The sequence below is a fragment of the Stenotrophomonas sp. genome, assembly GCF_032103445.1.
Lineage (GTDB): Bacteria > Pseudomonadota > Gammaproteobacteria > Xanthomonadales > Xanthomonadaceae > Stenotrophomonas.
This window is the reverse complement of sequence record NZ_DAMDFR010000005.1, coordinates 1-57671: the sequence shown is the minus strand read 5'-3', so window position 1 is coordinate 57671 and position 57671 is coordinate 1. Positions and strand designations below refer to the sequence as shown.

50 protein-coding genes are annotated in these 57671 nt (G+C 65.6%); 36 read left to right on the top strand and 14 right to left on the bottom strand.

Annotation, left to right across the window (positions count from 1 at the left end):
* Positions 1–705: 705 nt before the first annotated feature.
* The 3 genes from RT551_RS03415 to RT551_RS03405 all read left to right on the top strand — a co-directional run bounded on the left by RT551_RS03415 (position 706) and on the right by RT551_RS03405 (position 2287).
* On the top strand, positions 706–1092 hold the full coding sequence (locus RT551_RS03415; protein ID WP_313455690.1) for a hypothetical protein: 387 nt from the start codon (positions 706–708) through the stop codon (positions 1090–1092).
* 476 nt (positions 1093–1568) lie between these two features.
* Positions 1569–1718 carry a hypothetical protein gene (locus RT551_RS03410; RefSeq protein ID WP_313455689.1) on the top strand — a complete coding sequence of 50 codons (150 nt, stop codon included), beginning with the start codon at positions 1569–1571 and terminating at the stop codon, positions 1716–1718.
* Between the two features lie 137 nt (positions 1719–1855).
* Positions 1856–2287, top strand: coding sequence for a BLUF domain-containing protein (locus tag RT551_RS03405; protein ID WP_313455687.1), 432 nt, complete (start codon positions 1856–1858; stop codon positions 2285–2287).
* Positions 2288–2798: 511 nt separating this feature from the next.
* On the opposite strand, the gene RT551_RS03400 is transcribed toward RT551_RS03405, so the two are convergent.
* Both RT551_RS03400 and RT551_RS03395 read right to left on the bottom strand, forming a co-directional pair.
* Entirely contained in the window at positions 2799–3200 is a 402-nt protein-coding gene (locus RT551_RS03400) for an NUDIX domain-containing protein (protein WP_313455685.1), read from the bottom strand.
* A gap of 84 nt (positions 3201–3284) precedes the next feature.
* A complete protein-coding gene (locus tag RT551_RS03395; protein WP_313455684.1) occupies positions 3285–4034 on the bottom strand; it encodes an SDR family oxidoreductase in 750 nt (249 codons plus the stop codon).
* Between the two features lie 59 nt (positions 4035–4093).
* On the opposite strand from RT551_RS03395, the gene RT551_RS03390 reads away from it, so the two are divergent.
* Complete coding sequence (locus RT551_RS03390) at positions 4094–5029, top strand: AraC family transcriptional regulator (protein WP_313455682.1); 936 nt, start codon at positions 4094–4096, stop codon at positions 5027–5029.
* 998 nt (positions 5030–6027) lie between these two features.
* On the opposite strand, the gene RT551_RS03385 is transcribed toward RT551_RS03390, so the two are convergent.
* Positions 6028–6645, bottom strand: coding sequence for a hypothetical protein (locus RT551_RS03385; protein WP_313455680.1), 618 nt, complete (start codon positions 6643–6645; stop codon positions 6028–6030).
* A gap of 254 nt (positions 6646–6899) precedes the next feature.
* Between RT551_RS03385 and RT551_RS03380 the strand changes: the two genes are divergently transcribed.
* Complete coding sequence (locus RT551_RS03380; protein ID WP_313455678.1) at positions 6900–7295, top strand: hypothetical protein; 396 nt, start codon at positions 6900–6902, stop codon at positions 7293–7295.
* Between the two features lie 169 nt (positions 7296–7464).
* Here the strand turns inward: RT551_RS03380 and RT551_RS03375 are convergent, their stop codons facing one another.
* Positions 7465–7752: a hypothetical protein gene (locus RT551_RS03375; protein WP_313455677.1), complete on the bottom strand. Its 288-nt coding sequence runs from the start codon at positions 7750–7752 to the stop codon at positions 7465–7467.
* Between the two features lie 130 nt (positions 7753–7882).
* On the opposite strand from RT551_RS03375, the gene RT551_RS03370 reads away from it, so the two are divergent.
* Positions 7883–8341 (top strand): hypothetical protein, encoded by a 459-nt coding sequence (locus tag RT551_RS03370; RefSeq protein ID WP_313455676.1) that lies wholly within the window; start codon positions 7883–7885, stop codon positions 8339–8341.
* A 213-nt stretch (positions 8342–8554) separates the two neighbouring features.
* Positions 8555–9004 (top strand): PA2169 family four-helix-bundle protein, encoded by a 450-nt coding sequence (locus RT551_RS03365; RefSeq protein WP_313455674.1) that lies wholly within the window; start codon positions 8555–8557, stop codon positions 9002–9004.
* Between the two features lie 72 nt (positions 9005–9076).
* Here RT551_RS03365 and RT551_RS03360 read toward each other — a convergent pair whose 3' ends face one another.
* Entirely contained in the window at positions 9077–9898 is an 822-nt protein-coding gene (locus tag RT551_RS03360) for a DUF6491 family protein (protein WP_313455673.1), read from the bottom strand.
* A gap of 195 nt (positions 9899–10093) precedes the next feature.
* Between RT551_RS03360 and RT551_RS03355 the strand changes: the two genes are divergently transcribed.
* The 6 genes from RT551_RS03355 (at position 10094) to thrC (ending at position 17056) form a co-directional block, all read left to right on the top strand.
* The gene (locus RT551_RS03355; protein WP_313455672.1) at positions 10094–10855 is read left to right on the top strand and encodes an AraC family transcriptional regulator; all 762 of its coding nucleotides are present in this window, start codon (positions 10094–10096) and stop codon (positions 10853–10855) included.
* Between the two features lie 127 nt (positions 10856–10982).
* The gene (locus RT551_RS03350) at positions 10983–11933 is read left to right on the top strand and encodes a DMT family transporter (RefSeq protein ID WP_313455671.1); all 951 of its coding nucleotides are present in this window, start codon (positions 10983–10985) and stop codon (positions 11931–11933) included.
* Positions 11934–11951: 18 nt separating this feature from the next.
* A complete protein-coding gene (locus tag RT551_RS03345; protein WP_313455670.1) occupies positions 11952–12197 on the top strand; it encodes a hypothetical protein in 246 nt (81 codons plus the stop codon).
* A gap of 86 nt (positions 12198–12283) precedes the next feature.
* Complete coding sequence (thrA, locus tag RT551_RS03340) at positions 12284–14809, top strand: bifunctional aspartate kinase/homoserine dehydrogenase I (RefSeq protein WP_313455668.1); 2526 nt, start codon at positions 12284–12286, stop codon at positions 14807–14809.
* Positions 14806–15732: a homoserine kinase gene (locus tag RT551_RS03335; RefSeq protein ID WP_313455666.1), complete on the top strand. Its 927-nt coding sequence runs from the start codon at positions 14806–14808 to the stop codon at positions 15730–15732. Before thrA ends, RT551_RS03335 begins: the two co-directional genes overlap by 4 nt.
* A 34-nt stretch (positions 15733–15766) precedes the next feature.
* On the top strand, positions 15767–17056 hold the full coding sequence (gene thrC / locus RT551_RS03330; RefSeq protein WP_313455665.1) for a threonine synthase: 1290 nt from the start codon (positions 15767–15769) through the stop codon (positions 17054–17056).
* Between the two features lie 162 nt (positions 17057–17218).
* On the opposite strand, the gene RT551_RS03325 is transcribed toward thrC, so the two are convergent.
* Positions 17219–17980, bottom strand: a complete 762-nt coding sequence (locus RT551_RS03325) for a helix-turn-helix domain-containing protein (protein WP_313455664.1) — start codon at positions 17978–17980, stop codon at positions 17219–17221.
* Between the two features lie 142 nt (positions 17981–18122).
* Here RT551_RS03325 and hisS point away from each other — a divergent pair, with 142 nt between their 5' ends.
* Positions 18123–19520: a histidine--tRNA ligase gene (gene hisS, locus RT551_RS03320; protein WP_313455662.1), complete on the top strand. Its 1398-nt coding sequence runs from the start codon at positions 18123–18125 to the stop codon at positions 19518–19520.
* A gap of 442 nt (positions 19521–19962) precedes the next feature.
* Here the strand turns inward: hisS and RT551_RS03315 are convergent, their stop codons facing one another.
* Complete coding sequence (locus RT551_RS03315) at positions 19963–21486, bottom strand: ankyrin repeat domain-containing protein (RefSeq protein ID WP_313455660.1); 1524 nt, start codon at positions 21484–21486, stop codon at positions 19963–19965.
* Between the two features lie 603 nt (positions 21487–22089).
* Between RT551_RS03315 and RT551_RS03310 the strand changes: the two genes are divergently transcribed.
* The 13 genes from RT551_RS03310 (at position 22090) to RT551_RS03250 (ending at position 34237) form a co-directional block, all read left to right on the top strand.
* Positions 22090–22410: a YerC/YecD family TrpR-related protein gene (locus tag RT551_RS03310; RefSeq protein WP_311191048.1), complete on the top strand. Its 321-nt coding sequence runs from the start codon at positions 22090–22092 to the stop codon at positions 22408–22410.
* An 11-nt stretch (positions 22411–22421) separates the two neighbouring features.
* Entirely contained in the window at positions 22422–23333 is a 912-nt protein-coding gene (hisG, locus tag RT551_RS03305; protein ID WP_311191049.1) for an ATP phosphoribosyltransferase, read from the top strand.
* Positions 23330–24625, top strand: coding sequence for a histidinol dehydrogenase (hisD, locus tag RT551_RS03300; RefSeq protein WP_313455657.1), 1296 nt, complete (start codon positions 23330–23332; stop codon positions 24623–24625). The genes hisG and hisD overlap by 4 nt, the downstream gene beginning before the upstream one ends.
* Positions 24622–25710: a histidinol-phosphate transaminase gene (gene hisC, locus RT551_RS03295; RefSeq protein WP_313455655.1), complete on the top strand. Its 1089-nt coding sequence runs from the start codon at positions 24622–24624 to the stop codon at positions 25708–25710. Before hisD ends, hisC begins: the two co-directional genes overlap by 4 nt.
* A complete protein-coding gene (gene hisB, locus RT551_RS03290) occupies positions 25707–26780 on the top strand; it encodes a bifunctional histidinol-phosphatase/imidazoleglycerol-phosphate dehydratase HisB (RefSeq protein ID WP_313455653.1) in 1074 nt (357 codons plus the stop codon). The genes hisC and hisB overlap by 4 nt, the downstream gene beginning before the upstream one ends.
* Positions 26777–27379, top strand: a complete 603-nt coding sequence (hisH, locus tag RT551_RS03285; protein ID WP_313455651.1) for an imidazole glycerol phosphate synthase subunit HisH — start codon at positions 26777–26779, stop codon at positions 27377–27379. The genes hisB and hisH overlap by 4 nt, the downstream gene beginning before the upstream one ends.
* Positions 27376–28110, top strand: coding sequence for a 1-(5-phosphoribosyl)-5-[(5-phosphoribosylamino)methylideneamino]imidazole-4-carboxamide isomerase (gene hisA, locus RT551_RS03280; protein WP_313455649.1), 735 nt, complete (start codon positions 27376–27378; stop codon positions 28108–28110). Before hisH ends, hisA begins: the two co-directional genes overlap by 4 nt.
* Positions 28104–28880: an imidazole glycerol phosphate synthase subunit HisF gene (gene hisF / locus RT551_RS03275; protein WP_313455647.1), complete on the top strand. Its 777-nt coding sequence runs from the start codon at positions 28104–28106 to the stop codon at positions 28878–28880. Before hisA ends, hisF begins: the two co-directional genes overlap by 7 nt.
* Positions 28870–29493: a bifunctional phosphoribosyl-AMP cyclohydrolase/phosphoribosyl-ATP diphosphatase HisIE gene (gene hisIE / locus RT551_RS03270; RefSeq protein WP_313455646.1), complete on the top strand. Its 624-nt coding sequence runs from the start codon at positions 28870–28872 to the stop codon at positions 29491–29493. Before hisF ends, hisIE begins: the two co-directional genes overlap by 11 nt.
* Positions 29494–29583: 90 nt before the next feature.
* Positions 29584–31185 (top strand): calcineurin-like phosphoesterase family protein, encoded by a 1602-nt coding sequence (locus RT551_RS03265; protein ID WP_313455644.1) that lies wholly within the window; start codon positions 29584–29586, stop codon positions 31183–31185.
* Positions 31186–31441: 256 nt separating this feature from the next.
* Entirely contained in the window at positions 31442–32461 is a 1020-nt protein-coding gene (locus RT551_RS03260) for a glucokinase (protein WP_313455642.1), read from the top strand.
* A gap of 52 nt (positions 32462–32513) precedes the next feature.
* Positions 32514–33512 (top strand): N(4)-(beta-N-acetylglucosaminyl)-L-asparaginase, encoded by a 999-nt coding sequence (locus RT551_RS03255; RefSeq protein WP_313455641.1) that lies wholly within the window; start codon positions 32514–32516, stop codon positions 33510–33512.
* Between the two features lie 2 nt (positions 33513–33514).
* Positions 33515–34237, top strand: coding sequence for a copper homeostasis protein CutC (locus RT551_RS03250; RefSeq protein ID WP_313455640.1), 723 nt, complete (start codon positions 33515–33517; stop codon positions 34235–34237).
* Positions 34238–34745: 508 nt separating this feature from the next.
* On the opposite strand, the gene RT551_RS03245 is transcribed toward RT551_RS03250, so the two are convergent.
* Entirely contained in the window at positions 34746–37829 is a 3084-nt protein-coding gene (locus RT551_RS03245) for a TonB-dependent receptor (protein WP_313455639.1), read from the bottom strand.
* 447 nt (positions 37830–38276) lie between these two features.
* On the opposite strand from RT551_RS03245, the gene RT551_RS03240 reads away from it, so the two are divergent.
* The 6 genes from RT551_RS03240 (at position 38277) to RT551_RS03215 (ending at position 48175) form a co-directional block, all read left to right on the top strand.
* Entirely contained in the window at positions 38277–40649 is a 2373-nt protein-coding gene (locus RT551_RS03240) for a GH92 family glycosyl hydrolase (protein ID WP_313455775.1), read from the top strand.
* Positions 40650–40711: 62 nt separating this feature from the next.
* On the top strand, positions 40712–41809 hold the full coding sequence (locus tag RT551_RS03235; protein WP_313455638.1) for a LacI family DNA-binding transcriptional regulator: 1098 nt from the start codon (positions 40712–40714) through the stop codon (positions 41807–41809).
* Between the two features lie 44 nt (positions 41810–41853).
* Entirely contained in the window at positions 41854–43164 is a 1311-nt protein-coding gene (fucP, locus tag RT551_RS03230) for an L-fucose:H+ symporter permease (protein WP_313455636.1), read from the top strand.
* 7 nt (positions 43165–43171) lie between these two features.
* Positions 43172–44170, top strand: a complete 999-nt coding sequence (locus tag RT551_RS03225; RefSeq protein WP_313455634.1) for a carbohydrate kinase — start codon at positions 43172–43174, stop codon at positions 44168–44170.
* Positions 44167–45360, top strand: a complete 1194-nt coding sequence (locus RT551_RS03220) for an AGE family epimerase/isomerase (RefSeq protein WP_313455632.1) — start codon at positions 44167–44169, stop codon at positions 45358–45360. Before RT551_RS03225 ends, RT551_RS03220 begins: the two co-directional genes overlap by 4 nt.
* A gap of 202 nt (positions 45361–45562) precedes the next feature.
* Positions 45563–48175, top strand: a complete 2613-nt coding sequence (locus tag RT551_RS03215) for a glycoside hydrolase family 2 protein (RefSeq protein WP_313455631.1) — start codon at positions 45563–45565, stop codon at positions 48173–48175.
* Between the two features lie 93 nt (positions 48176–48268).
* Here RT551_RS03215 and mtnC read toward each other — a convergent pair whose 3' ends face one another.
* From mtnC to RT551_RS03190, 5 genes are all read right to left on the bottom strand, one after another.
* A complete protein-coding gene (gene mtnC, locus RT551_RS03210; RefSeq protein WP_313455629.1) occupies positions 48269–48970 on the bottom strand; it encodes an acireductone synthase in 702 nt (233 codons plus the stop codon).
* A gap of 3 nt (positions 48971–48973) precedes the next feature.
* Positions 48974–49531, bottom strand: a complete 558-nt coding sequence (locus RT551_RS03205) for an acireductone dioxygenase (RefSeq protein WP_313455627.1) — start codon at positions 49529–49531, stop codon at positions 48974–48976.
* A 164-nt stretch (positions 49532–49695) separates the two neighbouring features.
* Positions 49696–50331 (bottom strand): methylthioribulose 1-phosphate dehydratase, encoded by a 636-nt coding sequence (locus RT551_RS03200; RefSeq protein WP_125359231.1) that lies wholly within the window; start codon positions 50329–50331, stop codon positions 49696–49698.
* A 337-nt stretch (positions 50332–50668) separates the two neighbouring features.
* Positions 50669–52096, bottom strand: a complete 1428-nt coding sequence (locus RT551_RS03195) for an amino acid permease (protein WP_313455625.1) — start codon at positions 52094–52096, stop codon at positions 50669–50671.
* 60 nt (positions 52097–52156) lie between these two features.
* Entirely contained in the window at positions 52157–53632 is a 1476-nt protein-coding gene (locus RT551_RS03190) for an amino acid permease (RefSeq protein ID WP_313455623.1), read from the bottom strand.
* 201 nt (positions 53633–53833) lie between these two features.
* Here RT551_RS03190 and RT551_RS03185 point away from each other — a divergent pair, with 201 nt between their 5' ends.
* Positions 53834–54415: an NUDIX hydrolase gene (locus tag RT551_RS03185; protein ID WP_313455621.1), complete on the top strand. Its 582-nt coding sequence runs from the start codon at positions 53834–53836 to the stop codon at positions 54413–54415.
* A gap of 30 nt (positions 54416–54445) precedes the next feature.
* Here the strand turns inward: RT551_RS03185 and serA are convergent, their stop codons facing one another.
* A complete protein-coding gene (gene serA, locus RT551_RS03180; RefSeq protein ID WP_313455619.1) occupies positions 54446–55687 on the bottom strand; it encodes a phosphoglycerate dehydrogenase in 1242 nt (413 codons plus the stop codon).
* Positions 55688–55875: 188 nt separating this feature from the next.
* Between serA and RT551_RS03175 the strand changes: the two genes are divergently transcribed.
* Both RT551_RS03175 and RT551_RS03170 read left to right on the top strand, forming a co-directional pair.
* Positions 55876–57264: an FAD-binding oxidoreductase gene (locus tag RT551_RS03175; protein ID WP_313455618.1), complete on the top strand. Its 1389-nt coding sequence runs from the start codon at positions 55876–55878 to the stop codon at positions 57262–57264.
* A 61-nt stretch (positions 57265–57325) separates the two neighbouring features.
* A complete protein-coding gene (locus RT551_RS03170; protein ID WP_311191075.1) occupies positions 57326–57628 on the top strand; it encodes a DUF2388 domain-containing protein in 303 nt (100 codons plus the stop codon).
* Positions 57629–57671: the final 43 nt, after the last annotated feature.

Below are 57671 nucleotides of genomic sequence, written 5' to 3'. Positions count from 1 at the left end.
CTCAAGGCTGTGAAGAAAGACGTCTGTATCGCCCTTGAGGCGTCGCGGGTCTTCCGAGAGACGTGTGACTATCGGCTGGACAGGCAGATCACTTTCACTCAGGCGCGTGCACAAGTGGAACGTGCCCGTCGCATTCTTCGGCATGTGGAGCAGTTCCGCGCGGCTGTTGTTGCGGAGGCTGAGTTACGGGTCGGGTGGGTTTGATCGTTGTCGCTAGGGTGACACGTTGATACCTGCGCCGGTCCTGTCTGGTCTCAGGCTGTGCGTCGGCCCCGGGCTACCGTTGACCTATGGACACATCAGACATCGCCTTTGTCGCCCCGGTCTTCGACCGGCCTGACCCAACCAAGATCACGCCCAGCTTTGGGCATCTTCTATTGAATGACACGCGTACGGCTGAAGAACAGTGGGCCGCCATGATCAAAGAGGCCGGCCGACGGAAGGGGCGAGGGCGGAGTCGATGGTGGGAGATGGGCTGAGAGATGGGTTTGCAGAGGGCCGGCGGACTTAAAATCCGATGTGGCCGCAGGCTTGAGCGGGCTGCGCTGGTTGGTCATGCCTCACCGGCCGTTGACGTGCTATCGGCGGTCGACTGTCGTGCGACCCTACCAAAGCGCAGCTCGTCCGCGTGATTCTGTGGTTGCGTCGCGCGTCCTATGGTAGGTTGCGGTCCTTCCCGATGCCGGTATGTAAAGGATTGAATGCATGGCTTCAGCGAACCTGGATCATATAAAGGACATGCTTGATGAAGGGGATTTGCAAGGGGCGCGCCTTGAGCTTCTGAACCTTGTGGAGCAAGGGCAGGAGACGGAGGGCATCTGGCTTCTCCTTGCCGGGATAGGCATGCGCACTGGAGATGCCGTTCTTTCCTTGAGGGCGTACCGCTCATTGGAGCGAACACGCCCACTCGATCCTTATGTTGCGTCAGGAATCGTTGAGTCCCTGATGCGGCTTGAGCAGTATGAGGAGGCTCGCGATGTGATTGAGGTGTTCGCTCGGACAACACGGAGTCAGTCTGACTTCACTCGAGCAGTCCTTGATCATAATCAGGAAGTCCTTGAGATCATTGAGGAGAAGCTTGGCCGGCGGTGAAGTGGTGTTGTCTGGCGGCGCTGGGCTGAGTCGGTGGGCGGGGTCGTTGAGTTGGCATGTTTCTGCGTTCTTTGGTCATGCCCAATCGAACGTTGAGTTGCTATCGGCGGTCGACTGTCGTGCGACCCTACCGGAGCGATTTCCGCGTGCGCGTGGGGCAGCGGAGCCGTCGGCGGTTTATCAGGCAGTTTCCCGTGCCCGTAAGCAGAGGCGAATCCGATGAAGCGTTGCCGGTGCGTGGTTCGCGCGCGCATGTGGGATCGAATCGGGGGCACCGTGCGCCGATGTGCGAGCACTCCCATTTCCAGCACGACAGACGCACGATCCGGTACGCATGGCTACTAGTTTGTTCTGAATGATTTACCTTGGTGCGCTCCATGTCTGTGCATGGACCTGTTTCCGGCACATCAGACTCACTGCCTTGAGCGCAGAGTCGTCCCATCGGCCTCATGGTGACGCCGAGTTCGGAGAAGATCATGACCAACCAGAATCAGCAGAATCAGCAGAACCAACAAGGGCAGCAGAACCAGCAGGATCGCGAAGGTCAGCGCCAGGGCCAGCAGCAGCAACAGCAGGATCAGAAGCGCGAGCGCTCTGGTCAGCAGGGTAGCGAGGAAGAAGAGTGAGCTTGATCCCTTAGGGGGACAGAAGCCCGGCCGTTGGCCGCGCTTGTTTTATCCGCGCCCGTATGGAACGTCGGTCCCATCGCGTTACTTCGTTCTGCTAAGCTTGCTACCTATCTAGCAGTACCAAGAGGCGAACTGTGCCCCTGTGTGCCATCGCCTATCGCAGCGACGCTGCTGACGGCATTTCTGTTGACCGCCTCAACGCTCTGGTCCGAGACGCGTCCCACCACAATCGGTTGGCGGGCGTTACGGGCGTTTTGTTGTTCGACGGCAGTCGGTTCCTGCAGTACATCGAAGGGCCTGAAGACGGCATCGAGTTCGTGTATTCGCGACTGATCAACGCTAAAAGCCATAAGAACGTGGCAGAGCTGGCGCGTGGTCATGGTGGCGTGCGCCGCTTTCCTTACTGGTCCATGCACTGGATCCCGGTTGAGCAGCACCAGTTGCATGCGCTCGCCGTGGCGGATTGGACGATGATTGAGAAGCACCGCAGTGAGTCGGGTGTTGTGGTGCCTGCCGTGGCGGAACTTACTGCGCTGGTTCGTCCGCATCTTCAAGATGCCGGTTGAGAGCCCCTGAGTTATTCAGGTCTTGTCTGTCACTTCCGCGAAGAGTTGATTGCTGACGCCTTGGCGTGAGCCGCAGTTGGGACAGGTGATGACCACCCCGCCGTCAAGGGTTTCCAGGCCCTTGCCTGGGTGCGCGCGTAATGTGGTGCTGCAGTTGAGACATTCTGCGTGTAACTGCTGCACGTTTGCGCATTGGTGGGGGTAGGTGGGGGCTGGTGCCCGCGCGTGCAGGATGTTGAATCGACCTGTGGTTGGCATGGGCGGACGGGATGTGGGGTTGTGAGCATTGAAACCCGAGCGCTGGTTGGGCGAGGTCAATTGTTTGTGACGTGGGTGTGTTTGGGCGCGCGGGTGTTGCGGAGCGGTGGCTGCGTTTTTGGGTCATGCCCTACCGGGTGGTGCGGTGCTATCGGCGGTCGACTGTCGTGCGACCCTACCAAAGCGAGGTTCGCGTGCGCGTGTGGACGGAAGCAAGGTCGGCGTTCGCAGGCAGAGGCGCGTTCGCGGAGGGTTAGCGCAGTTGGGGCGCGCGGAAGATGTGGTCGCGGGTTAGCGGAGCGAGTTTCAGATCCCCGGGGTTCTTCGGGTCGATCCAGGCGATTTCTTCCAGCTCTGCCTTGGGGTGGACCTCGCCGGTGTGGCTGAAGGTGTAGACCTGCGCGGTTACGGTGCTGCCGCGTTCGTTGACTGCAGGGGCGCTGAAGGTGCCGATGAAGACGGGCAGGGTGGGGGCGATGTTCAGGCCGAGCTCTTCGTCCAGCTCACGGCACAGGGCCTGGATGGGGTCTTCGCCGGGTTCGATCTTGCCGCCGGGCTGGATGAAGGCGTGTGATCCCTTCTTTCTTACCACCAGAACTTTGCCGTCATCGCGGGAGATGACGGCTGCTGCGATCTTGATGACGTCTGGGGACATCGGGTGCCTTGTTCTCGGTGCGAGGAACGATAGTCAGGCTCCAGTTTAATAGCGCGGGCAGGTAGGGGCCTACCCGCGCTGCGCTCATCCGGCCTTGGGCATCAACGCTTCTGCGTCCTTCCCGGCGGGAATCCGCATGGGTGCGCTCGAGTCGGTCACCGCGCGCCACACCGCTTCGGCCACGTCCTGCCCTTCGGTGATCGGACCACTGCTGTCACGGAAGCTTGCGAACACGCGCTGCGCGAGTTCGCTGTAAGCGGACGTGTCTTCCGCCTGAGGGCGCACGAGGGCATTGGAGCCGAACTGGGTGCTTGGAGCACGGCCGGGCAGTACCAGCCGCACGCGGACGCCGAACGGTTCCACCTCGATCGCCAGCGACTCGGTGAGGGCGTTAACTGCGGCCTTGCTGGCGGAGTAGACGCCCACGAGTGGCAGCGGCTTCAGCGTGACCGAGGAGGTGACGTTGACGATCACACCTTCGCCCTTGGCGCGCATCTGCGGCAGCACGGCCTGGACGACAGCCAGGGTGCCGAGGGTGTTGGTTTCGAACAGCGTGCGGGCGGTTTCCTGCGTGGTGAGTTCCACCGGCACGGCCGCACCTACGCCGGCATTGTTGACCACAGCATCCAGCGGCCCTGCGGATTCGATGGCGCGGCTGATGCTGTCTGGATCGGTGATGTCCAGGGGCAGCACGGTAAGGCGGTCAGAGCGCGGCAGAAGGTCTTCGCGCGGTGTGCGCATGGTGGCCACCACGTTCCAGCCGCGGTCGAGGAAGAGTTTGGCGGTATCCAGGCCGAAGCCGGAGGAGGTGCCGGTGATCAGTACGGTGGGCATCCCGGGGTTCCTTGATGAGTGGGCGAGGCCCATGTTCACCGGTTGGGGCTGGACGGTATATGCTGAGTGATCTCTTATTTTTCGTAGATCGTCCGGACATGGCAGATCCGCTGGCCCAGGTTGTCTCCCTGCTGCATCCCACCGCCCGGTTCTCCAAGCGAGTGGAGGGGGCGGGAGAGTGGTGCGTGCATCGCGAGGGTGAGGGCGAGCCCTTCTACGTCGCGCTGCTGGCAGGGGAATGCCGGCTGACCGTGGACGATCAGCGTCCACTGCATCTGCAGGCGGGGGATTTCGTTCTGGTACCTGCGCTGCGGTCGCTGTTCAATTGCAGTGCGGGGGCGGGCGTGGACGCCGTGCCCGAGTTGCCGGTTCGGCTTGGGGACGGATGGTTTCGCGTGGGGCGGCAGGATGGTCCGGCTGAGGTGCTGATGCAGATCGGCCACTGCCAGTTTGAATCGCCGGATGCGCCATTGCTGGTGTCGTTGCTGCCGCAGGTCTTGCATGTACGCGGTGTGGAACGGCTTGCGACGCTGGTGGAGATGGTGGGCGATGAGTCGCGCTCGGCGCGGCCAGGGCGTGAGGTCGTGCTGGAGCGGCTGTTGGAGCTGCTGCTGATCGAGGCGTTGCGGAGTGCGGCGCAGTACTCCGATGGGGCGGGGCTGGTGTATGGGTTGGCCGATGAGCGGCTGGCGGGGGCGCTGCGGGCGATTCATGAGCAGCCAGAGCATGCGTGGACGGTGGCTTCGTTGGCGGCGGAGGCGGCGTTGTCGCGGTCTTCGTTCTCTGCGCGGTTTACCCAGGTGGTTGGGGTTGCACCGATGGAGTATGTGCTGGCGTGGCGGATGGCATTGGCGAAGCAGTTGCTGCGGTCGCAGGCGTTGACGTTGGAGCAGGTGGCGGAGCGGGTGGGGTATGCGAGCGCGGTGACGTTCAGTGCGGCGTTTGTGAGGCGGGTGGGGGTTGCGCCTGGGCGGTATGGGCGGGTGGGGACCTAGACGCTGCGCGATGAAGGCCTGGGCGGGCGTGGTGGGCTTTGGTAGAGGCGGTCGTAAGACGCCTGCCGATATCCCTTGTCGGTGCTTTAACGCATGGACGTCTGCCGGAGATGTGCTTGCGTTTGGTGCTCATGCCCTACCGGACGTAGAGCCGTTATCGGCGGTCGACTGTCGTGCGACCCTACCAAAGCGCTACTCTGCCCCGTCATACTGCGCGCCCGCACAGCGAGGCTTGCGTAGTCGCTTCTCTTCATCTGTGCACGGTAGATCCAGCGCGCCGGTCGCAGAAAGCAGCAATTGAGCGGCTCGCGATCGATGGGCCCATGTCTTCTGCACTGCCTCCCCGTCCGGGGTCCACGCCTTGGCAAATCGGGTTTGAACATATGCAGGAGTGGACTTGGACCTGCCGAAGGCGTGCGAGTCGAATGTCCCCGGCGGTGTGTTTGAGGGGAGGGTAAGGACCAGTGGGGGCGCTGGGTCGTCAGACGTCGTCGATTCGACGAACTGCTCGCCCGCCGGGGAGGTAGATACCGTGCGCTCTGCTTGCCCAATCGTTGCATTGGGGCGGCTTCTGGGTATTGGAGGGGGCGGGCGCACGGGCGGGAAGGAGGAGAGCGGCCGCTCGACCCAAGTCAGAACGGTGCGGAACTCATCTGCCTCACGTTGAGCAAGCTTCGGAGCATCGTGCAGAAGCAGGAACAAAGCGAAGGTGATCTGCAGGGCAAGTGCGACCAGCATCGCGACGACAGCGTCGAATGACAGCAGGGCACGGAGGTGCCCGCCGCGAGACCTTGGATCTGCACGCAATTGCCGATGACCTATGTCGCTGCTTTGGTGCATGCAGTTACCGGAGACCTGATTCCATTCGGTGTTCATGCCTCACCGGGCGTTGAACTGCTATCGGCGGTCGACTGTCGTGCGACCCTACCTGCCCAGCCCAGCCCAGCCCAGCCCAGCCTAGCACCGGCACCTGCACCAGCAATGTCTCTTCGTCATTTTCAAAGGTTGCGTGATCTGGACATTCCTGGCCTGAACTCAATCTTCAGGCGCGTCATTGCCTCGAGCTCCTTGACTGCAGGTTCGTACACATCGGTATCGAAGCCTTGAATGTGGATCTCGATCGCACGGCGCTCCGGTTGGCCCGAGATTCCCGTGACGTCGGGGATGAGTGTGTAGATGACGGGAGCTGCTTTCGCCAGCACCTGACTGAATTCCTGCCCGGTATACGGCTGGCCGGATTCAAACTGGACCCTAACCGGGGTCCCGTCAACGGTGATCACTTGGTCAGGTTCAACTGCAGCACCCTTCAATCCGATGCGCAGGTGTTGATCGGGGTGTGCCTCGATGGAAAGAAACGCAATGCGTTCAGCATACTGCGTGCGGAGCCTTACGATATGTGGATCGAGTTCTGCCTGAACTCGAAGTCGGCTTCTGGCTTCCTCAAACGAAACGCCGGCATCCAGCATGTATGCCCTCGTGGCGACATCGTCTTCAATGTAGGACGGTGCTGAAAATGCGCTACCTGATACCAGCGCCGAAGCGAGTATCGTCAGGACAGTCATGCTGATTCCGGCGCGGTGACGCCTTCCAGGTTCTTGTGGATGAATGTTGTTCATTGCCCTCGATCCTTGATGGGGTGGCATTTCGTGCCGCGCGTGTACTCCAGGAAGAGACTATACGGGATGCTGCTGCAGAGCTCGATTCAGTCAGTGTGTCGGCGTATGGTCGGCTTCGGGGAGGCGGCTGCGTTTGGCGGTCATGCCCCACCGCGCGTTGTGCCGTTGTCGGCGGTCGACTGTCGTGCGACCCTACCAAAGCGGAGCGCGTCGGCGTGATACCCAGTCGTGCAAATTACTCTGAAGGTGCTGCCATGCGCGTACGGAAGCTGCTGGTCATTGCTGCCATCTGCGGGTCTGCGTCTGGGTGCCAGACCTTCCTGGAGACGTCATCCCCCTTCGATGGGGAAGAGGTGATGGAGGTGCGTGGGGTGGTGAAGGTCTTCACCGGTGGCCATGGCGGCGGCGGATTGGGTTTGATCAAGGCCGACGATGGGCGTTGCTACGATCTGGCGCTGCCGAAAGAGGTGGTGCGCAACCGTCGGCGCTGGAATCAGAGGGCGGTGGTTCTGTCCGGCGAGTTGCAGTTTCGACCTGTCCTGAGCATGCCCGAGATGATGTGGTTTGAGATCGGGGATCGGAGGGTGGATGGGTTTGGGTGCTCGGAGGACATCATTTATGTCCGCTCGATCAGGCGGGTGAAGGGCTGAGGTTTTCGCGGCGCCTGTTGGAGGCGCGCCTGCGTTTGGTGGTCATGCCCTATCGCGTGTTGAGCGGTTATCGGCGGTCGACTGTCGTGCGACCCTACCGGTGCCGCACGCCGCGGCCACACTTTGTGGCCAGGTGCCCGGTTCGCTGAGGCCGAAGATGAGCAGGCCGTCAGGCCGTTGCGGCGTAAAGCGGAAGCGCTTCCCTGTCCAGATGCTGCCAGCGGCCTTGCGCGAAGACGTAGCGCGTTTGTGCGCGTTCCTTTGGCGGCACTGGGGCTTCCAGCGGCGGCTTGGATGGGGGCGGGTCGCGCTCCGGCGGTGCTTCGCTCGGCGGATCTTCGCGAGTGGGTTCTTCCGGCGGTGGGGCTTCGACCGGCGGTTCCGGTGCGGTGGGGGCTTGGCCGGGGTTCGGCACCTGCGCGTGCGCTGTGACGTGGCGGGTTTCGAGCTGCTGCATTGGGGGCTGCGGCGTGGGGCGGTGTCGTGATCGTCCCATTCCTGATGTCAACGAAGGGCGATGACCGTGGGGTTGTGGTGTCAGTGCGGGCGGTGGAACATGGGCTCCCCTTGCACGACGGAGGTTCTTGATGAGCGATGTTTCGTTGCCCCGTAAGCCGATTGATGAGCTTGTTCCGTCTGATCTGGTGGGGTTTCCGATCTGGCAGTTCGTTTCCGATGCAGGAGATCAGGCGCTGGGGGAGGACGAGGATGAGACCTGGGTGACACCGTTGGAGCAGTCGTCGGTGCCATTGGGGCGGTTGTCGCTTTCTGTGGCGGCTTCCTTTGTTACGCCGGGCGGCCGGGAGTTGGTTGGCGTTCTGCAGGTGAACACGGAGGAGGGGCCTTCGGTGGGGCATGCGGCGCTGCTGGTGGAGGGGGAGTATCTGTTCCTGCCTTCTGCTGAGTTCATTGATGCGGAGGCGGATTATGTGGCGCTTGCTGAGGCATTGGGGATGGAGCGCGCGGATGTGTTTCCGTTGGAGTGGGTGTTGAGGGTGCCTGTTGAGGGGTCGGAAAGAGTGTTGAATGGGCGTTTTGTGGGTTGATGAAGCATTCGGGCCAGACAGCTTGCGTTCGTAAATGCTTCAGGCGTTGGTGACTGTATGGCCGACTTGCACACGCGAAAATTACATTGGCTTTGCGCCGCGCAAACATCGCGTACAGCGCGTGATTTTGAGGTCACGCGCACTTCATTCCAACTGCGGAAGAGTGGCCCCACCCCGACACGGGTCATTCCAAAAACGCAGGAGTTGAATTACGTGAGCACTCATTCTGAAACCACCAGCACCCTCAATGACCTGATCGAAATCGCCCGCGACGGCAAGGACTTCTACACCGAAGCTGCCGGCAAGGTGAAAGATGCGGAACTGTCTGCACTGTTCACCCGCATTGCGGGCGTGAAGTCGAACATCGTCACCTCGCTCAGCAGCACCGTCGCTGCCGCCGGTGGCAAGCCGGCCGAGCACGGCACGGTGGTCGGTTCGATGCAGCAGTTCTATGGCAAGGTCCGCGCGACCCTGGGCGACACCCAGTACGGCTATGTGGCCGAGCTGGAAGAGTCGGAAGATCGTCTGCTGAAGGCGTTCAAGGACGCGGCCACCGACAACGATCTGCCGCCGGCTGCCCGCCAGGAAGTCACCCGCCTGCTGCCGCAGGTGCAGGAGACCCACGCGGTGATGCGCGACCGCAAGCATGCAATGAAGCACTGATTTTTTCGGTGCATTAAAGCAAAGGCCCCGGTTTTGCCGGGGCCTTTGTGTGTCTGCTATAAGCGTAAACGCTCAACCGGCGGGATACACCGCCAGCACATCGCAGCGATCGCCGATGCCCATGGAGGCGCGCGGCAGGCCGGAGCTGCGGTTGATGAAGGACAGATCTTCGCCGGTCGCATCGCCGCCGCCAGGGGCGTTGACCTGCGAGGTCATCACCACCACGTCGCCGGGATTGCCGCAGATCAGGCTGGTGCCGAAGCCCGAGCGGAACTGGATGGCGGGCGAATGCATCAGAGCGCGGCAGTTGGCTCCCACTTCCACGACATACTCCTTGTTGCCACCGGAGCGCTTGGGATTGGTCTGCACGGTGAAGCCTTTGATGTTGTCGCCGTAGCTGCGCACGTGGCGGGTATCGAAGCAGTACGAGGGGGAGCCACGCAGGGTGCGCTTGGATTCTTTGACGTTCACGGCGGCCAGAGTGGCAATGCCGCCACGGTCGGCCTGGCGTGCTTCTTCGGCGAACTCCTTGCGGGTCATCTGTTCAACCGAGGCAATGCCGCAGTCCTTGCCATCGGCCACTACACGTTCCTGGCCGGTGCCGCAGACCCAGCTTTCCTCGGCGAGGATCTGCGGGTTGGGCGATGCCATCAGGCCGGGGCAGTTTTCCTTGAACGTGACCTTCCAGGTGGACTGGTCGGCGGCCCGCAGGGAAATGTGGGTGTCGCTCACCTGGTTCATTTCGCGCAGGCCGCGCGCGTCCATGCAGTTCGGGGCCGGGGCCACGCGGTTGGGCGAGTTGGAGGGGAGTGGGGTGGTGGCGGGTTCGGCGCTGGCGAGCGGGGTGGCGGCGAGGGCCAGGGCTAGCAGGGCGGGGAGGCGGGATTTTTTCATTTCGGCACTCCTTTGCTGTACGGGACGGTTTGGAATATAGCATCGGGGATTTTGGGGGAGGTTACAGAGTGGGGTGTGGTTTGCGCGAAGAGCAGCCGGGCAAGACCCGGCTCTACGGGACCTCGAGTCGTCGTTGCGGCGGGGCGGCTGGCGGCGCAGACTGGTTGCTCCTTCTGGATTTCGTTACGTTCTGTCATGTCGTCCGCTGCCTTCAACCTGCGCCGTTATGGGCCGTCCTCTTCGGTGGACCGGCACGATGTGGCGCAGTGGGTGGTGCCGCTGCAGGGCGAGCTGTCGTTTGAGCTGGAGGGGCGGGGCAGCCGGCTGGATGTGCTGCAGGGTATTTTCGTGGCTCCGCATGCGGGGCATGCGCAGACGGCGACGGCCCACGACCGGTTCCTGATTGTCGATTGCCCGGCAGACATGTTCGACGACCACACGCTGGAGCGATTGAACGCGCTGCCGACCCTGGCGTTGCCGGCCCCCGTGCGGGCGATGGCGCGGCGGCTGGCGATGTTGCCGGGCGAGGCGGTGGACGACGCAGTGGTTGAGCGCGAGTTGCCGGTGCTGCTGCAGGCGTTTTCGCCGGCGGGCACGGCCACGCGCCTGCAGGCGGTGTGTGCACGAATCGCGCAGGCACCGGGGCAGGATTGGCCGGTGGCGCGGATTGCGGCTGCGGTGGGGGTGAGTAGCAGCCGATTGCATGCGCTGTTTCAGCAGGCGTTTGAACTGAGCCCGCAGGCGTGGCTGAGCGGATGCCGGTTGCGCTGGTCGCGGGCGCAGCTGGTGGAAAGCGACGCATCGATTGCGGAGATCGCGCAGCGTGCGGGGTATTCGGAGCAGAGCGCGTTGACGCGTGCTTTGCGGCGGGAATGGGGCATGACCCCGGCGGAATATCGGCGGTTTTATCGGGCATTGCGAGTTGCCGGCCAGCGGCCGGCACTACCGGATGCCTGATCGCCCGACGGTAGTGCCGGCCGCTGGCCGGCAACCCGATAATCCCACCGCAATAGCCTGGGTCAAGAAATCCCCCCGCCACTCCCCCTAAACTCCCGGCTCCCCCCACCCGGAGCCCTGTAGTCAGATGAACCGTTCAATGGGCGTTGGCATTGCCAACGGCGTCACCGCTGGCGCGCTGTGGGGCGTGGTGTTCCTGGCTCCTGCCGTGCTCAGCCAGTTCAGTGCGGTGCAGCTGTCGGCTGGCCGCTATCTGGTCTACGGCCTGATCGCGATCATCCTGCTGGCCCCGCGCTGGAAGGACCTGCGTACGCGCATCGGTGCGGCCGAATGGAAGGGCCTGCTGTGGCTCAGCCTTGCCGGCAACCTGGTGTATTTCGTGCTGCTGTCCAACGCGGTGCAATGGGCCGGCGGTGCGGCGGCTTCGCTGATCGTGGGGCTCATTCCGGTCGTGGTCACCCTGGTGGGCGTGCGCGAGAAAGGCGCGGTGCCCCTGAAGCAGCTCGCGCCGGCGCTGGCGTTATGTGTGCTGGGCGTGGCGCTTGTGGGCTATGAGGCGCTGCAGGCGGAGCATGCGGAAGGCTCGGTGGGGCGGCGTCTGCTGGGACTGGTGTGCGCGTTCGGGGCGCTGTTGTCGTGGGCGCTGTACTCCATCGGCAACAGCCGTTGGCTGGCCCGGCGGCCGGACCTGTCCGGGCACGACTGGTCGCTGCTGACCGGCGTGGCCACCGGCGGGCTGGCGTTGCTTCTGGTGCCGAGTGCGTTCGTGTTGCCTTCGGCGACGGTGCACGTGTCGTCGGACTGGGTGTGGTTCTGGGTGATCAGTGCCGGCGTGGCGGTGGTGGCCTCGGTGGTGGGCAATGCCTGCTGGAACCGCGCCAGCCAGAACCTGCCGCTCACCCTTACCGGGCAGATGATCGTCTTTGAGACCCTGTTTGCGCTGTTGTACGGGTTCGCGTGGCAGCAGCGCTGGCCGACGCTGATGGAACTGCTGGCGATTGCCTGCCTGGTGTCGGGGGTGCTGCTGTGTGCGCATGCACACCGGCCGCCGCGTGCGGTGGCGGAGCATGTAGGGTGAAAGCGTTGTGCGATATGGATGGTCACATTCGTAACGTTTTCAACGACGTTGCGTGAAGATCGGCAGGTTTGGATTTTTGCGGCGCAACACTTGACAAGCTGCCCGGCGGCGTTGTTTTCTTGGCGCATGGTCCTGATCGCCGCCGCCGCTGCTCTGCTCACCACCGCCCTTATCGGCGGCGCGCAGACGTCTGGTCGCACCATCGGCACCACCACCATTACCACCGGTACCACTCGTCCGGTGCGGTCCGTCGTCTTCGCGTAACTTCCGAAAACCACGGCCCCGCACCAGACCAGGTGGCGGGGAATCCCCTTCAGCCTGGATGACGCGGGGCCTCAAACGAGGTCAACATGTCCATCGCTGCCGCTCCATCTTCTGACGCCGCCGCTGCTTCCGCGCCGCTTTCGCCGCTGAAAGTCGCCACCGCCACGGTGGTGCACAAGTTCGGCGGCACCTCGGTAGCCGACGCCGAGCGTTACCGCCACGTGGCCCAGCTGCTGCTGGCCCGCGACGAGGCCGTGCAGGTCACAGTGGTGTCGGCAATGAAGGGCGTTACCGACGCGCTGATCGCACTGGCCGAACGTGCCGCCGAAGATGCCCCGCAGTGGCGCGATGACTGGCATGCACTGCGCGCACGCCATCGCGTTGCGGCGGTGGCGCTGCTGGGCGAGCATTCCGGTCCTACGGTGGAGTGGCTGGATGCGCGCTTCGATCATCTGGCTGAAGTGCTGGCCGCGCTGGGCGTGATCGGCGGTTTGCCGCCGGAAGTGCTGGACCGCGTGCAGGGCCTGGGGGAAGTGTATTCCGCGCACCTGCTGGGGCATTACTTGCGCAGCATCGGCCACGACTGCGCGGTGCTGGATGCGCGCGACGTGCTGGTGGTGGATCGCGGCGAGCTGGGCGTGGACGTGGACTGGGAGCAGAGCGCGCTGCGGCTGGCCGAATGGCGCGAAGCGAATCCGGGGCCACGCGTGGTGGCGACCGGCTTTGTCGCGCGCGACCGCCGCGACCGCATCACCACCCTGGGCCGCAACGGCAGCGACTACTCCGGCGCGATCTTCGCGGCGCTGTTCAATGCTGATGAGCTGCATATCTGGACCGACGTGGATGGCGTGCTCTCCGCCGACCCACGTGTGGTACCCGAAGCGGTGCAATTGGAATCGCTCAGCTACGACGAAGCCTGTGAACTGGCGTACTTCGGCGCGAAAGTGGTGCATCCACAGACGATGTCGCCGGCGATCGAGCGTGGCCTGCCGATCATCATCCGCAACACCTTCCAGCCCGATCACCCCGGCACCCGCATCACCGGCGAGCGCACCGTGGGCGGTCCGATCAAGGGGCTGACCCTGAGCCCGGACCTGGCCCTGTTGAACCTGGAGGGCACCGGATTGATCGGCGTACCCGGCACCGCCGAGCGTGTGTTCGCGGCGCTGCGCAATGCACACGTTTCGGTGGTGATGATCTCGCAGGGGTCGTCAGAACATTCCATCTGCTGCGTGGTACGCCAGGCGGAAGCGGCGGCAGCACGAGCAGCGCTGCTGCAGGCCTTTGCACATGAACTGAGCGTGGGCCAGGTGCAGCGCGTGCAGCTGACCGACAACGTCAGCGTGCTGGCAGCAGTGGGCGACGGCATGGCCGGGCAGCCGGGCGTAGCCGCGCGCTTGTTTGAATCGCTGGGCCGTGCGCAGGTGAATATTCTGGCAATTGCGCAGGGCTCATCCGAGCGCAACATCTCCGTCGCCGTGGACAGCGGTCAGGCGACCAAGGCATTGCGCGCGGCGCATGCGGGCTTCTGGCTGTCGCCGCAGACCTTCTCGGTGGGGGTGATCGGGCCGGGCAACGTCGGCGCGGCATTGCTGGACCAGCTGCTGGCCACGCATGGCGGGCTGCTGTCCCGCGCCAACGTGGACCTGCGCCTGCGCGCGGTGGCGTCGCGCAGCCGCATGCGGCTGGAGCCGCGTGGTCTCAGTGGCGACTGGCGCGCGGCGCTGGCCGGGCAGGGCGAAGCGTCCGATCTGGACAAATTCACCGAGCATCTGCAGTCGGCTCATCTGCCGCATGCGCTGATCATCGACTGCAGCGGCAGTGCCGAAGTGGCCGAACGCTATGCCGGTTGGCTGGCGGCGGGCATTCACGTGGTGACCCCGAACAAGCAGGCCGGTGCCGGTCCGCTGGCGCGCTATCACGCCATTCGTGAGGCAGCGGCAGCCAGTGGCGCGCGCTTCCGCTATGAGGCCACGGTGGGCGCAGGGTTGCCGGTGATCACCACGCTGCGCGACTTGGTGGATACCGGTGATGAGATCCTCGCCATTGATGGGATCTTCTCCGGCACGCTGGCCTGGCTGTTCAACAAGTACGACGGGCAGGCGCCGTTCTCGCAGCTGGTGACCGAAGCACGCCGGCTCGGCTACACGGAACCGGATCCGCGCGACGATCTGTCCGGTGTGGACGTAGCGCGCAAGCTGGTCATTCTGGCCCGCGAAGCCGGACGCGAACTGAGCCTGGAGCAGGTGCAGGTGGAAAGCCTGGTGCCGGAGTCCCTGCGCGAATCCAGCGTGGCCGATTTCTTGGCCGGTTTGTCCAGTGTGGATGCCGCATTTGCAGAGCGTCTGGCACAGGCAAAGGCGCGCGGCGCGGTGCTGCGTTACGTGGCCCGGTTGTCGAATGAAGGTGCACAGGTCGGGCTGGTGGAGCTGCCGGTCAGCCATGCCTTCGCCAACCTGCGCCTCACCGACAACGTGGTGTCGTTCACCACGCGCCGTTACTGCGACAACCCGCTGGTGGTGCAAGGGCCGGGTGCGGGCCCGGAAGTGACCGCCGCCGGCGTGTTTGCCGATGTGCTGCGCGTGGCGGCGGGCGAGGGGGCGCGGCTGTGAGCGAAGGCGACATTGCGAAGGCGTTTGCACCGGCGTCGGTTGGCAACGTGGCGGTGGGTTTCGACATTCTTGGCCATGCCATCTCCGGTGTGGGCGACACCGTCACGGTGCGGCGCATTGCCGAGCCAGAGGTGCGGATTGCGGCGATTCGTGGCACCACGGTCGATCTACCGCTGGAGGCCGCCGCCAACACCGCCGGTGCGGCATTGATCGCACTGCGCGAGGCGCAGGGGTTGCCGTTCGGATTCGAGCTGGAGATCGACAAGGGCATCCCGCTCGGGTCGGGCATGGGCGGATCGGCGGCGTCCTGCGTGGCGGCACTGGTGGCCGCCAATGCGCTGCTGGATGCGCCGCTGTCTCGGGAGGCGCTGTATCCGTTCGCGCTGACCGGTGAGGCGGTAGCCAGCGGCGGAAGGCATGGCGACAACCTGGGGCCGATGCTGCTCGGCGGGTTGGTGTTGAGCACGGCCGACCAGCTGGTGCCACTGCCGGTGCCGGAGGCGTGGCACAGCCTGCTGGTGCATCCGGATGCGGTGTTGGAAACACGCCGCGCACGTGCTGCCTTGCAGGGGCACTATGCGTTGTCTGAATTTGTGGCGCAGAGCGCGAACCTGGCGCTGGTGATCAGCGGCTGTTACAGCGGTGATGCCGCGCGGGTGCGGGCAGGGCTGCGCGATGTGCTGGTCGAGCCGCGCCGCGCTGTGCTGATCGTTGGCTTCGAAGCTGCCCGCGATGCCGCGCTGGCAGCCGGCGCGATGGGAGCGAGCATCTCGGGTGCTGGCCCCAGCGTGTTTGCCTGGTTTGAGCAGCGCGAAGCGGCGGAAGCCGCACGTGCTTCGGTGCAGCAGGCATTCGCCGAGGCCGGTTTCGACAGTCAGGCCTGGGTGTCGCCGTTGAACGCGCCGGCGGCGCATCTGCTGTGAGCACGGGTTCGTCTTTCTACTTTCAGGACTTTTCATGAATTTCGTTTCTACGCGTCACGCCGCGCCCGCCGCGTCGCTCAGCCAGGCGCTGGCGGCCGGTCTCGCGCCCGATGGCGGGCTGTATGTTCCGGAAGTGCGGCCGCAGCCGCAGGCATGGTCGACGCGCGGCAGCCTGGCTGCCAATGCCGAAGCCGTGCTTGCCCCGTACTTTGCCGGCGATGGCTTGCAGAGTGATCTAGCCGCATTGTGCGAACAGGCGTTTACTTTCCCGGCTCCATTGGTGCCGCTGTCCACGCCCGGCGATCACGTGCTGGAGCTGTTCCATGGTCCCACCGCTGCCTTCAAGGACTTCGGTGCGCGCTTCCTGGCCGCCAGCCTGTCGCGGCTGCAGCGCGACCAGAGCCGTCCGCTGACCATTGTGGTGGCGACCTCGGGCGATACCGGCGCGGCTGTGGCGGCTGCGTTCCATCGCCAGCCTGGCATCCGTGTGGTGGTGCTGTATCCGGATGGCCGGGTGTCGCCGCGCCAGGCGCATCAGCTGGGGTGCTTTGGCGACAACATCCACACCCTGCGCGTGGCTGGGTCGTTCGACGACTGCCAGGCGATGGTGAAGCAGGCGCTGGGCGACGAGGAGCTGCAGAAACAGGTTCCGTTGAGTTCGGCCAACAGCATCAGCCTGGGGCGATGGTTGCCGCAGATGAGTTACTACGCTGATGCTGCTTTGAATCACCATGCGGCTACGGGCGAAGTGCTGAACCTGGTGGTGCCGACCGGCAATCTGGGCAATGCCATGGCCGCAGTGCTGGCGCGTGGTATGGGCCTGCCGATCGGGCAGATTGCACTGGCGACCAATGCGAATGCGGTGCTGCCGCGCTTCTTCCATGGTGCGGCGTACAGTCCGGCGACCAGTGTGGCGACCTTGGCCAATGCCATGGATGTCGGTGCGCCGAGCAACTTCGAGCGGCTGCGCTGGCTGTTTGGGGAGGATGATGTGGCGCTGCGCGGGGCGTTCCGCAGTGAGTCCGTGGATGACGCGGCGATTCGCGAGGTGATTACCCGGCGTTATGCCGAAGCGGGGGAGGTGTTCTGCCCGCATACCGCGACGGCGGTGCATCTGCTGGAGCAGCTGCGGGCTGAAGGCGTGCAGGGGCATTGGGCAGTGGCAGCGACCGCGCACCCGGCGAAGTTTGAGTCGGTGGTGGAGCCGTTGATCGGGCGACCGTTGCAGGTGCCGGCGGCGTTGGCGGAACTGCTGGAGCGGCCGGCGAAGGCGGAGCCGTGTGTGCCGGAATATGCGGCGTTGCGTGAGGTGTTGTTGGGGTGAGCGTTTGACGGGCATGGCCCGTCACTACGTGTGATTGCGGTGAATCGCTGATGTAGAGCCGGGCATGCCCGGCTGCAGTTCGCGCGCAAAAGGCCAGCCGGGCAAGCCCGGCTCTACGACATCGCGTCGTTTTTATAGCACGCGTGAGCCCCGAAGGTGCCTTTACGCCCAGCCTTCGTCTGCCGAAAGCTCGCGCAACCCGTCCTGATCCAGAATCTCAACGGTGTTCAGATGGGGCAGGGCAATCAGCCCCGACTGGCGCAGCTTGGTAAACGTACGGCTCACCGTTTCCATCGTCAGCCCCAGATGGTCGGCAATATCACCGCGACCCATCGGCAGGGTCACCCGCAGCGCATTCCCGCCCAGCGGGGCCTCACGCGCCGCCAGTCGCAGCAGGAAATCGGCCAGCTTCTCCGCCGGCTGCAGCCGGCCCAGGGCCAGCGCGGCATCGGCGGCGGCGTCCAGCTCCTGGCAGGCACGCTGCAGTAGCTTGCGCTCCAGGTGCGGGTAGCGCGCACGCAGGTCCTTCATCTGGCTCAGCGCCACCCGGCACACCCGGCTGTCGGCGATGGCCTCGATGTCGTAGCGGTGATGGTCGCTACCGGTCAGGCCCAGGTAGTCGCCGGGCAGCACGAAGCTGCTGATCTGGCGGCGGCCATCGGCCAGAGTGCGAACCAGCCGCAGGGCACCACTGGTCAAGGTATAGACATGTTGGCGCGGCTCACCGGCGCGGGCCAGGGTGGCCCCCAGCGGCAGCGGCTGCGACACGGTGACCCGTTCCAGCGCCTGCACTTCATCCGGCGACAGCGCCGAGCAGACCGCCAGATGGCGGACCGAGCAGTGCAGGCAGTCTTTCAGCGCCGAACACCCCGGTGCGGGGTCGTCTACAGCGGAAAGTGCGGTGCCGGAGTGGGGCCGGGTCATGTGGAGCCAGTGAACGAGACCCCCGTATGATACTTCATGCGGCGGTTCAGCCGGATTACAGCCGCTGGCTGGGGCCTGAAGGCCCGCTGCGGCTACAATAGGCGGTCCGCACACCCCCACGTTTCGAGCAGGAGTTCCGCAAGTGATCAAGCCCCGTACGCCGCCCGGCATCATGGAACTGCTGCCGCGCGAGCAGATCGCGTTCCAGCGCATGCTGGACGTCATCCGCCGCAACTATGAGCGGTTCGGGTTCCTGCCGGTGGAAACCCCGGTGTTCGAGCTGTCGGACGTGCTGCTGACCAAGTCGGGTGGTGAGACCGAGCGCCAGGTGTACTTCGTGCAGTCCACCGGTGCGCTGGCCAATGCGGCCGAAGCCGGCGACAAGAGCCTGCCGGAACTGGCCCTGCGTTTCGACCTGACCGTGCCGCTGGCCCGTTACGTGGCCGAGCACGAGCACGACCTGACCTTCCCGTTCCGTCGTTACCAGATGCAGCGCGTGTACCGCGGCGAGCGCGCCCAGCGCGGTCGTTTCCGCGAGTTCTACCAGTGCGACATCGACGTGATCGGCAAGGACACGCTGAGCACCCGCTACGACGCGGAAGTGTTGGCGGTGATCCACGCGGTGTTCTCGGAACTGCGCATCGGCGATTTCTCGGTGCAGTTGAACAACCGCAAGCTGATGCGCGGCTTCTTCGAAAGCCTGGGCGTGGCTGATGGCGAGCGCCAGCTGGCGGTGCTGCGCGAAGTGGACAAGCTGGACAAGCGCGGCCCGGACTACGTGCGCGAAACGCTGACCGGCGAAGGCTTCGGCATTCCGGCCGAGCAGGTGGAACGCATTCTGGCCTTCGTGGCGGTGCGTTCGAGCAGCCACGCCGATGCCTTGGCGCAGTTGGACGCGCTGGTCGCCGACGCGGCTGCAAGCGACACCCTGAAGGTGGGTGTGGCCGAGCTGCGCGAAGTGCTGGAGCTGGTGAAGGCGCTGGGCGTGCCGGAAACGGCGTACTGCCTGAACTTCTCGATTGCGCGCGGCCTGGATTACTACACCGGCACGGTGTACGAAACCACGCTGACCGACCACCCGCAGATCGGCTCGATCTGCTCGGGCGGCCGCTATGAAGACCTGGCCAGCCACTACAGCAAGTCGAAGCTGCCTGGCGTGGGCATCTCGATCGGCCTGACCCGCCTGTTCTGGCAGCTGCGCGAGGCCGGCCTGATTGCGGGCATCGAAGACAGCAGCGTGCACGCGCTGGTGGCCTTGATGGACGACAACGGCCTGCCGGGTTCGCTGGACCTGGCCCGTCGCCTGCGCGCCGGTGGCATCAACACCGAAGTGCAGATGGAGCCGAAGAAGATCGGCAAGCAGTTCCAGTACGCTGCGAAGGCGGGCATCCGCTTCGTGGTGCTGGTGGGCGAAGACGAACTTGCCCGCGGCGTGGTGGCGGTAAAGGACCTGCTGCGCGAACAGCAGTTCGAAGTCGCCCGCGAAGAGCTGGCCAGCGCCCTGCAGGTAGAACTGGAACAGACCCGCGCGATGGCGTGAGGCATGTGTTGAATGTTCCAAACAACAACGGCACCTGACGGTGCCGTTGTTGTTTCCGGCGTTGCTGGCACGGCTTGATTGCACGCCATCCGTAGAGCCGGGCTTGCCCGGCTGCTGTTGGATTCGTGCGAACAACCCTCGGTTCACGGCATCCACGGTTTGGCGGCTCGGGACGGGCGTTCCGGGGGACGCTGCAAGAACGTCCTTGTAAGCTCGATCGCCGCATCCATGCGGCTCACGCCCCCTCCAGCCCATCCCGACCCGCCATCGACAGTGCGTCGGTGGCCATCGACAATCAAAACCCGTTCACGGTGTTGGATCGGTAGCGTCGGTCGACAGACGACGGTCGTGAAACCGCCAACGCCCGGTAACGCATTCAATCCACCAAAACCGCCCGACCGGGCACCGGATGGCCCAGATGGATTGTGATACCCGAGTTCTGCTACAGACCCGCAGCCTTCAAATGCGCTTCAAACGCGGCAATCGTTTCGCGTGAACGCGACTGGTGAGCGCGATCCAGCGGCGACTTCCCATCCGCGTTCTTTGCATGCGGATCGGCACCCAGCCGCAAGAGCAACTTCACCATGTCCGTATGTCCATGCCACGCGACATAGTGCAGGGGAGTATCTAGCTCCTTCACGCTTTGAACGTTCAGATTGGTGCCGGCGCGACTCAACATCTCGACAATGTCCGACCTTCCATTGCGTGCAGCGTGGTGGAGGAGGCTAGTGCCTGAAGCATCGAGCATGTCGAGCTCCTGAGGGAACTTCAACAGGTACTCGACTACCCGGGCGAAACCTTTGTATACAGCTGCCGAGAGTGCTGTTTCACCATTTCCGTCGTGAAGGCCGGGGTTCGCTCCCCACGATATCAGCGTGTGGACGGCACCCAAGTGATCATGCGAGGCCGCGTACCAGAGGGCGGTGGCTGACCGCGTGGAGTGTGCATCAATGGCCTTGACACCGTGGCTCGTAAGGAGCTCAGACAACGTTGCAAGGTCGCCCTCTACGGCCGCTTTGACCCACCTGTCAGCTTCCGGGTGTTCCCGACTGGCATCGAACTGCTTAAGCTGCATCAGGATGTTGGGCTGTTTCTTGTCATACATGCCGAATCGCAGCGCTCTAGCCATGGGATCCAACCACCCGCTATCCGGATTGCTCAGATAGATGCCGGGTTGAGCAAGCAGCATCTCAACGATCTTGTTGCATCCACGCGCAATTGCGGAAGAAAGCGGAGTTTCAGCATTGCGTTCATTGGCTCCGTTCGGATTGGCCCCTGCTTCCAGCAGCACGCGTACGCAGTCGGGACGCTTGCTTTCAATAGCGGCCATCAGCGCTGTCTCGCCGCGGTCGATAGAGTCTGGATGGCAACCTGCGGCAACCAACGTCTTCACCGCGGTAGAGTCTCCCCAGCCGGCGAAATAGTGAAGCAGGCGCGACGCGCCCGGCTTTCCATCGAGCGTGGTGATGCCTTCAGCGTCCTGTGCAGCGTCGCGAAGCATCACAGTTGCTTCCAGATTTCCCTTCAGTGCTGCGTAATACACTGCGTTTCGATCATCGCTGTCCAGGGTGTTGCGGTCGAAACCAGCCGCCAAAAGCAGCTCGATCGTCTCTGTGCGGTTCTGGCGGGCTGCTTCGAACCAATGCGCTTTCAGCGTTGAAGCGTCGTTGGAGAGGGCTACGGCGACGCAGTCAGCGCGCAAGGCGGTTGACGTCTTTGCGAGGACTGCCAGGTCATGGATGCTCAACTTCTCGAATACTGCATGACGCATTTCGCAGGGGAGTAGGAGTAGATGGCCGTAGGGAGACGGCTCCTTTTTTGGCAACTCCGCAGTCGCAGCTGATGCTTGTGAGGGCTGGTTTTTTACGCTGCACACCGACGTGGCGGGGCCTGAGGGAGCGTTGCCTTTGTTTTTGGCAGCGGTTTGCGAGGCATGGGGGGAAGCGTTGGTCGGCTCGATGCGCATAGCGGCGTTATGGGCTGAATCTGTCAGCCAGGGCGTTAGGGGGGGGCGGCATCATGCGGTGGCCGGCCGGCAGGCGCTTTCTGATTTCGATCTGCAACGAAATGGCGAATCAAGGGCGATTTCGATATGGGGTCATGCGTTACCGGATGTTGGGGATTTCACGGCCGTCGTCTGTCGACCGACGCTACCGGGCCAGCATCCCGAGCCATTCGATTGGCGTGGTGACCGCGTGGTTTTGATCTTTGGTGGCCACCGACCGCCTGTCGATGGCAGGTCGGGGTGGGCTGGAGGGGCGTGAGCGGCATGGATGCCGCGACCGGGGCTCCAGGGGTGAAGGCGCGCTGCTTGCGAGGCACTGCCTCGCGTGCGGCTGAACGCCCAGCCGCCAGCGGCTGGGCCGGGCCCCGGAGGGGGATTCACGCCGTCCCCCGGAACGGCTATCCCGACCCGCCAATCCAGGAGTTCCGTGAGCCGAGGGTTGTTCGCACGAATCCAACAGCAGCCGGGCAAGCCCGGCTCTACGTCCAGGTGAACGGGGCAGGCAAGGATTTGGCATGAGGCCGAATTTGCGCTAATGTAATAACACGCTATTACATTGATACGATGAAAACACGCCCCGACCCCCGCCAGAAGGACCCCCAGGCAGACCTTGAGTGCCTGGCGCGGGCCTTTGCTGGCCTGACTGAACCTGAACAGGTCACCGCCTTTCTGCGTGACCTGTGCACCCCCGCTGAGCTGGAGGCCCTGGCCGACCGCTGGAAGGTGGTGCCGCTGCTGCAGCAGGGCGTGCCGTATCGCGAAATCCATGAGTTGACCGGTGTCAGCGTGACCACCACCGGGCGCGTCGCCCGTTCGCTCGAGCATGGGCATCGCGGCTATGCCGCCGCCATCGCCGTCACGTCTGCCACCCCAGAATCCGAGTAGAGACCTCCCCCATGAGTGCAACCCAGAACGCCCCGGCCCGCGACCGGCTGCGTATCGCCATCCAGAAGAGTGGCCGCCTGGCCGAGCCCGCCCGCAGCCTGCTGACCGCCTGCGGCCTGAGCTGGCGGCAGAGCCGTGACAAGCTGTTCTGCTACGGCGAATCGCTGCCGGTGGACCTGCTGCTGGTGCGCGATGACGACATTCCCGGCCTGATCGCCGATGGCGTCTGCGACTTCGGCATCGTCGGCCGCAACGAACTGGACGAACAGGCCGCCGCGCGCCGTCAGATCGGCCTTCCCGATACCTACCAGGCGCTGCGCGGGCTCAACTTCGGCCAGTGCCGGCTGATGCTCGCCGTGCCCGAGGAATGGGATTGGCAGGGCGTGCAGCAGCTTGCCGGCAAGCGCATCGCGACCAGCTACCCGGCGATCCTCACCGACTGGCTCGCCGCCCAGGGCGTCGATGCCCAGGTGGTGGAACTCTCCGGCTCGGTTGAAATCGCGCCGCGTCTGGGCACCGCCGACCTGATCTGCGACCTGGTCTCCAGCGGCGCGACACTGGCCGCCAACCAGCTCAAGCCGGTCGAAACCCTGCTAGAAAGCGAAGCCGTGCTGGCCGGTCCGGTGCGCACCCCCGACGATGCCCGCGCGGGCCTGATGGCCATGCTGCTGCGTCGCTTGGACGGCGTGGTCAAGCAGCAGGACAGCAAGCTGCTGATGTTCCGCGCCGCCGCAGAACGCGTGAGCGAACTGACCCGCCTGCTTCCCGATGCCGATCCGCTGGAACAGCTGCCCGATGATGGCGGCCACCTGCGCCTGCAGACCATGTGCCACGGCGCACTCACCTGGCAGCGCCTGGAAGAACTGGAGCGCGCCGGTGCGCAGGGGCTGAAGGTACTGAGCGTGGAGCGGTCGCTGGCATGAACCGTCTGCAATGGAACCAACTCGATGCCGCCGCCCAGGCCGACGCCCTGCAGCGTCCTGTGCAGGCCGTGGCCGCACGCACCCGTGAATCGGTGGCCGCGCTGATTGCCGCCGTACGCGAAGATGGCGACGCCGCGCTGCGTGAAATCAGCCTGCGCTTCGACGGCATCGCGCCGGACAGCTTCGAAGTGAGCGACGAGGAGTTCGCGGCCGCCGAGCGCGCTGTACCTGCCGAGCTGCGCCAGGCGATGATCGATGCCGCCGAACGCATCCGCGTCTTCCACAAGGCCGGCATGAGCCAAGGCTATGCGGTTGAAACCGCGCCGGGCGTGCGCTGCGAACGCATGGTGCGCGCAATCGGCCGCGTTGGCCTGTACGTGCCCGCCGGCAGTGCGCCGCTGCCGTCCACCGCGTTGATGCTGGGCGTGCCCGCGCAGCTGGCCGGCTGCCGGGAGGTGGTGCTGTGCACGCCGCCGCGCAAGGACGGCACCGCCGATCCCGCGGTGCTGGTCGCGGCGCGCCTGACCGGCGTGGACCGCGTGTTCAAGCTCGGCGGTGCGCAGGCGATTGCCGCGATGGCCTACGGTACCGACAGCGTGCCGGCCTGCGACAAGTTGTTCGGGCCGGGCAACAGCTACGTGACCGAAGCCAAGCAGCAGGTCGCGCAGGACGGTGCTGCCGCCATCGACATGCCGGCCGGCCCGTCGGAAGTGCTGGTGATTGCCGATGCCGGTGCCAATCCCGCGTTCGTCGCCGCCGATCTGCTGTCGCAGGCCGAGCACGGCCCGGATTCGCAGGTGCTGCTGCTCACCGACGATGCCGCGCTGCTGGAACAGGTGGAGACACAGGTGCAGCAGCAGTTGGCCCAGCTGTCCCGCGCGGATATCGCCACGCAGGCATTGGACAGTTCCAGACTGATCCTGGTCGAGTCGCTGGTGCAGGCGTTCCAGATCAGCAACCGCTACGCACCGGAACATCTCATTCTGGCCCTGCGCGAGCCGCGTGACTGGTTGCCGCAGGTGGAAGCGGCCGGTTCGGTGTTCCTGGGCGACTACACGCCCGAAGCGCTGGGCGACTACTGCAGCGGCACCAACCACGTGCTGCCCACGGCTGGTGCCGCGCGCGCCTACAGCGGCGTCAGCGTGTCCAGCTTCCAGAACTTGATCAGCGTGCAGCAGGCCACGGTGCAGGGCATTGCCGGCATTGGTGACAGTGCACGCGTGCTGGCGCGAGCCGAAGGCCTCGACGCGCACGAGAATGCGGTGGCGCTGCGCATGGAGACGGCGGCATGAACGCCTCTTCCGTGCTTTCGCTGGTGCGCGACGATCTGCGCGCGTTTGCCGGTTACTCCTCTGCGCGCAGCAGCGCGCTGGTGGGGGATGTCTGGCTCAATGCCAACGAGTCCGCCTGGGCCAATCCGGCCGACCCGCAGGGCAGCGCGCGCCGCTACCCGGAGCCGCAGCCGGAGGCGCTGCGCGCGCGGCTGGCCGCGCTGTACGGCTGCACGCCGGAACAGCTGCTGATCGGGCGCGGCAGTGACGAAGCGATTGACCTGCTGGTGCGCGCACTGTGCGAACCCGGCCGTGACGCAGTGCTGGTGACCCCGCCGGTGTTCGGCATGTATGCGGTGTGCTCGCGCCTGCAGAACGCGCCACTGCTGGAGGTGCCGCTGCTGGATAGCGAGAGTGGGCTCAACGCCGACATCGACGCGATCATCGCCACTGCGCTGTCCGGCAAGGCCAAGCTGGTGTTCCTGTGCACACCGTCGAACCCCGCCGGCAGCAGCATCGCCTTGGGCGAGATCGAACGCGTGGCCACGGCGCTGCGGGGCAGGGCGGTGGTAGTGGTGGACGAGGCCTACGGCGAATACGCCGAACAAGCGTCGGCCGTGACCCTGCTGGACCGTTACGACAACCTGGCTGTGCTGCGTACGCTGTCCAAGGCACACGCGCTGGCCGCCGCCCGCATCGGTTCGCTGATCGCCGCGCCGGAGCTGATCCAGTTGCTGCGCCGCTGCCAGGCCCCGTACCCGGTGCCGGCACCCTGTAGTGCGCTGGCACTGGCCGCGTTGGAACCGACGGCCCTGAAGACCACCGCTGCGCGCGTGGCAGAGGTAAAGGCCGAACGCGCCCGCCTGCAGCAGGCACTGCAGAGCGCTCCCGGCGTGCGCCGTGTCTACGCCTCGCAGGGCAACTACCTGCTGGTCCGCTTCAACGACGCGCAGGCGGCATTCGACGCACTGCTCGCCAGCGGCGTGGTGGTGCGCGACCAGCGCGCCGCACCGCAGTTGGGCGACGCGTTGCGCATCACCGTGGGCAGCCCGGCCGAGAACGACCGTGTGCTGCAGGTACTCACTGCCGGGAGGGCCGCCGCATGACCCCCATTCTGTTCGTCGACCGCGACGGCACCCTGATCGAAGAGCCCGCCGATTTTCAGATCGACGCGTACGAGAAGATCCGTTTCGTGCGTGACGTGATTCCGGCGATGCTCAAGCTGCGCGATGCCGGCTATCAGTTCGTGATCGTCAGCAACCAGGACGGGCTGGGCAGCGAAGGCTACCCGCAGGCGTCGTTCGACGGTCCCAACAACCTGATGCTGCAGATCTTCGAAAGCCAGGGCATCGTGTTCCGTGACGTGCTGATCGACGGCACCTGGCCGCACGACAACGCGCCGACCCGCAAGCCGGGCATTGGCATGATGCTGCCGTACCTGCAGGACCGGAACATCGACTGGGCGCGCTCGGGCATGGTTGGCGACCGCCCGACCGACATCCAGTTCGCGCAGAACATGAACATCCGCGGGTTCCAGCTGCGCACCGAACAGTTCGGCGGCGAGTGGGACTGGAATGGCATTGCCCACGAACTGGCCGACGCCCCGCGCCGCGCCACGGTACAGCGCAATACCAAGGAAACAAAGATCCGTGTCGATGTCGACCTGGACCGCACCGCCGAGCCGAAAACCCACACCGGCCTGCCGTTCTTCGACCACATGCTGGAGCAGATCGGCAAGCACGGCGGTTTCGCGCTGAGCGTGCAGGCCGAGGGCGACCTGCACATTGATGAACACCACACCATTGAAGACACCGGACTGGCGTTGGGTCAGGCGCTGCGCGAGGCGCTGGGCGACAAGCGCGGCATCGGTCGCTACGGCTTCACCCTGCCGATGGATGAAACCCTGGCCAGCGCGGCGCTGGATTTCAGCGGCCGCCCGTACTTCGTGTTCGAAGGTGAGTTCAAGCGCGAACGGGTAGGCGACATGCCGACCGAGCTGGTGCCGCACTTCTTCCGCTCGTTGTGCGATGCGTCCGGGCTGAACCTGCACCTGAGCGTGCACGGTGACAACGACCACCACAAGGTGGAAGCCTGCTTCAAGGCGCTGGCGCGTGCGCTGCGCCAGGCACTGCCGCGCCAGGGCACGGCGCTGCCCAGCACCAAGGGGGCGCTGTGACCGAGGTTGCGCTGATTGATGCAGGCGGGGCCAACCTGGGTTCGGTGCGCTATGCACTGGAGCGGCTGGGCGCGCGCGTACAGTTGGTGCGCACCGCGGCCGGGCTGCAAGGCGCGCAGCGGGTGATCCTGCCCGGTGTCGGCGCGGCCAAACCGGCCATGCAGCGCCTGCACGAGCAGGGGCTGGTGGAACCGCTGCGGCAGCTGGAGGTGCCGTTGATGGGCATCTGCCTGGGCATGCAGCTGTTGTTTGAACACTCCGAAGAATCCGGCGTGGAAACCCTGGCACTGATTCCCGGCACGGTGCGCAAGCTGGTGCCGGCCACCGGCATCCGCGTGCCGCACATGGGCTGGAACCGGCTGTTGCCGCTGAAGCCGTCGCTGCTGCTGAAGGACATTCCGGAACGCGCCAGCGCTTACTTCGTGCACAGCTATGCCGCGCCGCTGAACGCCCACACCGTCGCCGCCTGCGACCACGGGGGTCTGTTCACCGCGATGGTGGAGCAGGGCCGTTACTTCGGAGCCCAGTTCCATCCCGAGCGTTCCGGCGACACCGGGTCGCTGATGCTGCGCAATTTCCTTGAGGGCACCGCTGTATGAGTTTCACCGTTTACCCTGCACTGGATATCCGCGAAGGCCGCGTGGTGCGCCTGCGCCAGGGCGACTACGCGCAGGAAACCCACTACGGCGACGATCCGCTGCCGCGTGCACAGGCATTCGAGGCGCAGGGGGCGAGCTGGATGCACCTGGTGGACCTGGATGCGGCGCGCGCCGGCGGTTACACGCTGGCCCCGCTGCTAGCTGCGATCCGAGCCAATACGGGTCTTCAGGTGCAGACCGGCGGCGGCGTGCGTGGCCGCGACGACGTGGCGCGTATTCTTGATGCGGGGGCCAGCCGGGTGGTGGTCGGATCGCTGGCGGTGCGTGAGCCGGAACAGGTGATCGGCTGGCTGCAGGAGTTCGGGCCGGAGCGGATCACCATCGCGCTGGACGCCCGCCAGGACGAACAGGGCCTGTGGCAGCTGCCGGTACATGGCTGGACCGAGAACGCCGGGGTCACCCTCGATGTACTGGCTGATCGGTACGCCGCTGCGGGCCTGCGCCACCTGCTGTGCACCGACATCGCCCGCGACGGGATGCTCGCCGGGCCGAATCTGGAGCTGTACCGGCACCTTGCAGCACGCCTTCCCGGCGTGGCGGTGCAGGCGTCGGGTGGCGTACGCGATGTGGCCGACGTGGCCGGCGCGCGTGCGGCCGGCTGCGCCGGCGCGGTCCTGGGCAAGGCGCTGCTGGAACAGCGCATGGACCTGGGCGAGGCACTGGCATGTTGAGCCGGCGCATCATTCCCTGCCTGGACGTACGCGATGGCCGCGTGGTCAAGGGCGTGCGCTTCCGCGACCACGTCGACATGGGCGACATCGCCGAACTGGCCCAGCGCTACCGCGACCAGGGCGCGGACGAACTGGTGTTCTACGACATCGGGGCCAGCCCGGAAGCGCGCTCTGTGGACGTGGCCTGGATCGAGCGCATCGCGCGCCTGATCGACATTCCGTTCTGCGTGGCCGGGGGCATCGACAGCGTGGACACCGCGCGCCGGGTGCTGTTTGCCGGGGCCGACAAGATCTCCATCAACTCGCCGGCGCTGGGCCGGCCCGAACTGATCACCGAGCTGGCCGACGAATTCGGCGTGCAGTGCGTGGTGGTCGGCATCGACTCGGTGCGCGAGCCGGATGGCCAATGGCGCGTGCGCCGCTTCACCGGCGACCCCAGCAAGACCCAGGCCGTACCCGTGCGGACCCTGGACTGGGTGCAGGAAGTGCAACGCCGGGGTGCCGGTGAGATCGTGCTCAACTGCATGGACAGCGACGGCGTACGCCGCGGCTACGACGTGGAGCAGCTGGCCCAGGCCCGCGCGGTCTGCCAGGTGCCGTTGATCGCCTCCGGCGGTGCCGGCGAGATGCAGCACTTCGCCGATGTGTTCGACCAGGCCGACGTGGACGGCGCGCTGGCCGCCAGCGTGTTCCACAGCGGCTCCATTGCCATTCCCGCGCTGAAGCAGTTCCTGCGCGCGCAACAGATCGAGGTTCGTGATGTCTATTGAAGTGCTGCCGTCGCCGCAGGCGCTGGAGCAGCTGGACTGGTCCAAGGGTGACGGCCTGCTGCCGGTGGTGGTGCAGGATGCCGACACCCTGGCCGTGCTGATGCTGGGCTATGCCAACGCCGAGTCGCTGGCGGCCACCCTGGCCAGTGGCCAGATGACCTTCTACAGCCGCAGCAAGCAGCGCCTGTGGACCAAGGGCGAGTCCTCCGGCAACGTGCTCACCGTGCTGGCGGTGCGGATCGACTGCGACAACGACACCCTGCTGGTGACCGCGCGCCCGGCCGGGCCGACCTGCCACACCGGCGCGGAAAGCTGCTTCGAGCGTGCCCCGGGCAACTTCCTCGGACGTCTGGACGCCCTGGTGCAGCAGCGCGAGCAGCAGCGCCCGGAGAAGAGCTATACCACCCGCCTGTTCGAGGATGGCGTGCGCCGCATTGCGCAGAAGGTGGGCGAGGAAGGGGTGGAAACCGCACTGGCGGGGGTGGCGCAGGACGACGCCGCGCTGCTGGGCGAGTCGGCCGATCTGCTGTTCCACCTGATTGTGCTGCTGCGCGCACGCGGCCTTTCGCTGGACGATGCGGTCGCGGTGCTGCAGGAACGACACGCCCGCTGATGGTGCGGACACGCATTTAACGTTGGTGCAACGCGGTCCGCGCGATGATGTGGGGCTTTACAATCGCTCCCCTCACTACGGACCGCTCCGATGACCTGCAAGACCGCCTGGCTGGCCTGTTTGCTGCTGATTTCCGCACCGGCCTGGGCCGCCAGCGAGGCCACCGTCACCGGCAAGGTCTACCAGGAACGTGACGGCAAGCCCGGTCGCGGCCCGACTGACCCGGCATTGGCGGGCGTGCAGGTGTCCAACGGCGAAGTGATCGTGCGTACGGCAGCGGATGGCAGCTACAGCCTGCCGGTGCGCGACGGCCAGACCGTGTTCGTGATCAAGCCGGACGAGTTCCGCTTCCCGGCCCGCGCCGATGGCATGCCGGGCTTCTGGCGCCATTACGTGCCGCAGGGCTCGCCGAAGCTGAAGTACGACGGCATTGCGGCCACCGGCAGCAACACGCGCAACTGGGACTTCGCGCTGGAGCCGTTGAAGGACGCCGACGGCGCGCGCGACGGCTTTGACATGCTGGTGTTCACCGATTCGCAGACCGCCACCCGCCAGGAAGTGGGCTACTACCAGCGCGCCATCGTCGAGCCGATCATCGGCAAACACAAAGCACGGCTGGGCACCACGCTGGGCGATATCGTCAACGACGACCTGAGCCTGTACCCGGAACTCAACAAGGCCACCGCGCAGCTGCAGGTGCCGTGGTTCCATGTGCCGGGCAACCATGACCTGGATTTCGACGCCGCCACCGACCAGCATTCGCTGGACAGCTGGCGCGCCGTGTACGGTCCGGACACCTATGCGGTGGAAGAGGGTGGGGCCAGCTTCGTGTTCCTGGACGACGTGGTCTATGACCCGAACGCCAAGCCGAAGTACATCGGCGGCCTGCGCCCGGACCAGTTCACCTTCCTGGCCAACTACCTGAAGGCGCTGCCGCGTGACCGCCTGCTGGTGCTGGGCATGCACATTCCATTGTTCGACGCTGCACCGGGTCGGGAAACCTTCCGCCACGCCGACCGCGCCAAGCTGTTCGCGCTGCTGAAGGACTTCCCGCATGTGCTGGTGCTGAGCGGCCACAGCCATACCCAGCAGCACTACTACCACGGTGCGGCCGAGGGCTGGCAGGGTGCAAAGCCGCTGCACGAGTACAACGTGGGCGCGGCCTGCGGCGCATTCTGGTCCGGGGTGAAGGACAGCAACGGCATTCCCGACGCCACCATGAGCGACGGCACCCCGAACGGCTATGCGGTGCTGAGCGTGAAGCCGGCCGGCGAGTACGCGTTGCGCTACTACGTGGCGCGCGCGCCGGATGACTACCAGATTTCCCTGCATGCGCCGAAGGTGCTGCGCAAGGGCGCGTACCCGGCCTGGGGCGTGTATGCCAACGTGTTCATGGGCCAGGACGACACCGCCGTGGAGTACCGCGTTGACGGTGGCGCATGGCAGCCGATGAAGCGCGTGGAGCAGCCGGACCCGCGTCTGCTGGTGGAAAACGTCGCCGACGACACCGCTGAGAAGCTGCGCGGCTTCGACCGCTCGCCCGAAGCCACCGCCTCGCCGCACCTGTGGCGCGGCGCGCTGCCGACCGATCTGGCCGCCGGCGAACACAAGGTGGAGGTGCGTGCGGCACAGACGGATGGCTCCACTGCCACGGCCAGTACTACCTACCGGTTGCAGGTGGCCAAGCCCTGACTGCCTCATGCTGGATGCACGTGGCGAACACGCGCGGGATGATGGCGATGCACCGTAGAGCCGGGCTTGCCCGGCTGGGGGCGCGCGCCGCGGGTTGGTCGGGCACCCGATTGGGCCGGTCGATCCAGGTTGGTCGCGCAGCCGGGCAAGCCCGGCTCTACGGCCATACGCTCGGGTACGGAGTGCATTGCTTTGCAAGCAATCAGCGATCAACGAAAATCCCCTCAATGCATCACATTTCCTCCAAGGCCCGTGCGTGAGCGCTGCAACCCCGTTTCCCAATCCGGCGCTGCGTCGCTCTGCTTCTGCTGACACCCTGATCGTGGCCGACGTCGGCGGTACCTATGCACGCGTGGCACTGGCCGACGTGGTCGCGGGCGCACCGCCACGCATTAGCGCGCTGCGCCGCTACGCCTGCGCCGATCACCCCAGCCTGGCCGCGATCCTGGCCGACTTCCGCGCCAGCCTGCCGCAGGCTCCAAACGCCGCCGTGGTGGCCATTGCCGGCGTCCTGAAAGGCGACGATCTGGTCAACACCAACCTGCCGTGGCCGGTGTCGGTGCAGGCGACCCGCCGCGACGCGCAGCTGGCGACGCTGGAACTGATCAATGACTTCGAGGCGGTGGCCTACGCGATTCCGTTCGTCGATGCGCAAGCGCGCGTGTCACTCACGCCGGACGCACCGCAGGCCAACGGGTGGCCCGCCTTGGTGCTCGGCGCAGGCACCGGCCTCGGTGCGGCGCTGCGGTTTGAAGCCGGTTCCCGCGCAGTACTGGCCAGCGAGGCCGGGCACGCCGCACTGGGCGCAGGCAACGCGCTGGAACTGCAGGTGCTGCAGCAGCTGCTGCAGCGCTGGGAGCACGTGGACAACGAACGCGTGCTGTCCGGCACCGGTCTCATGAATCTGTATCCGGCGCTGTGCGCGCTGCGCAGCACGCCGGCGCAGTGGACCACGCCGGAAGCGCTGATCAGCGCAGCGCTGGACGGCGAGGATGCCGTGGCGGTGGAAACGCTGGAGGTGTTCTGCGGCTGGCTCGGCAGTCTGGCCGGCGACCTCGCCGTGAGCTTCGGCGCGCGCTCGGTGTATCTGGCCGGCGGCATTTCCGCACACGTGGCCCGCTTCCTGCACGATGGCCGTTTCCGTGACCGCTTCCTGGCCAAGGGCGTGATGCGCCCGGTGCTGGAGCAGGTGCCGGTATGGCGGGTAGAACACGGCGAGCTGGGCGTGCTCGGTGCGGCCGTGTGGTACGACGAACATCGCCGCGCAGCGGCCTGACAATAAACCCGGCCCTCCCGGGGCCGGCACATGGCAACGGGAGAGGCAGCGCGTGACTGATCGCAGAACATTTCTTCAGGCCGGTGCGTTGGCCGCAGGCGTAGCCGCATTTCCGCGCGTACAGGCCAAGGCCAGTGGCAGGGCCCGCGTCGTCTCGACCTGGGATTTCGGCGTTGGAGCCAACCAGGCGGCATGGAAGGTGCTGGGCAACGGCGGCAGCGCACTGGACGCGGTGGAAGCCGGTGCGCGCTGGGCCGAGAGCGAGCTGTGCAATCCCACCGTGGGCCGCTGCGGCAACCCGGACCGGGACGGTGTGCTGAGCCTGGACGCCAGCATCATGAAGGGTGATGGCAGTTGCGGTTCGGTGGCGGCGCTGGTGGACATCGCGCACCCGGTTTCGGTTGCCCGCAGGGTGATGGAGCAGACCCCGCACGTGATGCTGGTGGGCGAGGGCGCACAGCAGTTCGCCATGCAGCAGGGCTTCAAGCGCGAGAAGCTGCTCACGCCGGAGGCGGAGAAGGCCTGGCGCGAGTGGCTGAAGACCGCACAGTACACACCGGAGATCAACGCCGAGCGCCGCAGCCGGCCGGGTGACAGCAGCAATCACGACACCTTGGGCATGCTGGCCGTGGACGCGCAGGGTCAACTGGCCGGTGCGTGCACCACCAGTGGCATGGCGTGGAAGCTGCACGGCCGCGTAGGCGACAGCCCGATCATCGGGGCCGGCCTGTACGTGGACAACGAAGTGGGCGCGGCCACCGCTTCGGGCGTGGGCGAAGAAATGATCCGCAACGCGGCGTCGTTCCTGGTGGTGGAACTGATGCGCCAGGGCCGCACCCCGGCGCAGGCCTGCCGCGAGGCAATTGCGCGAGTGGTGCGTAAACGGCCGGAGGCGAGCAAGACGCTGCAGGTGTGCTTCCTGGCACTGGGCCGGAATGGTGATGTGGGGGCGTACGCCCTGCACCGGGGGTTCGTGTACGCGGTGTGCGATGCCGAGCGCCAGGAGGATCTGCGCGACGCGGCGTCGGTGTACACCACGGAGCAGACCTGAGCATGGCGCACGTACTGGAAATCGCCTCGAACTCGGTGGCGTCGGCATTGGCCGCGCAGCGGGGTGGGGCAGATCGCATCGAGCTGTTCGACAACCTGGCCGAGGGCGGCACCACGCCGTCGTTCGGCAGCATCGCGCTGGCACGCGAGCAGTTGCAGATTCCGTTGTTCGTGCTGATCCGGCCGCGCCCGGGCGATTTTCATTACGACGCGCTGGAACGTGCGCTCATGCTGCGCGATATCCAGCAGTGCAGGGCACTGGGCTGCGACGGCGTGGTGATTGGCGCATTGGATGCGGAAGGCAACGTGGACGTTCCGTTGTGCCGTGAGCTGGTGCAGGCCGCAGGGCCGATGCAGGTCACCTTCCACCGCGCGTTCGACGCGGCGAGGGATCTTCCTGCCGCGCTGGAGGATGTAATTTCGCTCGGCTGCCAGCGGGTGCTGAGTTCGGGTGGCCAGGCCAGCGCGGAGGCTGGGGCTGATGTGCTGGCAGCGCTGGTGAAGCAGGCAGCGGGGCGCATCAGCGTCATGGCCGGTGCAGGGATCACGCCCGGCAACATCGCAGCGGTGGCGAAGGCGACCGGTTGCACGGAACTGCATGCCTCAGCCAAGGGTACGCGGCGTTCCGACATGCGATTCCAGAATCCTGCATTGGTTGGCTTGGCACCCGACTGGGTCGCCACCGACGCCGACGAAGTCGCCGCCTTGCGCTCGGCATTGGCCTGACTCCCCGCATCGGCGTCGCCGAATCAACGGCGGTGTCGATTTGGGGTCATGCGTTACCGGATGTTGGGGATTTCACGGCGATCGTCTGTCGACCGATCCCACCGGAGCCGCGAATGGGTTTTGATCTTCGATGGCCACCGACCCACTGTCGATGGCGGGTCGGGATGGGCTGGAGGGGGCGTGAGCCGCATGGATGCGGCGACCGAGGCTCCATGGATGGATTCACGCCGTCCCCCGGAACGCCCGTCCCGGGCCGCCAACCCAGGGAATCCGTGAACCACCGGCTGTTCGCCAAAAGCCAACGGCAGCCGGGCAAGCCCGGCTCTACGTACATCATGCAATCACGCAGTACGTGGAAATCGTGCAATTACGCAGTGCGCGGTAGTCGTGCAATCACGCAGTACGCGGAAATCGTGCAACCACGCAGACAAAAAAACGGCAGCCACCTGTACCAGCGCGGCTGCCGTGGAGGAACATCCCCCGCCGTGACGTGCGGCGGGGGTGGAACTCAGAACTTGTAGGTCGCGCCGAAGTACAGCTGGCGGCCGGTGTACAGGTTGGAGATCAGGCGGGCGTCGGTGTCGTTGCCCAGGTGGATACGCTGCTCCGACTTCGTGGCGTTCAGCACCGACGCAGTGAAGGTCAGCGAGTCGGTGAAGTTGTACGCAACGTTCAGATCCAGCTGATCGTACGGCTCGCTGTACTCGGTCATGCCCGCGGTCAGGCCACCCACGATTTCGCCACGGCGGTTATACGACGCACGTGCCAGGAACTTCTCGTTCTCGTAGAACACCGTCACGTTCGCCTGGTTCTTCGCGCTGCCGACCAGCGGCGAGGCACCCAGGTCCTGGCCGTCCAGCACGATCGACGCCAGGTTGGTGTCGTTGTAGGTGTAGTTCGCCTGCACGCCCAGACCGAAGTCGAAGGTGTACTGGCCGTACAGTTCCACGCCCTGCGACACGCCGTCACGGCCGTTCGCCTCGGTTTCGTAGTCCTGCACCGTCACCGTCTGGCCGCCCACTTCCATCTGCAGGTCGCGCACCACCGGAACCGTGAAGTTGTTCACTTCCTTGCGGAACAGGCCGATACCCGCCACCGCACCCGGCTTGAAGTACCACTCCAGACCGACGTCATACTGGTTGGCTTCGAACGGTTCCAGGTTCTTGTTGCTGCCGTGGCCCGCCCAGCCTTCCTCCGGTGCACCACCGGCCACGCGGCGGTCGTTCACATACTCGGCGCTGTAGTAGCTCAGTGCGCCCGGGGCCGCGATGCTGGTGTAGCTCGGGCGTGCGATCACCTTCGAGGCCGCACCACGCAGCACCAGGTTGTCGGTGATGTCCCAGGCGATGTTGAAGCTCGGCAGGAAGTCGGTGTAGGTCTTGTCCGAACCAATCAGCTCGAAGGTCTTCTCACGTGCCAGGTTGTCCGGCAGACGAATGAAGCCACTTTCACAACCGTAGGTCGGGAACGCGGCCGCGGCCGGGTCGTCGCACGACATCGGCGCGCCCGAGGCGTTGTCCAGGAAGTAGTCGTTGAAGCGTTCGATCGAATCGCTCGACTGCGCGAACTGCTCGGTACGCACCATGCGCACACCGACGTTACCGCGCAGACGCTCGGTACGGAAGTTGACCTGGAAATAGCCCGAGTAGATCTTCTCGTTGACGTTGTAGACGAAGTCTTCTTCAACCCGGTTGTGCGAACCGCCGTAGGTCTGGTTCAGATAGTTGATGTACGCCGGGTAGTTGATGCCCGGGAACACGTTCGCATCGAAGCCACCGCGGATGCCGCTGATCGGGTTGGACAGGAAGAAGCCCGGCTGGGCGATGCCCGCCGTGCTGTCACAGCCCGCCTGGTAGCGGTTGTTGTCATAGTCGGCCGGGTCGGTGCCCGGGCACACCCAGTAGGTGTTGCCGGTGTTGCGGTGGACCTTGCCGTCACGGTACTTCGCGCCGAACTGGATTGAATCCAGCCAGCCGGTTTCGAACAGCTTGGTGAAGTCGGCCTGGAAGTAGTTCTGCTCCACTTCCGTCTGCATCCACGACGAATCGGTCGAGCCGGTGTCCACTTCGGCAACGCCGTTCATCAGCTGCTGCTGCAGATCCGGTGAGAAGGTGACCGACGGCGTGCCGGTCAGGTCCCACGCGGTATAGCGGTTGCCGGCTTCCCACACGCCATCGACGCGGCGACGCGGCTTCGCCGACATGCGGAAGTTCATCGACGGGCCACCTTCCGACCAGGTCCGGCCGCCGGTGAACGACGCCTTCCACAGCGGGCTGATGTCCCAGTCGATGCTCAGGTCGGCGGTCTGCGACAGCGCCTTTTCGCGGCTGTAACCACCGGTCAGCTGCGGGGTCGGCACGGTGCAGTCGTCCGGGCCCCAGCCACCCGGGGCGAGGCCCGCGGCAGCAGCCTGGTCTTCACTGCAGTAGTAGGTCTTGCCGGCCTGCTTCTCGAACTCCGCACCCGTGACGATGGTGCCGCTGGGGTCCATGGTCAGGCCATTGAGCAGGCGACCGCCGGCCCAGTTGCCGTCCTGGTTGTAGCGCGCCATGTTCCATTCCGGCACCTTCAGCATGTGCTGCTCGTAGTTGCCGTCCAGCTCGAAGCGGAAGTAGTTCGCCGTCATCGTGACGTTGTCGATCGGCTTGAACTGGAAGGTGAACTGGCCACCCTTGCGCTCACGCTCTTCTTCCTTCACCGCGAAGTTCACCGAGGTGGGCATGAAGAAGTCGGTGTAGCTGCCGCCGTTCTGGTCGTTGAAGCCGGAGTTGCCCCACCAGTAATTGACACCGCCCTGGGTGATGTCGCGTCCATGCACGTCACGCGCCGTGGTGTCCATGCCGTACCACTGGTAGTTCTCGGAGGTGACCTCCATGGTGCGGCTGGTGCGCTTCTGCTGGGTCACGCCGACCAGCACGCCGAAGCGCTCGTCCTGGCTGTGCCAGGAGTACAGCGCCGAAGCCTGCGGATCCACGTCCTGGTGGGTGTCCGAGGAGGTGCCTTCCAGGGTGACGTAGCCGGAGTTGGATTCCATCTCCAGCGGGCGACGGGTGTGCAGGATGACCGTGCCGCCGATGCCGCCTTCGTCGATGCGCGCTTCCGGCGACTTGAACAGCTCGGCGCTGGACAGCATGTTCGACGGCAACAGGGTGTAGTTGAAGGAACGGCTGGCCTCGTCGTTGGTTTCCGAGGTGGCGATGTAGTTGCCGTTCAACTGGGTCAGGGTCAGGTCCGGGTCCAGACCACGCACGCTGACGCTCTTGCCTTCGCCGCCGTCACGGGTGATGACCACGCCCGGCACGCGCTGCAGCGAATCGGCGACGTTCTTGTCGGGGAACTTGCCCACGTCTTCGGCGGTGATCACTTCGACCACGGCGTTGGCGTCGCGCTTCTGCTGCAGGCTCTGCTCGATGGCGTAGCGGTAGCCGGTGACCTGGACGCTGTCCAGGGTGGTGGCATCGGCGCTCTGGGCCGGGGCAGCGGCGGGGGCGGCCTGCTGGGCGAGGACGGCCGGCGCAAAGGCGGCGGTCAGGGCGAAGGTGATCGCTGCCGACAGGACATGGCGACCGTTGTTACGGGACATCTGCTTCATTTCCACTCTCTCCCTCTCCTGGATCGAACTGGGGTGCTGGTACACGGATGTGATTGAATCGATCTAATCTTTGTGCCGATTTTTCTGGGGTAATCCGGGCTGCTCCCCCCAGCGCGCCACGGCCGCTGTATGACGGTTTAGAGTTGGATCGATCTAAACCGACGACGGGCGAATTTTAAACATGGCTGACACAAAAGCGCATGCTGCTCCGCAATAACTGAACAGGCGGGCGGTCGTTCATGTTGCGGCGCAGAATGCATCGATCCAAACCGGCGTGGTTTACTCCGCCACTTAAATCGATCTAAATTCCCGCCAGCGGGGATTTGCACGCCCATCGACCCACAGGAACCTCACTGCATGCGCCGATTGCCGTCCCTTCGCCCCCTTCCTGCCCTGCGCCGCCCCCTGCTGGGGCTGGCCTGTCTGACCGTGCTGGGCTTCACCCCGATGCTGCAGGCCGCACCGGCCGCGCTCGAGCGTGAGGTCAACACCTTCATCGGCAGCAAGGACGACGGCAATACCTTCCCGGGTGCCTCGGCCCCGTTCGGCCTGATCCAGGTCAGCCCGATCGGCGAGCACTACGCCGGCTGGCGCTATGACGACCCGAAGATCCGCGGTTTCGGCCATTCCTTCCTGTCCGGGGCCGGCTGCTGGGAGCAGGGCGGCCAGGTCTCGGTGCTGCCGGTGACCGGCAGCATCGGCCCGGGCGGCGACTTCGATACCGACAACGCCAAGAGCTTCGACCACAAGGCCTACGCCTCCAGCTACACCCATGAGGGCGAAGTAGGGCAGGCCGGCTATTACAAGGTGCGCCTGACCAGCTACGGCGGCATCGACGCCGAGGCCACCGCGCGCACCCGCGCCGCCGCCGAGCGCTATACCTTCCCGGCCGAGGCGGCCGAAGGCCACGTGCTGGTCAACGTCGGCCAGGCCAACGAGCGCCATTCGGTGATCGGCAGCGTGATCGACGTGGTCGGCGACCGCGTGGTGGAAGGCAAGCTGGTCACCAAGAGCTTCTGTGGCGGCCACCAGTACACCACCTGGTTCCGGATCGAGTTCGACCGTCCGTTCAAGGCCTTCGGCACCTGGGGTGAGGCCGGCGGTCTGCCCGGTGCACGCCATGGCATGGAAGGCGAGCAGAAGCCGAGCGGGGCCTGGCTGAGTTTCGACACCTCCAAGGGACGCGCGGTGACCGCCGTCAGCGCCATCTCGCACGTGGACGCCGAAGGCGCGCGCACCAACCTGCGCGAGGACGGCATGCAGAGCGGCAAGCTGCTCGGCTTTGAACGCATGCGCAGCCTGGCCCAGCAGCAGTGGCGCAAGGAACTGAACACCGTACGGGTGGACAGCAAGCACGCTGATGACCGCACCGTGCTGTACACCGCGCTGTACCACGCGCTGTTGCAGCCGCTGACCGGCAGCGACGCCGACGGCCGCTACCGCGGTTACGACGACCAGATCCACCGCGCCGACGGCTGGACCTACTACGAGTACTTCTCGCTGTGGGACACCTACCGCGCGCAGAACCAGTGGCTGGCACTGACCCGCCCCGAGGTCACCCGCGACATCGGCCGCACCCTGCTGGCGATCAACGAGCAGGGCGGTTGGCTGCCGCGCTGGGGCTACGCCAACTTTGAAACCAACATCATGACCGGTGACCCGGTCACCCCGTTCATGGCCGACCTGTGGCGCTTCGGCGCGCTCAAGGGCCGTGAGGCCGAGGCCTACACCGCGCTGCGCCGCAACGCGTTCGAGCTGCCGCCGATGAATTCCCGGCATGCCGGCCGCTCCGGCAACCCGGGCTATGTGCAGAACGGCTTCGTCGCCTATGACCGTGCGTTCCCCTCCAAGGGCATGGACGTGGACCCGCACCATGGCGGTTCGGCCACGCTGGAGTACGCCCTGGCCGACTGCGCGCTGGCGCAGATGGCCGACGGCCTGGGCCACAGTGCCGATGCCGGCGTGCTGCGCGAGCGCGGCCGCAACTGGAACAAGGTGTGGGATGCCTCGGTGCGCGATGAGGAGACCGGCATGAGCGGCTTCCCGCGGCCACGCATGGACGATGGCAAGTGGTACGTGCCGGCCGACGGTCACTACAGCCCGCGTTCGCATCATGGCTTCCACGAAGGCACTGCCTGGCAGTACCAGTGGCTGGCCCAGCAGGACATGCCGGGCCTGGTCCAGGCCATGCACGGCCGCGAACAGGCCGGCAAGCGCCTGGATGCCTTCTTCGCCTACGACGCGCTGCAGCAGTCGCCGCTGCAGGCCGCGCGCAAGGAATGGGTGGTCGGGCCGTACAGCTACTACAACCAGTACCGCTACAACCCGAACAACGAACCCGACCTGCACGCGCCGTGGATGTACACCCTGATCGGCCAGCCGTGGAAGACCGCCACGGTGGTACGCGCCGCGCAGCAGCTGTTCACCAACGCCCCGAACGGCGTGACCGGCAATGACGACCTGGGCACCATGTCGGCGTGGTACCTGTTCAGTGCGCTGGGCCTGTACCCGGCCGTGCCGGGCACCGGTGAGTTCCTGCTGCACACCCCGCGTTTCGCCAATGTGGAAGTGGACCTGGGCACCGGCCGCACGCTGAAGCTGCAGGCCCCGGGGGCCGAAGGCCGCACCCTGCAGTACATCCAGTCGGTGAAGGTCGACGGCCAGGACCAGGACAAGGTGTGGCTGGACTGGAACCGCCTGCAGCAGGGCGGCACCATCCGCTATGCACTCGGCACGCAGGCTCCGGAGAGCGGCTGGGGCACCTCGACCGGGGCACTGCCGGTGTCGTATTGCGCGACCCCGGGGGCGTCCCTGGAATGAGCCCGGCGTAGGCCGATGCGATCGTTTAGGCTTGCATCTCCCTTGACCCGCCCGATGCCACGATGAAAAAGGAACGTTCTACTGCCAGAGGGGCCGCCACGAAGGCATCGTCTTCGAAGGGGGCCGCTGCACCCACGTCACGCGCAAGCGGGCGTGCGGTGACTGTGACCGACATCGCCGAGGCCATCGGGGTCTCGCGCGCGACCGTGTCGCTGGTGCTGCGTGGCAGCCCGCTGGTCAACGTGGACACCCGTGCCCGGGTCGAGGCCGAGCTGCGCAAGCAGCGCTACGTCTACAACCGCAGCGCGGCCAACCTGCGCCGGCGCACCTCCAGCAGCGTGGCGCTGGTGATCAACGACCTGTCCAACCCTTTCTTCGCCGAATTCGCGTCCGGCGTGGACGAGGCACTGGGCGCGAAGGGTTACGTGACCCTGCTGGGCAGCACCGGCGAATCGCCGCAGCGCCAGCAGGCGGTGGTGTCCACGCTGATGGAACACACCCCGGCCGGGCTGATCCTGTCGCCGGCCGAGGGCACCGATGCCACCGAACTGCGCCAGGCGCTGGGCTTCAACGCCAACGTGCTGCTGTTCAACCGTGAGCTGAAAGGCGGGGACTGGGACTTCCTGACCCTGGACAACCAGCAGGGGGCCTACCTGGCCACGAAGCACCTGATCGAACGCGGGCATACCCGCATCGCGTTCTTCGGTGGCCATGCCGACTCCAGTTCCTGCCACCAGCGCCGAGCCGGCTACAAACAGGCGTTGAGCGAGGCCGGACTGCAGGTTCCGCCGCAGTGGATGATCGAATCCGCGCCCAACCGACTGGAAGCGGCCGCACGCACCGGGGAACTGTTCGCCGAGGGCGCACAGCCGACTGCAGCGGTCTGCTACAACGACACCGTCGCACTGGGGCTGATGCTGGGCCTGGCCTCGCGCGGCGTACACCCCGGTACCGAATTCGCGGTGACCGGTTTCGATGACATTTCAGAGGCAGCGGTGGCCCTGCCGCCGTTGACCACCCTGACCGTGAACCCGCGCGAGCGGGGCCGGCAGGCCGCTGAGCTGCTGCTGCACCGGCTCGACAACCCCACCGCACCGCCACAACGCACCGTGGCTCCAGTGCAGCTTCGCATCCGCGACAGCAGCGGCACCGCCGCCTGACATCGCATCCCTTTCATCTGCCCGTACCCTGAGACGCGTCCCGCATGCCCATCTCTCCAACGCCCCGACTGCCCACTTCGTCTTCGTCCGCGCCCGTGGTCAACACGCGCGTCGCGCTGGCGGTGGCCACCACGATCTTCTTCATGTGGGGCTTCCTGACCTGCCTCAACGACATTCTGATTCCGCATCTGAAGGCGGTGTTCGAACTGAACTATGCGCGCGCGATGCTGGTGCAGTTCACCTTCTTCGGTGCGTACTTCCTGATGTCGCTGCCGGCCGGTCGGCTGGTCGCGCACCTGGGCTACAAGAAGGGCATCGTCGCCGGTCTGGCGATTGCCGCAGTGGGCGCGCTGGGCTTCTGGCCGGCGGCCGAACTGCGTGTGTACGAAGCCTTCCTCGGCGCGCTGTTCGTGCTGGCCACCGGCATCACCGTGCTGCAGGTGGCGGCCAATCCGTACGTGGCGCTGCTGGGGCCGGAGCAGACCGCGTCCAGCCGCCTGACCCTGGCCCAGGCGCTGAACTCGCTGGGTACCGCGATCGCGCCGATCTTCGGTGGCTTGCTGATCCTCGGCAACACCGTGAAGAGCGCCGATGAGCTGGCCGCGCTGAGCGCCGCCGAGCAGCTGGCCTACCGTACCCAGGAAGCCCAGTCGGTGCAGGGCCCGTACGTCGGCCTGGCAATCGCGCTGGCGTTGCTGGCGGTGTTTGTCTATCTGTTCCGCCTGCCGGCGTTGAACGAAACCACCGAGCAGGCAGACCCGGTCAAGCACACCCTGATGGATGCGCTGCGCCACCGCCATGTGCTGTTCGGCGTGCTGGGCATCTTCTTCTACGTTGGCGCGGAAGTGTCGATCGGCAGCTTCCTGGTCAATTACCTGTCGATGCCGAACATCGGCGGCTTCACCGAACAGCAGGCCACCGGTTTCGTGTCGGCCTACTGGACCATGGCGATGATCGGGCGCTTCGCCGGCTCGGCGATCATGGTCCGCTTCTCACCGCGCATGCTGCTGACCATCTTCGCCGCCGCCAACGTGGCGCTGCTGGCGCTGACCATGAGCACCGAGGGTCATGTCGCGGTGTACTCGGTGGTCGCAATTGGCCTGTTCAACTCGATCATGTTCCCGACCATCTTCGCGCTCAGCATCGAGCGCCTGGGCGCGCTGACCAACAAGGCCTCCAGCCTGTTGATCATGGCCATTGTCGGCGGCGCGATCGTGCCGTTCCTGCAGGGCCTGCTGGCCGACCGCATCGGCCTGCATCTGTCCTTCATCCTGCCGTTGCTGTGCTACGGCTACATCCTGTTCTATGGCATGTGGGGCTCGCGCCCACGTGCCGGTTTCAGCCAGGGGGGCTGAGCGCGTCATGACCAAGATTGTGTGTTTCGGCGAAATTTTGATCGATCTACTTGCGCAGCCGCCGGCCACGCCGGATACCCCGCGCGCGTTCCTGCAGTACGCCGGCGGGGCACCCGCCAACGTCGCCGTGGCTGCCGCGAAGCTGGGTGCGGACACCCATTTCGCCGGCATGCTTGGCCAGGACATGTTCGGTGACTTCCTGGCGCAGAGCCTGAGCGACGCCGGCGTGGCCACCGACTGCATCGTGCGTACCGACCAGGCCAAGACCGCGCTGGCGTTCGTGGCGCTGGACGCGCACGGCGAGCGCAGCTTCAGCTTCTACCGGCCGCCGGCTGCGGACCTGCTGTTCCGCGCCGAGCACTTCCAGCCAGCCTGCTTCGAGGGCACGCGCACCTTCCATGTGTGTTCCAACAGCCTGACCGAGGCCGAGATCGCAGAGGCCACGCTGCAGGGCATGCAGCGCGCCCGCGCCGCCGGTGCGCTGGTCAGCCTGGACCTCAACCTGCGTCCCTCGCTGTGGCCGGCCGATGTCGACCCGACCCCGCGTCTGTGGGAGGCCCTGAAGCTGGCCGAGCTGGTCAAGCTGTCGCGCGAGGAGCTCGACTATCTGGCGGCACCGCTGGGTATCGACGGTGGCGATGCGGTGATCCAGCGCCTGCTGGGTGCCAATGCGCAGGCCGTGGTGGTCACGGACGGGGCCGCGCCGATGCGCTGGTTCACCCGCCACGACCAGGGCACGGTGACCGGCTTCCAGGTGCCTACGGTGGACAGCACCGCCGCCGGCGACGCCTTCGTGGCCGGGCTGTTGTTCGCACTTGGTGAGCGCGAGGCCGATGGCAATGCCTTCGCTGATTTCTGTCGCGAGGCTGGCGGCCTGCGCGAGGCGATCCGTTTCGGTGCCGCCGTCGGCGCCCTGGCCGTCACCCGCAAGGGCGCGTTCGCCGCCATGCCCAGCCTGGCCGAAGTGACACAACTGCTGCAGCAACAACAGGACACCGCCGCATGACCACGCTCGTACCGCCCCAGCCTGATTTCCGTTCGCCCGAGTTCCTGCGCGCACACATCGCGCAGACCATGGCGTTCTACCAGCCGCACGAGATCGATCCGAACGGCGGTTTCTTCCACTACTACCGTGACGACGGCAGCGTGTACGACGCCAGCCACCGGCATCTGGTCAGCAGCACCCGTTTCGTGTTCAACCACGCCATGGCGTACCGCGAGTTCGGAAAGCCTGAAGACCTGAAGGCCGTGGAGCACGGCATTGCCTACCTGCGCGACGTGCACCGCAACCCGGCCACCGGCGGCTACGCCTGGACCCTGCGCGACGGCGTGGTTGAAGATGCCACCAACCATTGCTACGGCGTGGCGTTCGTGCTGCTGGCCTACAGCTGTGCGCTGAAGGCCGGCATTGGCGAAGCCCGGCAGTGGATGGACGAAACCTGGCAGCTGCTGGAATCGCGTTTCTGGGAGCCCGAATTCGGCCTGTACAAGGACGAAGCCGACGCCGACTGGAACTTCAGCGACTACCGTGGCCAGAACGCCAACATGCACATGTGCGAGGCCATGCTGGCGGCATTCGAGGCCAGTGGCGAACAGCGCTATCTGCAGCGGGCGCTGCTGCTGGCCGACCACACGACCCGCCGCCAGGCCGCGCAGGGTGAAGGCCTGGTGTGGGAGCACTACGACACCCAGTGGAAGATCGACTGGAACTACAACCTCGACAACCCCAAGCACCTGTTCCGCCCGTGGGGCTTCCAGCCTGGCCACCAGACCGAGTGGGCGAAGCTGTTGCTGATCCTGGATCGTCACGTTCAGGCCGACTGGCTGGTGCCGACCGCGCGTCATCTGTTCGACGTGGCGGTGGAACGCAGCTGGGATGCCGAACGCGGTGGCCTGTACTACGGCTTCGCGCCGGATGGCAGCGTGTGCGATGACGACAAGTACTTCTGGGTGCAGGCCGAGTCGCTGGCCACCGCGGCGCTGCTGGCCAAGCGCACCGGTGAGTCTGTGTACTGGGAGTGGTACGACAAGTTGTGGGCGTACGCCTGGCAGCACATGATCGACCACCAGTTCGGCGCGTGGTACCGCATCCTGGATGCGGACAACCACAAGTACAGCGACGAGAAGAGCCCGGCCGGCAAGACCGATTACCACACCATGGGCGCATGCCACGAAGTGCTGAACGTGGTGCGTTGACGTAGAGACGCGCCATGCGCGTCTTCGTGGTAATGATCGGCCGTATTGCCACGCTCTGCGTGGCTTCGCGATGTTGGAATGACCGTATTGCCACGCCCTGCGTGGCTTCGCGGCAATGATCGGCCGTAGAGACGCGCCACGCGCGTCTGCGCGGTGTCTGGGTGGGTCTAAGCCACGCAGGGCGTGGCTCTACGGAGGATGTATGCAGCGATTGGGCGTTCTGCTTCTCATTCTGCTTTGGGCGCTGCCAGCCGCAGCCACCCCGCTTGCGGCCCAATGGTCCTTCCGCCTCCTCCCTGGCAACGCCCAGGCCACCGCGCACCCCGAAGCCACCGAGTGGCGCAGCGCCCAGATCCCCGGCTCCGTCCACACCGACCTGCTAGCGCACAAGCTGATTCCCAACCCCTACGCAGGCGCACCCGAAGCCGGCCTGCAATGGATCGGCCTCGCCGACTGGGAATACCAGGCCCGCTTCGACGTGGACCCTGCCACGCTGGCCCGCAAGCACGCCGAACTGACCTTCGAGGGTCTGGACACCTTCGCCGAAGTCACCCTCAACGGCCGCCCGCTGCTGAAAGCCAACAACAGCCACCGCACCTGGCGCGCCCGCGTCGATGGCCGCCTGAAAGCGCACGACAACACCCTGCGCATCGTGTTCCGTTCGCCGATCACCACGCTGCTGCCCGGCGTGCAGGCGATGCCGCACAAGATTGCCGGTAACTATCCATCCCCTTACGGCGATGAGCCCAAGGACGCGATGGTCGGCAACTTCGTGCGCAAGCCCGGCTACCACTTCGGCTGGGACTGGGGTCCGCGTTACGTGACGGCGGGCATCTGGCGTCCGGTCACGCTGGACAGCTGGGACGCGCAGCGCATCACCGATGTGGCCGTGCAGACGCAGGCGCTGGATGAAACGCGGGCGACTCTGCAGGTGGACGTGGAGATTGAACGCGCGGTCGCCGGCAACGCCGATGTGCAGGTGACGCTGATCGACCCGGACGGCCGCGTCGCCGCCACCGTCGAGCAGAAGGCCAGCCTGCGCAAGGGCAACCAGGTGGTTTCCGTACCCGTGCAGCTGGCCAACCCGCGTCGCTGGTGGCCGGTGGGCTACGGCGAGCAGGCGCGCTACACCGTGCGCACCGTGGTCGACGCCGGCAAGCAGGGCAGGGTGGAGCAGCAACTTCGCACCGGCCTGCGCACGGTGGAACTGCGTCGTGAAGTGGACCGCGATGGTGGCCAGGGCTTCGCCTTCGTCATCAACGGCGTGCCGATCTTCGCCAAGGGCGCGAACGTGATTCCGTTTGACGCGTTCCCGGCCCGGGTGGACGCCGCGCGGTTGCGTCGTGACCTCACCGCCGCACGCGACGCCAACATGAACATGGTCCGCAACTGGGGCGGCGGCTACTACGAGGATTCGACGTTCTTCGACATTGCCGACGAGCTCGGCCTGCTGGTCTGGCAGGACTTCATGTTCGGCGGCGGCATGCAGCCCGGTTACGACCCGGCGTTCCGCCAGAACGTGGTGGCCGAAGCGCGCGACAATGTGCGCCGCCTGCGTCGCCACCCCAGCATCGTGCTGTGGTGTGGCAACAACGAAGAAGAAACCGCCTGGAAGGATTGGGGCCACGGCCGCGACCTGACCGCAGCCGACCCGGTGTTCGCGAAGAAGATATGGCAGGGTTACGTGGACCTGTTCGGCCAAGACCTGCGCGCGGTGGTGAGCGAGCATGGGCTGGGCGTGCCGTACTGGTCGAGTTCGCCCAGCAACGACCTGGACGAGAAGGCCAACGACTCCACCCGTGGCGACAAGCACTACTGGCAGGTGTGGGGCAATCCGGCGCTGCCGGTGCAGGCGTATCTGCGCGAGACCCCGCGTTTCATGTCCGAGTACGGCCTCCAGGCGTGGCCATCGCTGCGCACGCTGGAGGGGATCATTCCCGCCGACCAGCAGCAGGTGGACAGCCCGGTGGTGAAGGCGCACCAGAAGTTCATGGCGGGCGAGGGCAACCAGCGCCTGCTGCAGTACATCGAGCGTGAGTTCGGTACGCCGCGCAATTTTGATGACTTCGTCTACCTGAGCCAGGTCACCCAGGCTGAAGGCATCGCGTTGGCCGCGCTGCACCATCGTGCGTCACGCCCGTACACCATGGGCTCGCTGTACTGGCAGCTCAATGATGTGTGGCCGGGCGCGTCGTGGTCGAGCGTTGATTACGACGGGCGCTGGAAGGCGTTGCATTTCCACGCCAAACGGTTCTTTGCCGGGCATGCCGTCGCTGCGCTGCGCGACGAGGGCGTAACCCGGGTGAGTCTGCTCAACGACCGTACCGAGCCGCTGCGCGGGGCGTGGCGATTGCGGGTGATGGGAGTGGATGGCCGCGTGCGTAGTGATGAGCGCAAGGCGGTGACGGTGCCCCCGTTGGCTGCGTTGGAGGTCGGGCGGTTCACGGATGCGCAGCTGCTGGGCAAGGCGGATCCGAAGCGCACCGTGGCCGTGGCGGAGCTGCTGGACGGTGAGCAGGTGATATCGCGGCAGGTGGTGTATTTCGCTGCGGCCAAGGACATGCGCCTGCCGCAGGCAAAGATCGTCAGTCGCTGGGTTCGCGAGGGTGATGACAGCGTGCTGGAGCTGCGCTCTGCACAGCTGGCGCGCGGGGTGTGGGTGGAGTTCGACGGCTTCGATGCCGTGCTGGACGACAACGCGCTGGATCTGGTGCCGGGTGAGCCGGTGCGGATCCGGGTGAAGGCGGAGCAGAGTGCCAAGGCGTTGGCGGACGCGTTGCGGGTGCGTCACGTGGCCGAGGCAATGGGCCGGTAATCGAACGCGGCCCGGGAGGGTCGCGGACACGCATGGCGTGTCCCTACATTGCCGCGTAGGGACGCGCCATGCGCGTCCGCCGCGGTGCTGGTACTACAACGTGATCTGCTGGAAATTCTCAACCCGGTTGTGGCCATGCGTGGCCTCACCGGTGCGGGGCAGCGGGTAATCCTGCAGGCGGTCCAGCAGACGGGTCTGCAAACCAGCCTCGCGCGCCGCATCCAACTCTTCCACCACGTCCGACAGGAACACAATCTCCCCAGCCGGCACACCAATCGCCTGCACAATGTTGCGGTAGCTCTCGGCCTCACGCTTGCCGCCGATCTCCGTGTCGAACCAGCCTGACACCAGCGCAGTCAGGTCACCCGCTTCGCTGAAGCCGAAGAACTGCTTCTGCGCCGGCACCGAACCGGACGAGTACACGTACAGCGACTTGCCCTGTGCGTGCCAGCCCTTCAGCACCGCGGCCACTTCCGGATAGAAGTGCGCCTGGTAGTCGCCGCGCTCGTAGCCGCTCTTCCAGATCATGCCCTGCAGCGCCTTCAGCGCCGTGTGCTTGCGGTCCTGGTCGATCCAGCCCTGCAGGGTTTCCACCACCAGCGTGTCCTGGCAGGCACCGCCGATCTCGGCGGCCACCGCGTCCAGCCAGCGGCGCACTTCAGGCTCCTGCCCATGCGCGGCAACGAATGCCGGCAGCGCCTTGCGCGCATACGGGAACAGCACGTTCTTGACGAACGAGATGCTGCTGGTGGTGCCTTCGATATCGGTCAAAACAACGCGGGGCGAATGCGACATGGATCAGGAAGCCTGGGTAGGGATGTAACGGGGGAATTTCTGCGCGATATCGGTGCCGGTGAAGTGACCGACCCAGCCGTCCGGCTCGGTGAAGAAGCGGATCGCAACAAAGCTGGGTTCTTCGCCCATGTCGAACCAATGGGTGGTGCTGTCCGGCACGGCGATCAGATCGTCCTTCACGCACTCGATCTCATAGACCTTGTCGCCCACGTGCAGGGTGAACAGGCCGGAGCCGGCGACGAAGAAGCGCACCTCATCTTCCTTGTGGAAGTGTTCGTCGAGGAACTTCTTGCGCAGCTCGGCACGGTTGGGGTTGTCCGGGGCGATCGAGGCCACGTCCACGCTCTTGAAGCCGCGTTCGGCCACCAGCCGGTCGATATCGGTGCGATAGGCCGCGAACACCTCGTCCTGGCTGGCACCGGGGGCCACGTCATGGGCCGCCTGCCAGCGCTCGAAGGTCACGCCGATCTTGTTCAGTTCATCGGTGATCACGACGCCGTCCTGGGTGTCCAGCAACGGGGCCTCGGGGGCGGTGTCATTGAAGATGCGCAGTCGGCTCATGGCGGCAGCTTGAACGTGGGAACGGGGGTCTTAAAGGGTAGCAGCCGCAGCCCGGAGTTGGGGGCGCGGCGTAATGACGCGGGGGAAGCAGCATATGCCCCATCCGCGTGAAATCTGAATGTGCGCGCCGTCCGTACGCGACCGGGGTGCATCTACACGGGCGTTCAGAGCCCGCGCAGCTTCCTCAGCTCCAGCTCGCAATGGAACAGGAACTCAAACGCTTCCAGATGCCGGCGCGCTTCCGCCATGTCCCGGCCCCACGCATACAGCCCGTGGCCGTCAATCAGATACCCCCACAGGCACTGCTGGTCGAGCAGGGCATCGACCTGGGCCGAGAGCACGTTCATGTCCTGGGTGTTGGCAAACACCGGCACTTCAATGGCCATTTCGTGCGTGCTGTTGCCATGGAAGGCCTTCAGCAGCTCGTAGCCTTCCAGCCGGATGTGCCCCTGCGCGGCATACAGGCGCGAGGCCACGGTCTGCACGGGGGAGTGCGTATGCAGCACGCAGCCCACTTCCGGGAAGCGGCGATACAGCTGGGTATGCAGCAGGGTTTCCGCCGACGGCCGCAGCGGCCGACCCACGGCCTGGCCATCGAAGTCCACGACCATGATGTCGTCTTCGATCAGCCGGCCCTTGTCCTTGCCGGACACGGTAATGGCCGCATGCTGGTCATCCAGCCGATGCGAGAAGTTGCTGCTGGTCGCCGGCGTCCAACCGGCCTGGGCCAGCTCACGCACGTTGTCGATCAGGACCTGGGCCAGCTGGCTGAGGCGGGTGGGGTCGTAGGGGGTGTTCATGTTGACGATTTTAACGGGGTTTCGGTTGGTTGGTCGCGAAAAGCGGGTTTCCTGGGGGAGTCCGGTCGGCCCACAGGCTGCGGGAGTGCCGCTTTTGCTTTTCGGCTCCGTCACCGACGACCTCTGTCGAGGGTGGGTCGGGATGGGCTGGAGGGGGCGTGAGCCGCATGGATGCGGCGATCGAGGCTACAGGGACGTACTTGCGCCGTCCCCCGGAACGCCCGTCCCGATCCACCCAAACAGGGGTCAATACAGAGCCACCGCTCTTGATCTTCGCGGGATCGCCGAATACCCCGGGGAGCCGGCCAGCGGCCGGCACTACCAGAAGCGTCCGGAGTTAACGCCCGCGAAGGCGGCTGTGCTTGAACCCGTACAGGAAGTAGATCGCAAACCCGATCACCGTCCAGCCAATCATGAGCATCCAGTTGTGCAGCGTCATCGCCGACAGCAGCGCCAGGCAGCTCAGCACGCCCAGGCTGCACACCAGCCACGCCGCGGGAATCCGGAACGGACGCGGCAGGTCCGGCTGGGTGCGGCGCAGGATCAGCACCCCCGCGCACACCGCCGCGAAGGCAATCAGCGTGCCCATCGAGGTCAGCTCACCCAGCACGTCCAGCGGGAACAACGCCGCCAGCAGCGCAATGCCAATGCCGGTGATCACCGTATTGATGTGCGGCGTGCGGTAGGTCGGATGGATCTTGGTGAACACCGGCGGCAGCAGCCCGTCACGGCCCATGATCATGAAGATGCGCGGCTGTGCGATCACCATCACCAGCACCACCGAGGACAAGCCGATCAGCGCGCCGATCTCCACCACCACCCGCAACCAGCCCAGCTGCGGATGCGCGGCCACCGCCGTCACCACCGGCTCGTCGGTGCCCAGCAGGTTGTACGGCACCAGGCCGGTCATCACCGCCGCCATTGCGATGTACAGCACTGTGCAGATCACCAGCGACAGCATCATGCCGATCGGCATGTCGCGCTGCGGCCTGTGTGATTCCTGCGCCGCCACCGATACCGCCTCGAACCCGATGTAGGCAAAGAACACCATCGCCGCGCCGCGCAGCACGCCTTCCATGCCGTACTTGCCCGGGCCCTGGTTCTCCGGAATGAACGGGGTCCAGTTGGCCGGGTCCACATACTTCCAGCCAACCACGATCACCAGGATGATCAGGCCGGTCTTCAGGACCACCATCGCCATGTTCATCGCCGAGGACTTGCTGATGCCCACGTAGCACAGCCAGGTCAGCAGCAGTACCAGAATGGCGGCCGGCACATTCGCAATCGCCCCGGTCGGGCGCAACTGCGCATCCAGCGGCGCACTCACCAGCGCGGCCGGTAGATGGATATCGAAATGGCTTAGCAGGCTGAGGAAGTAGCCGGTCCAGCTGACCGCCACCGCCGACGCCGAGACCCCGTACTCCAGCACCAGCATCCAGCCGATGAACCAGGCCGAGAGCTCGCCGAAGGTGGCGTAGGTATAGGTGTAGGCACTGCCCGACACCGGCACCATCGAGGCGAACTCGGCATAGGCCAGCGCGCAGAAGGCGCAGCAGATGGCTGCCAGCACGAACGACAGCATGATCGCCGGGCCGGCATGGTTGGCTGCGGCCTGACCGGTGATCACGAAAATGCCGCCGCCGATCACCGCGCCGATGCCCAGCGCGGTCAGGCCCCAGGGGCCCAGGTGGCGCTTCAGGCTCAGGCCGTTGGCATCTTCATGGGCAGCATGCGGGTGCTTGGTGGCCCACAGTTGTTTAAGCATGTGTTTGGGTCTTGTCGGGTGAAAACGAACGGGCCGGCACTGGGCCGGCCCGTTGCGGAATTATGACTGCTTGGCGAGCTTGCTGTTGCGGATGCCGTAGCCGAAATAGATCAGCAGGCCCAGCACGGTCCAGCCCACGAACAGGTGCCAGTGCACCGCGAACGCCTGCCAGAACAGGAACAGACAGATCAGCGCACCCAAGGGGGCGATCAGCCACACGGCGGGGACCCGGAACGGCCGCTCCATCTCCGGGCGGGTGCGGCGCAGCACCAGGACCCCGATGCACACCGTGGCGAACGCCAGCAGGGTGCCCATCGAGACCAGCTCACCCAGTACGTTCAGCGGTACCAGCCCGGCCAGCGCGGCGGCGATCACACCGACCACAATGGTCGCCGCGTACGGGGTCCGGAAACGGGTGTGGACCTTGCCGAACACCTTCGGCAGCAGGCCGTCGCGGGAGATGGTGTAGGCGATGCGGGTCTGGCCCATCATCATCACCAGCACCACCGAGGACAAACCGGCAATCGCGCCGATTTCCACGGCGATCTTCAGCCCGACCAGGCTCGGGTAGGGTTCCAGCGCGGTGGCGACCGGCTTGTCGGTGCCCAGCAGGTGGTACGGCATCATGCCGGTCAGCACCGCACAGACGATGATGTAGACCACGGTGCACACGGCCAGCGAGCCGAGCAGGCCGATCGGCATGTTGCGCTGCGGGTTCTTGGTTTCACCGGCGGCGGTGGAGACCGCGTCGAAGCCGATGTAGGCGAAGAACACGATGGTCGCCGCGCGGAACACGCCGCTCCAGCCGAACTGGCCGTCCACGCCGGTGTTTTCGGGAATGAAGGGGGTCCAGTTGGCCGGGTCGATATGCGCTGCGCCAATGCCGATGAACAGGCAGATCACGGTGACCTTGATCGCCACGATGATCGCGTTGACGAACGCCGACTGGGTCACGCCCACATACAGCAGGCCTGATACCGCCGCCACGATCAGCACTGCCGGCAGGTTGAACAGCTTGCCGGAGGAGACAAACTCCTGACCGGTCCAGGCAATGGGCGCGGCACTGAGTGCGTCCGGGAACGGCATGTGCAGCGTGGTGGTGATGAAGCTGATCAGGTAGGCCGACCAGCCCACAGCGACCGAAGCCGAGGCGAACAGGTACTCCAGCACCAGACACCAGCCGATGAACCAGGCCATGCCTTCGCCGAGGGTGGCGTAGGAATAGGAGTAGGCGCTGCCGGAGACCGGCATCATTGCCGCGAACTCGGCGTAGCACAGGCCGGCCAGGGCACAGGCGAAGCCGGCGATCACGAACGACAGCATGACGGCGGGGCCGGCATGGTTGGCGGCGGCCTGGCCGGTCAGCACGAAGATACCCGCGCCAATCACCGCGCCGATGCCCAGCAGGATGAGGTGTCTCGCGGTGAGGGTCCGTTTCAGTGTGGCTTCGCCATCCAGGCTGCCTTCGATCGGCTCACCGGCATCGACGTGCCCGGCCGGTGCCACCGGTTTGACCCTCAACAGAGACTTCAGCATGCAGTGCTTCCCGTAACGCGAGGCCAGGCCCCGCTGAATGGAATGAGCGGGGCGCGATACATTGCCGCGCCCCCTTGATTGGGATGGTGCCGCCCCAACGGGCGACCCGCTGTACCTTAGCCAAAGCTGAAGCCTGCGCACAAGCGCAAATGCAGCATCGGCGGCGATAATGGGTCAAATCCGTCTGCGCCCCCCGATTCCATGTCGCTGAACTCTGAATCCCTTGTAGGACAAGACGCCGCTCTGCGTGAGCAACTGGCGGACTACGCCCGCCGGCACCCCGAACACGCCGCGCTGGCTGACGAATTCAGCACACTTCTGGACGATGCCGAGAACCCGTTCCTGCGCAGCCGGCTGGCCGGGCATTTCACCGGCAGTGCCTGGCTGGTCAGCGCCGACGGTGAGCGCATCCTGCTGACCCATCACCGCAAGCTGGACCGCTGGCTGCAGCTGGGTGGGCATGCCGACGGCGAGCGCGACCTGGCCAAGGTGGCGCTGACGGAGGCGGAGGAGGAATCCGGCCTGGGCGGGCTGGTACTGGAGGACGGGGTGCTGTTCGACATCGACAAGCACTGGATTCCCGAGCGCAAGGACGTGCCAGGCCATTGGCATTACGACGCCCGCTACGTGGTGCGGGCGCTGGGCAGCGAGGTGTTCGTGGTCAGCGAGGAGTCGCTGGCGCTGGCCTGGCGCACGGTGGCCGAGGTCGCGGCGGAGGCGATTGCGACCCCGGATGGTGATCAGTCGTTGCCGCGCATGGCGAAGCGGTGGTTGGCGCGATAAGGCCGTACCGACCACCGGTCGGTACCTACCTCAATACAACACGCGCGTCCGCAGCGTGCCCGGAATCGCCGCCAGTTCCTCGCGCACCGCCGCGGCCTGCTCCTCGCTGGCGGTGATGTCGATCACTACATAACCCACCTTGGGGTCGGTGCGCAGGAACTGGCCGTCGATGTTGACGTTGTGGCGCGAGAAGATCTCGTTGACCTTGGACAGCACGCCCGGCACGTTCTGGTGGATGTGCAGCAGGCGCAGGCTGTCGGCGTGCTCGGGCAGGGTGACTTCCGGGAAGTTGACCGCCGACAGGGTGCTGCCGTTGTCGCTGTAGCGCACCAGCTTGGCCGCCACTTCAACACCAATGTTGTCCTGCGCTTCCAGCGTGCTGCCGCCGACGTGCGGGGTCAGAATCACGTTGTCATGCGCGGTCAGCGGCGACACGAAGGCGTCGCCATTGCCCTTGGGCTCAACCGGGAACACGTCCAGCGCCGCGCCGCCGATATGCCCTGAGTGCAGGGCGGCGTCCAGTGCATCGATATCGACCACGGTGCCGCGCGCGGCATTGATCAGGTGTGCACCCGGGCGCATCTTCGCCAGCTGCGGCGCGCCGATCATCCACTGCGTGGCGGCGGTTTCCGGGACATGCACGGTGACGATGTCGGCGCGGGCCAGAAGGTCGTCCAGGTCAATCGCCGCGCGGGCGTTGCCCAGCGACAGCTTGGTTTCGATGTCATGGAAGATCACCTGCATGCCCATGGCTTCGGCCATGACGCCGACCTGGGTGCCGATATGGCCATAGCCGATGATGCCCAGCGTTTTGCCGCGCACTTCATGGCTGCCGGCGGCCGATTTCGACCAGCCGCCGCGATGGCACTCGGCGTTCTTCTGCGGAATGCCGCGGGTGAGCATGATTGCTTCGGCAATCACCAGTTCGGCGACGCTGCGGGTGTTGGAGTAGGGCGCATTGAACACCGGAATGCCGGCCAGTTCCGCCGCTTCCAGGTCGACCTGGTTGGTGCCGATGCAGAAGCAGCCCACCGCCATCAGGCGCTTGGCATGGGCAAGCACGTCGGCGCTGAGCTGGGTGCGCGAGCGGATGCCGACGATGTGCGCCTCGGCGATGCGCGCCTTCAGCTCCTCGTCCGGCAGCGCCTTGCTGTGCACCTCGATCTGCGAATAACCGGCGGCGCTGAACACGTCGATGGCGGTCTGGCTGACCCCCTCGAGCAACAGCACACGGATATCCTGCTTGGGGAACGAGGTCTTCTTCGGCGACATGGGTACGCTGCAGCACGGTGGAGAGGGTGGACCACTATGCCAGAACGGGGCGGCGATGGTGCGTTGCGCCATGGGGATTGCCGGTGGTTTCAGATGCATCTTTTCCGCCGGGCGTTCCGCCGCCTTGCGGCGGTCGCACCACCAACGGTGGTGCGCTACCCTTGGTGGTTTAACGCTCTTGAGCCGCCATGACCGACCCGCGCCTTGAATCGCTGTTGCAGGACTGCCCCGGGCTGCGGCTCAAGACCGATGCGGCCGACCTGGAGCATTACGGGCGCGACTGGACCCGCCGCTGGACGCCGGCCCCGCTCGCCATTGCCTTGCCGGCCAGCGTGGAGGAGGTGCAGGCGGTGCTGCGCTGGTGCAGTGCCCAGGGCGTGGCGGTGGTGCCCTCAGGTGGCCGCACCGGGCTCTCCGGTGGGGCGGTGGCCGCGAACGGCGAGCTGGTGCTCAGCCTGGAGCGGATGAACAAGCCGCTGGCGTTCAATGCGGTGGACCGCACCCTGACCGTGCAGGCTGGCATGGCACTGGAAGCGGTGCACAATGCGGCGCTGGAACACGGACTGATCTACCCGGTGGATTTCGCCGCACGCGGTTCCTGTTCGATTGGCGGCAACATCGCCACCAATGCCGGCGGCATCCGGGTTATCCGTTATGGCAACACGCGCGAATGGATTGCCGGCCTGAAAGTGGTCACCGTCAGCGGCGAGCTGCTGGAACTGAACAAGGGGCTGATCAAGAACTCCAGTGGCTACGACTTCCGCCAGCTGCTGATCGCCTCGGAAGGCACCCTCGGGGTGATCGTCGAGGCCACCCTGAAGCTCACCGACCCGCCGCCGGCCAGCAACGTGATGCTGCTGGCACTGCCCTCGTTCGAGGTGCTGATGGAGGTGTTCGCGGCTTTCCGCGAGCGCCTGCAGCTGCAGGCCTTCGAGTTCTTCACCGACCGCGCGCTGGAGCACGTGCTGGCGCATGGCGCACAGGCCCCGTTTGCCGAGGTGCATCCTTTCTACGTGGTGACCGAGTTCGCCGCCGGCGACGAGGCCCAGGAGGCCGCTGCCATGGCCGCGTTCGAGACCTGCATGGAGCAGGGCTGGGTGAGCGATGGCGTGGTCAGCCAGAGCGATGCACAGGCGGCGCAGCTGTGGCGGCTGCGCGAAGGCATCACCGAGGCGGTGGCGCGCTACAAGCCGTACAAGAATGACGTTTCCGTCCGTATTTCGTCGATGCCGGCCTTCCTGGCCCAGACCCAGGCCCTGATCGGCGAGGCTTATCCGCACTTCGACGTGGTCTGGTTCGGCCATATCGGCGACGGCAACCTGCACATCAACGTGCTCAAGCCCGACGGCACCGCCGACGCCGAGTTCCTGCAGCAGTGCGAGCACGTGACCAAGCTGCTGGCGCAGGTGCTGAAGGACTTCGATGGCAGCATTTCCGCCGAACATGGGATCGGATTGGTCAAGAAGGGCTATCTGGACAGCACCCGTGGCCCGGCCGAAATCGCGCTGATGAAGGCGGTCAAACGCTCGTTTGATCCCCAAGGTTTGCTGAATCCCGGCAAGGTTTTTGACCTGTAGGACGCGACAGTTCTTCACGCACCCGATACGCTCTGTGCTTTCCCGCCTGAATGACACCCTGATGATGCGTCCGATTCTTGTTGTTGCCGTGCTTGCTCTGTCGCTGCCGCTTTCGGCCCTGGCTTCCAGCTTCGCCGGCTCCTCGGCCGGTTCCGCATCCGGTGCCTCGTCGGCTGGCTCGTCCAGTTCCGATGATGACAAGGTGGTGCTGGACGCGCGCGAAGACGCGGCCGCCTTCGTGGCCAGCGACGGTGCCATCCGAGGTGCCCGTCTGGAAGCCGCGCTGCTGCACCTGCGCGAGCGTGATGCTGCCCAGCGCGAGGCCAGCGACATGGCCCTGGCGCGGACCCTGCTGGCGCGCTGATGCGTTTACGCCGCTGGGCCCTGCGCCAGTGCGCGGCGGTCCT

Excerpts from the sequence above, each read along its gene's own strand:
- RT551_RS03355 (WP_313455672.1), top strand. The coding sequence starts at position 10,094 with ATGTCGTCCGCTGCCTTCAACCTGCGCCGTTATGGGCCGTCCTCTTCG.
- RT551_RS03190 (WP_313455623.1), bottom strand. The coding sequence starts at position 53,632 with ATGCTGAAGTCTCTGTTGAGGGTCAAACCGGTGGCACCGGCCGGGCAC.
- hisF (WP_313455647.1), top strand. The coding sequence starts at position 28,104 with ATGTTGAGCCGGCGCATCATTCCCTGCCTGGACGTACGCGATGGCCGC.
- RT551_RS03380 (WP_313455678.1), top strand. The coding sequence starts at position 6,900 with ATGCGCGTACGGAAGCTGCTGGTCATTGCTGCCATCTGCGGGTCTGCG.
- RT551_RS03385 (WP_313455680.1), bottom strand. The coding sequence starts at position 6,645 with ATGAACAACATTCATCCACAAGAACCTGGAAGGCGTCACCGCGCCGGA.
- hisG (WP_311191049.1), top strand. The coding sequence starts at position 22,422 with ATGAGTGCAACCCAGAACGCCCCGGCCCGCGACCGGCTGCGTATCGCC.
- RT551_RS03195 (WP_313455625.1), bottom strand. The coding sequence starts at position 52,096 with ATGCTTAAACAACTGTGGGCCACCAAGCACCCGCATGCTGCCCATGAA.
- RT551_RS03395 (WP_313455684.1), bottom strand. The coding sequence starts at position 4,034 with ATGCCCACCGTACTGATCACCGGCACCTCCTCCGGCTTCGGCCTGGAT.
- RT551_RS03205 (WP_313455627.1), bottom strand. The coding sequence starts at position 49,531 with ATGAGCCGACTGCGCATCTTCAATGACACCGCCCCCGAGGCCCCGTTG.
- hisIE (WP_313455646.1), top strand. The coding sequence starts at position 28,870 with ATGTCTATTGAAGTGCTGCCGTCGCCGCAGGCGCTGGAGCAGCTGGAC.
- RT551_RS03185 (WP_313455621.1), top strand. The coding sequence starts at position 53,834 with ATGTCGCTGAACTCTGAATCCCTTGTAGGACAAGACGCCGCTCTGCGT.
- RT551_RS03215 (WP_313455631.1), top strand. The coding sequence starts at position 45,563 with ATGCAGCGATTGGGCGTTCTGCTTCTCATTCTGCTTTGGGCGCTGCCA.
- thrC (WP_313455665.1), top strand. The coding sequence starts at position 15,767 with ATGAATTTCGTTTCTACGCGTCACGCCGCGCCCGCCGCGTCGCTCAGC.
- hisA (WP_313455649.1), top strand. The coding sequence starts at position 27,376 with ATGAGTTTCACCGTTTACCCTGCACTGGATATCCGCGAAGGCCGCGTG.
- serA (WP_313455619.1), bottom strand. The coding sequence starts at position 55,687 with ATGTCGCCGAAGAAGACCTCGTTCCCCAAGCAGGATATCCGTGTGCTG.
- RT551_RS03310 (WP_311191048.1), top strand. The coding sequence starts at position 22,090 with ATGAAAACACGCCCCGACCCCCGCCAGAAGGACCCCCAGGCAGACCTT.
- RT551_RS03350 (WP_313455671.1), top strand. The coding sequence starts at position 10,983 with ATGAACCGTTCAATGGGCGTTGGCATTGCCAACGGCGTCACCGCTGGC.
- hisC (WP_313455655.1), top strand. The coding sequence starts at position 24,622 with ATGAACGCCTCTTCCGTGCTTTCGCTGGTGCGCGACGATCTGCGCGCG.
- RT551_RS03245 (WP_313455639.1), bottom strand. The coding sequence starts at position 37,829 with ATGAAGCAGATGTCCCGTAACAACGGTCGCCATGTCCTGTCGGCAGCG.
- hisD (WP_313455657.1), top strand. The coding sequence starts at position 23,330 with ATGAACCGTCTGCAATGGAACCAACTCGATGCCGCCGCCCAGGCCGAC.
- RT551_RS03175 (WP_313455618.1), top strand. The coding sequence starts at position 55,876 with ATGACCGACCCGCGCCTTGAATCGCTGTTGCAGGACTGCCCCGGGCTG.
- RT551_RS03360 (WP_313455673.1), bottom strand. The coding sequence starts at position 9,898 with ATGAAAAAATCCCGCCTCCCCGCCCTGCTAGCCCTGGCCCTCGCCGCC.
- RT551_RS03200 (WP_125359231.1), bottom strand. The coding sequence starts at position 50,331 with ATGAACACCCCCTACGACCCCACCCGCCTCAGCCAGCTGGCCCAGGTC.
- RT551_RS03410 (WP_313455689.1), top strand. The coding sequence starts at position 1,569 with ATGACCAACCAGAATCAGCAGAATCAGCAGAACCAACAAGGGCAGCAG.
- mtnC (WP_313455629.1), bottom strand. The coding sequence starts at position 48,970 with ATGTCGCATTCGCCCCGCGTTGTTTTGACCGATATCGAAGGCACCACC.
- RT551_RS03225 (WP_313455634.1), top strand. The coding sequence starts at position 43,172 with ATGACCAAGATTGTGTGTTTCGGCGAAATTTTGATCGATCTACTTGCG.
- RT551_RS03400 (WP_313455685.1), bottom strand. The coding sequence starts at position 3,200 with ATGTCCCCAGACGTCATCAAGATCGCAGCAGCCGTCATCTCCCGCGAT.
- RT551_RS03235 (WP_313455638.1), top strand. The coding sequence starts at position 40,712 with ATGAAAAAGGAACGTTCTACTGCCAGAGGGGCCGCCACGAAGGCATCG.
- RT551_RS03250 (WP_313455640.1), top strand. The coding sequence starts at position 33,515 with ATGGCGCACGTACTGGAAATCGCCTCGAACTCGGTGGCGTCGGCATTG.
- RT551_RS03315 (WP_313455660.1), bottom strand. The coding sequence starts at position 21,486 with ATGCGCATCGAGCCGACCAACGCTTCCCCCCATGCCTCGCAAACCGCT.
- RT551_RS03370 (WP_313455676.1), top strand. The coding sequence starts at position 7,883 with ATGAGCGATGTTTCGTTGCCCCGTAAGCCGATTGATGAGCTTGTTCCG.
- RT551_RS03265 (WP_313455644.1), top strand. The coding sequence starts at position 29,584 with ATGACCTGCAAGACCGCCTGGCTGGCCTGTTTGCTGCTGATTTCCGCA.
- RT551_RS03345 (WP_313455670.1), top strand. The coding sequence starts at position 11,952 with ATGGTCACATTCGTAACGTTTTCAACGACGTTGCGTGAAGATCGGCAG.
- RT551_RS03325 (WP_313455664.1), bottom strand. The coding sequence starts at position 17,980 with ATGACCCGGCCCCACTCCGGCACCGCACTTTCCGCTGTAGACGACCCC.
- RT551_RS03375 (WP_313455677.1), bottom strand. The coding sequence starts at position 7,752 with ATGCAGCAGCTCGAAACCCGCCACGTCACAGCGCACGCGCAGGTGCCG.
- RT551_RS03170 (WP_311191075.1), top strand. The coding sequence starts at position 57,326 with ATGATGCGTCCGATTCTTGTTGTTGCCGTGCTTGCTCTGTCGCTGCCG.
- RT551_RS03220 (WP_313455632.1), top strand. The coding sequence starts at position 44,167 with ATGACCACGCTCGTACCGCCCCAGCCTGATTTCCGTTCGCCCGAGTTC.
- RT551_RS03240 (WP_313455775.1), top strand. The coding sequence starts at position 38,277 with ATGCTGCAGGCCGCACCGGCCGCGCTCGAGCGTGAGGTCAACACCTTC.
- thrA (WP_313455668.1), top strand. The coding sequence starts at position 12,284 with ATGTCCATCGCTGCCGCTCCATCTTCTGACGCCGCCGCTGCTTCCGCG.
- hisB (WP_313455653.1), top strand. The coding sequence starts at position 25,707 with ATGACCCCCATTCTGTTCGTCGACCGCGACGGCACCCTGATCGAAGAG.
- fucP (WP_313455636.1), top strand. The coding sequence starts at position 41,854 with ATGCCCATCTCTCCAACGCCCCGACTGCCCACTTCGTCTTCGTCCGCG.
- RT551_RS03390 (WP_313455682.1), top strand. The coding sequence starts at position 4,094 with ATGCTGAGTGATCTCTTATTTTTCGTAGATCGTCCGGACATGGCAGAT.
- RT551_RS03415 (WP_313455690.1), top strand. The coding sequence starts at position 706 with ATGGCTTCAGCGAACCTGGATCATATAAAGGACATGCTTGATGAAGGG.